The organism is Herbaspirillum sp. Sphag64 (genome assembly GCF_014192645.1).
In the GTDB taxonomy this organism is placed as follows: Bacteria; Pseudomonadota; Gammaproteobacteria; order Burkholderiales; family Burkholderiaceae_D; genus Herbaspirillum.
In genome coordinates this window covers 57672-114597 of record NZ_JACHYE010000011.1, presented here as the reverse complement: position 1 = coordinate 114597, position 56926 = coordinate 57672, and the positions used below count along the sequence as shown (strand labels likewise).

At 55.3% G+C, this 56926-nt stretch carries 53 protein-coding genes and 1 tRNA gene (2 of these 54 only partly in view); 32 read left to right on the top strand and 22 right to left on the bottom strand.

Annotated elements, in window-relative coordinates:
• The 6 genes from dmpG to FHW66_RS16435 all read left to right on the top strand — a co-directional run.
• A protein-coding gene (gene dmpG, locus FHW66_RS16460) for a 4-hydroxy-2-oxovalerate aldolase (protein WP_183380902.1) crosses the window boundary here: on the top strand, nucleotides 1–760 show its 3' portion. 299 nt of this gene lie to the left of the window's left edge; the window shows 760 of its 1059 coding nt (coding positions 300–1059); the start codon falls outside the window, past its left edge; it ends in the stop codon at nucleotides 758–760.
• Nucleotides 757–1551: a 2-keto-4-pentenoate hydratase gene (locus FHW66_RS16455; RefSeq protein ID WP_183380901.1), complete on the top strand. Its 795-nt coding sequence runs from the start codon at nucleotides 757–759 to the stop codon at nucleotides 1549–1551. Before dmpG ends, FHW66_RS16455 begins: the two co-directional genes overlap by 4 nt.
• Nucleotides 1548–1979: a RidA family protein gene (locus tag FHW66_RS16450; protein WP_183380900.1), complete on the top strand. Its 432-nt coding sequence runs from the start codon at nucleotides 1548–1550 to the stop codon at nucleotides 1977–1979. Before FHW66_RS16455 ends, FHW66_RS16450 begins: the two co-directional genes overlap by 4 nt.
• A gap of 100 nt (nucleotides 1980–2079) precedes the next feature.
• Nucleotides 2080–2652, top strand: coding sequence for a 3-hydroxyanthranilate 3,4-dioxygenase (locus FHW66_RS16445; RefSeq protein ID WP_183380899.1), 573 nt, complete (start codon nucleotides 2080–2082; stop codon nucleotides 2650–2652).
• Nucleotides 2653–2662: 10 nt separating this feature from the next.
• Entirely contained in the window at nucleotides 2663–3670 is a 1008-nt protein-coding gene (locus tag FHW66_RS16440) for an amidohydrolase family protein (RefSeq protein ID WP_221197037.1), read from the top strand.
• Nucleotides 3671–3775: 105 nt separating this feature from the next.
• Complete coding sequence (locus FHW66_RS16435) at nucleotides 3776–5203, top strand: amino acid permease (RefSeq protein ID WP_183380898.1); 1428 nt, start codon at nucleotides 3776–3778, stop codon at nucleotides 5201–5203.
• A gap of 150 nt (nucleotides 5204–5353) precedes the next feature.
• On the opposite strand, the gene FHW66_RS16430 is transcribed toward FHW66_RS16435, so the two are convergent.
• From FHW66_RS16430 to kynU, 4 genes are all read right to left on the bottom strand, one after another.
• A complete protein-coding gene (locus FHW66_RS16430; RefSeq protein ID WP_221197038.1) occupies nucleotides 5354–5728 on the bottom strand; it encodes a c-type cytochrome in 375 nt (124 codons plus the stop codon).
• A gap of 281 nt (nucleotides 5729–6009) precedes the next feature.
• On the bottom strand, nucleotides 6010–7740 hold the full coding sequence (locus FHW66_RS16425; protein WP_183380897.1) for an LVIVD repeat-containing protein: 1731 nt from the start codon (nucleotides 7738–7740) through the stop codon (nucleotides 6010–6012).
• 80 nt (nucleotides 7741–7820) lie between these two features.
• Nucleotides 7821–8849, bottom strand: coding sequence for a porin (locus FHW66_RS16420; protein WP_183380896.1), 1029 nt, complete (start codon nucleotides 8847–8849; stop codon nucleotides 7821–7823).
• A 156-nt stretch (nucleotides 8850–9005) separates the two neighbouring features.
• Nucleotides 9006–10241 (bottom strand): kynureninase, encoded by a 1236-nt coding sequence (gene kynU, locus FHW66_RS16415; RefSeq protein WP_183380895.1) that lies wholly within the window; start codon nucleotides 10239–10241, stop codon nucleotides 9006–9008.
• A 547-nt stretch (nucleotides 10242–10788) separates the two neighbouring features.
• On the opposite strand from kynU, the gene FHW66_RS16410 reads away from it, so the two are divergent.
• From FHW66_RS16410 to FHW66_RS16400, 3 genes are all read left to right on the top strand, one after another.
• Nucleotides 10789–11058, top strand: a complete 270-nt coding sequence (locus tag FHW66_RS16410) for a type B 50S ribosomal protein L31 (protein ID WP_183380894.1) — start codon at nucleotides 10789–10791, stop codon at nucleotides 11056–11058.
• Between the two features lie 300 nt (nucleotides 11059–11358).
• On the top strand, nucleotides 11359–13077 hold the full coding sequence (locus FHW66_RS16405; RefSeq protein WP_183380925.1) for a glycosyltransferase family 39 protein: 1719 nt from the start codon (nucleotides 11359–11361) through the stop codon (nucleotides 13075–13077).
• Between the two features lie 109 nt (nucleotides 13078–13186).
• Nucleotides 13187–14572 (top strand): MATE family efflux transporter, encoded by a 1386-nt coding sequence (locus tag FHW66_RS16400; protein WP_183380893.1) that lies wholly within the window; start codon nucleotides 13187–13189, stop codon nucleotides 14570–14572.
• Here FHW66_RS16400 and FHW66_RS16395 read toward each other — a convergent pair.
• On the bottom strand, nucleotides 14569–16629 hold the full coding sequence (locus FHW66_RS16395) for a bifunctional diguanylate cyclase/phosphodiesterase (protein ID WP_183380892.1): 2061 nt from the start codon (nucleotides 16627–16629) through the stop codon (nucleotides 14569–14571). The two genes, FHW66_RS16400 and FHW66_RS16395, sit on opposite strands and share 4 nt — an antisense overlap.
• 745 nt (nucleotides 16630–17374) lie before the next feature.
• On the opposite strand from FHW66_RS16395, the gene FHW66_RS16390 reads away from it, so the two are divergent.
• Nucleotides 17375–17809: an XRE family transcriptional regulator gene (locus FHW66_RS16390; protein ID WP_183380891.1), complete on the top strand. Its 435-nt coding sequence runs from the start codon at nucleotides 17375–17377 to the stop codon at nucleotides 17807–17809.
• A 6-nt stretch (nucleotides 17810–17815) separates the two neighbouring features.
• On the opposite strand, the gene ybiB is transcribed toward FHW66_RS16390, so the two are convergent.
• Nucleotides 17816–18784, bottom strand: coding sequence for a DNA-binding protein YbiB (ybiB, locus tag FHW66_RS16385; RefSeq protein ID WP_183380890.1), 969 nt, complete (start codon nucleotides 18782–18784; stop codon nucleotides 17816–17818).
• A 141-nt stretch (nucleotides 18785–18925) separates the two neighbouring features.
• On the opposite strand from ybiB, the gene tsaD reads away from it, so the two are divergent.
• Nucleotides 18926–19969, top strand: coding sequence for a tRNA (adenosine(37)-N6)-threonylcarbamoyltransferase complex transferase subunit TsaD (tsaD, locus tag FHW66_RS16380; RefSeq protein WP_183380889.1), 1044 nt, complete (start codon nucleotides 18926–18928; stop codon nucleotides 19967–19969).
• An 842-nt stretch (nucleotides 19970–20811) separates the two neighbouring features.
• Nucleotides 20812–21153 (top strand): hypothetical protein, encoded by a 342-nt coding sequence (locus FHW66_RS16375; RefSeq protein ID WP_183380888.1) that lies wholly within the window; start codon nucleotides 20812–20814, stop codon nucleotides 21151–21153.
• Nucleotides 21154–21225: 72 nt separating this feature from the next.
• Here the strand turns inward: FHW66_RS16375 and plsY are convergent, their stop codons facing one another.
• The 5 genes from plsY to FHW66_RS16350 all read right to left on the bottom strand — a co-directional run bounded on the left by plsY (nucleotide 21226) and on the right by FHW66_RS16350 (nucleotide 25443).
• Nucleotides 21226–21834 carry a glycerol-3-phosphate 1-O-acyltransferase PlsY gene (plsY, locus tag FHW66_RS16370; protein WP_183380887.1) on the bottom strand — a complete coding sequence of 203 codons (609 nt, stop codon included), beginning with the start codon at nucleotides 21832–21834 and terminating at the stop codon, nucleotides 21226–21228.
• Between the two features lie 39 nt (nucleotides 21835–21873).
• Nucleotides 21874–22368 (bottom strand): aminoacyl-tRNA deacylase, encoded by a 495-nt coding sequence (locus FHW66_RS16365; protein ID WP_183380886.1) that lies wholly within the window; start codon nucleotides 22366–22368, stop codon nucleotides 21874–21876.
• A gap of 76 nt (nucleotides 22369–22444) precedes the next feature.
• Nucleotides 22445–23428, bottom strand: a complete 984-nt coding sequence (gene xerD, locus FHW66_RS16360; RefSeq protein ID WP_370543487.1) for a site-specific tyrosine recombinase XerD — start codon at nucleotides 23426–23428, stop codon at nucleotides 22445–22447.
• Complete coding sequence (locus FHW66_RS16355) at nucleotides 23406–23903, bottom strand: methylated-DNA--[protein]-cysteine S-methyltransferase (protein WP_183380885.1); 498 nt, start codon at nucleotides 23901–23903, stop codon at nucleotides 23406–23408. Before FHW66_RS16355 ends, xerD begins: the two co-directional genes overlap by 23 nt.
• A 496-nt stretch (nucleotides 23904–24399) precedes the next feature.
• Nucleotides 24400–25443 (bottom strand): TRAP transporter substrate-binding protein, encoded by a 1044-nt coding sequence (locus FHW66_RS16350; protein WP_183380884.1) that lies wholly within the window; start codon nucleotides 25441–25443, stop codon nucleotides 24400–24402.
• 181 nt (nucleotides 25444–25624) lie between these two features.
• Here FHW66_RS16350 and FHW66_RS16345 point away from each other — a divergent pair, with 181 nt between their 5' ends.
• The 3 genes from FHW66_RS16345 to FHW66_RS16335 are packed head-to-tail and all read left to right on the top strand — an operon-like array spanning nucleotide 25625 to nucleotide 29192.
• Nucleotides 25625–27697: a PAS domain S-box protein gene (locus FHW66_RS16345; protein ID WP_183380883.1), complete on the top strand. Its 2073-nt coding sequence runs from the start codon at nucleotides 25625–25627 to the stop codon at nucleotides 27695–27697.
• A gap of 7 nt (nucleotides 27698–27704) precedes the next feature.
• Nucleotides 27705–28295, top strand: a complete 591-nt coding sequence (locus FHW66_RS16340) for a response regulator transcription factor (RefSeq protein ID WP_183380882.1) — start codon at nucleotides 27705–27707, stop codon at nucleotides 28293–28295.
• A gap of 6 nt (nucleotides 28296–28301) precedes the next feature.
• Nucleotides 28302–29192 carry an AEC family transporter gene (locus FHW66_RS16335; protein WP_183380881.1) on the top strand — a complete coding sequence of 297 codons (891 nt, stop codon included), beginning with the start codon at nucleotides 28302–28304 and terminating at the stop codon, nucleotides 29190–29192.
• Between the two features lie 15 nt (nucleotides 29193–29207).
• Here FHW66_RS16335 and queG read toward each other — a convergent pair whose 3' ends face one another.
• Nucleotides 29208–30305 carry a tRNA epoxyqueuosine(34) reductase QueG gene (queG, locus tag FHW66_RS16330; protein ID WP_183380880.1) on the bottom strand — a complete coding sequence of 366 codons (1098 nt, stop codon included), beginning with the start codon at nucleotides 30303–30305 and terminating at the stop codon, nucleotides 29208–29210.
• Nucleotides 30306–30395: 90 nt separating this feature from the next.
• On the opposite strand from queG, the gene tsaE reads away from it, so the two are divergent.
• The 3 genes from tsaE (at nucleotide 30396) to FHW66_RS16315 (ending at nucleotide 34011) form a co-directional block, all read left to right on the top strand.
• A complete protein-coding gene (gene tsaE, locus FHW66_RS16325) occupies nucleotides 30396–30881 on the top strand; it encodes a tRNA (adenosine(37)-N6)-threonylcarbamoyltransferase complex ATPase subunit type 1 TsaE (protein WP_183380879.1) in 486 nt (161 codons plus the stop codon).
• On the top strand, nucleotides 30845–32182 hold the full coding sequence (locus FHW66_RS16320; protein ID WP_183380878.1) for an N-acetylmuramoyl-L-alanine amidase: 1338 nt from the start codon (nucleotides 30845–30847) through the stop codon (nucleotides 32180–32182). The genes tsaE and FHW66_RS16320 overlap by 37 nt, the downstream gene beginning before the upstream one ends.
• Nucleotides 32183–32361: 179 nt before the next feature.
• On the top strand, nucleotides 32362–34011 hold the full coding sequence (locus tag FHW66_RS16315) for a methyl-accepting chemotaxis protein (protein ID WP_370543488.1): 1650 nt from the start codon (nucleotides 32362–32364) through the stop codon (nucleotides 34009–34011).
• A 19-nt stretch (nucleotides 34012–34030) separates the two neighbouring features.
• On the opposite strand, the gene FHW66_RS16310 is transcribed toward FHW66_RS16315, so the two are convergent.
• A complete protein-coding gene (locus FHW66_RS16310; protein ID WP_183380877.1) occupies nucleotides 34031–34681 on the bottom strand; it encodes a VTT domain-containing protein in 651 nt (216 codons plus the stop codon).
• A 360-nt stretch (nucleotides 34682–35041) separates the two neighbouring features.
• Here FHW66_RS16310 and FHW66_RS16305 point away from each other — a divergent pair, with 360 nt between their 5' ends.
• The 5 genes from FHW66_RS16305 (at nucleotide 35042) to miaA (ending at nucleotide 43127) form a co-directional block, all read left to right on the top strand.
• Nucleotides 35042–38011, top strand: coding sequence for a bifunctional diguanylate cyclase/phosphodiesterase (locus FHW66_RS16305; protein WP_255459010.1), 2970 nt, complete (start codon nucleotides 35042–35044; stop codon nucleotides 38009–38011).
• A 198-nt stretch (nucleotides 38012–38209) separates the two neighbouring features.
• Nucleotides 38210–39064: a Cache 3/Cache 2 fusion domain-containing protein gene (locus FHW66_RS21255; RefSeq protein WP_221197039.1), complete on the top strand. Its 855-nt coding sequence runs from the start codon at nucleotides 38210–38212 to the stop codon at nucleotides 39062–39064.
• Nucleotides 39065–40195 (top strand): methyl-accepting chemotaxis protein, encoded by a 1131-nt coding sequence (locus tag FHW66_RS21250; RefSeq protein ID WP_221197040.1) that lies wholly within the window; start codon nucleotides 39065–39067, stop codon nucleotides 40193–40195.
• A gap of 65 nt (nucleotides 40196–40260) precedes the next feature.
• Nucleotides 40261–42156, top strand: a complete 1896-nt coding sequence (gene mutL / locus FHW66_RS16295; RefSeq protein ID WP_183380876.1) for a DNA mismatch repair endonuclease MutL — start codon at nucleotides 40261–40263, stop codon at nucleotides 42154–42156.
• Between the two features lie 2 nt (nucleotides 42157–42158).
• Complete coding sequence (miaA, locus tag FHW66_RS16290; protein WP_183380875.1) at nucleotides 42159–43127, top strand: tRNA (adenosine(37)-N6)-dimethylallyltransferase MiaA; 969 nt, start codon at nucleotides 42159–42161, stop codon at nucleotides 43125–43127.
• A gap of 24 nt (nucleotides 43128–43151) precedes the next feature.
• Here the strand turns inward: miaA and FHW66_RS16285 are convergent, their stop codons facing one another.
• Complete coding sequence (locus tag FHW66_RS16285) at nucleotides 43152–44357, bottom strand: MFS transporter (protein WP_183380874.1); 1206 nt, start codon at nucleotides 44355–44357, stop codon at nucleotides 43152–43154.
• Between the two features lie 101 nt (nucleotides 44358–44458).
• Here FHW66_RS16285 and FHW66_RS16280 point away from each other — a divergent pair, with 101 nt between their 5' ends.
• From FHW66_RS16280 to FHW66_RS16270, 3 genes are all read left to right on the top strand, one after another.
• The gene (locus FHW66_RS16280; protein ID WP_183380873.1) at nucleotides 44459–45355 is read left to right on the top strand and encodes a LysR family transcriptional regulator; all 897 of its coding nucleotides are present in this window, start codon (nucleotides 44459–44461) and stop codon (nucleotides 45353–45355) included.
• 81 nt (nucleotides 45356–45436) lie between these two features.
• A tRNA-Met gene (locus FHW66_RS16275) sits at nucleotides 45437–45513 on the top strand.
• A gap of 164 nt (nucleotides 45514–45677) precedes the next feature.
• Nucleotides 45678–46232, top strand: coding sequence for an integrase arm-type DNA-binding domain-containing protein (locus FHW66_RS16270; RefSeq protein WP_183380872.1), 555 nt, complete (start codon nucleotides 45678–45680; stop codon nucleotides 46230–46232).
• Nucleotides 46233–46620: 388 nt separating this feature from the next.
• Here the strand turns inward: FHW66_RS16270 and FHW66_RS16265 are convergent, their stop codons facing one another.
• The 5 genes from FHW66_RS16265 to FHW66_RS16245 all read right to left on the bottom strand — a co-directional run bounded on the left by FHW66_RS16265 (nucleotide 46621) and on the right by FHW66_RS16245 (nucleotide 48269).
• On the bottom strand, nucleotides 46621–46935 hold the full coding sequence (locus FHW66_RS16265) for a hypothetical protein (RefSeq protein WP_183380871.1): 315 nt from the start codon (nucleotides 46933–46935) through the stop codon (nucleotides 46621–46623).
• 2 nt (nucleotides 46936–46937) lie between these two features.
• Entirely contained in the window at nucleotides 46938–47183 is a 246-nt protein-coding gene (locus FHW66_RS16260) for a hypothetical protein (protein WP_183380870.1), read from the bottom strand.
• Nucleotides 47180–47386, bottom strand: a complete 207-nt coding sequence (locus FHW66_RS16255) for an AlpA family transcriptional regulator (protein ID WP_183380869.1) — start codon at nucleotides 47384–47386, stop codon at nucleotides 47180–47182. The genes FHW66_RS16260 and FHW66_RS16255 overlap by 4 nt, the downstream gene beginning before the upstream one ends.
• Before the next feature lie 495 nt (nucleotides 47387–47881).
• Nucleotides 47882–48067 carry an HNH endonuclease gene (locus tag FHW66_RS21245; protein ID WP_370543518.1) on the bottom strand — a complete coding sequence of 62 codons (186 nt, stop codon included), beginning with the start codon at nucleotides 48065–48067 and terminating at the stop codon, nucleotides 47882–47884.
• Nucleotides 48021–48269 carry a hypothetical protein gene (locus FHW66_RS16245; protein WP_183380929.1) on the bottom strand — a complete coding sequence of 83 codons (249 nt, stop codon included), beginning with the start codon at nucleotides 48267–48269 and terminating at the stop codon, nucleotides 48021–48023. Before FHW66_RS16245 ends, FHW66_RS21245 begins: the two co-directional genes overlap by 47 nt.
• 543 nt (nucleotides 48270–48812) lie before the next feature.
• On the opposite strand from FHW66_RS16245, the gene FHW66_RS16240 reads away from it, so the two are divergent.
• Complete coding sequence (locus tag FHW66_RS16240) at nucleotides 48813–49184, top strand: hypothetical protein (RefSeq protein ID WP_183380867.1); 372 nt, start codon at nucleotides 48813–48815, stop codon at nucleotides 49182–49184.
• Between the two features lie 111 nt (nucleotides 49185–49295).
• On the opposite strand, the gene FHW66_RS16235 is transcribed toward FHW66_RS16240, so the two are convergent.
• Complete coding sequence (locus FHW66_RS16235) at nucleotides 49296–50153, bottom strand: helix-turn-helix transcriptional regulator (protein ID WP_183380866.1); 858 nt, start codon at nucleotides 50151–50153, stop codon at nucleotides 49296–49298.
• A 108-nt stretch (nucleotides 50154–50261) separates the two neighbouring features.
• Here FHW66_RS16235 and FHW66_RS16230 point away from each other — a divergent pair, with 108 nt between their 5' ends.
• On the top strand, nucleotides 50262–51113 hold the full coding sequence (locus tag FHW66_RS16230) for an SDR family NAD(P)-dependent oxidoreductase (RefSeq protein WP_183380865.1): 852 nt from the start codon (nucleotides 50262–50264) through the stop codon (nucleotides 51111–51113).
• A 72-nt stretch (nucleotides 51114–51185) separates the two neighbouring features.
• Entirely contained in the window at nucleotides 51186–51902 is a 717-nt protein-coding gene (locus FHW66_RS16225) for an SDR family oxidoreductase (protein WP_183380864.1), read from the top strand.
• Nucleotides 51903–53104: 1202 nt separating this feature from the next.
• Here the strand turns inward: FHW66_RS16225 and FHW66_RS16220 are convergent.
• On the bottom strand, nucleotides 53105–53977 hold the full coding sequence (locus tag FHW66_RS16220) for a dienelactone hydrolase family protein (RefSeq protein ID WP_183380863.1): 873 nt from the start codon (nucleotides 53975–53977) through the stop codon (nucleotides 53105–53107).
• 61 nt (nucleotides 53978–54038) lie between these two features.
• A complete protein-coding gene (locus FHW66_RS16215; RefSeq protein ID WP_183380862.1) occupies nucleotides 54039–54272 on the bottom strand; it encodes a hypothetical protein in 234 nt (77 codons plus the stop codon).
• 413 nt (nucleotides 54273–54685) lie between these two features.
• On the opposite strand from FHW66_RS16215, the gene FHW66_RS16210 reads away from it, so the two are divergent.
• The 3 genes in view from FHW66_RS16210 to FHW66_RS16200 are tightly spaced (at most 37 nt apart) and all read left to right on the top strand, a layout consistent with a single transcriptional unit that may run on beyond the window.
• Nucleotides 54686–55465 (top strand): basic amino acid ABC transporter substrate-binding protein, encoded by a 780-nt coding sequence (locus FHW66_RS16210; RefSeq protein WP_183380861.1) that lies wholly within the window; start codon nucleotides 54686–54688, stop codon nucleotides 55463–55465.
• A gap of 37 nt (nucleotides 55466–55502) precedes the next feature.
• Nucleotides 55503–56255 (top strand): amino acid ABC transporter permease, encoded by a 753-nt coding sequence (locus tag FHW66_RS16205; protein ID WP_183380860.1) that lies wholly within the window; start codon nucleotides 55503–55505, stop codon nucleotides 56253–56255.
• Nucleotides 56252–56926, top strand: the 5' portion of a protein-coding gene (locus FHW66_RS16200; RefSeq protein WP_183380859.1) for an amino acid ABC transporter ATP-binding protein. The gene runs 51 nt beyond the window's last position; 675 of the gene's 726 nt are visible here — the first part of the coding sequence; the start codon lies at nucleotides 56252–56254; the stop codon falls past the right edge of the window. The genes FHW66_RS16205 and FHW66_RS16200 overlap by 4 nt, the downstream gene beginning before the upstream one ends.

The following is a 56926-nucleotide window of genomic DNA, read 5'->3' as shown; positions in this document are numbered from 1 at the left end:
CTATGCGGCCGGTGCCCGCACGGTGCGCGTGGCGACGCACTGCACCGAAGCCGATGTTTCCCGACAGCATATCGAGCATGCCCGCAAGCTGGGCATGGATACCGTGGGCTTCCTGATGATGTCGCATATGACTACGCCATCGGCACTGGCCAAGCAGGCCAAGCTGATGGAATCCTACGGTGCGCAGTGCGTCTATGTGGTGGACTCCGGCGGTGCCTTGTCGATGCAGGATGTGGCAGACCGCTTCAAGGCCTTCAAGGAGGTGCTCCACCCGGACACCACCACCGGTATGCACGCGCACCACAATCTCTCACTCGGCGTTGCCAACTCCATCGTCGCCATTGAAAACGGTTGCGACCGGGTCGATGCCTCGCTGGCCGGCATGGGTGCCGGTGCCGGTAATGCGCCACTGGAAGTGTTTATCGCCGCAATTGACCGTCTCGGTTACCGACATGGCACTGACCTGTTTACGTTGATGAACGCGGCCGATGATCTGGTGCGCCCGCTACAAGACCGCCCGGTGCGGGTTGACCGTGAAACGCTCGCGCTCGGCTACGCCGGGGTCTACTCCAGCTTCCTGCGTCATGCCGAAGCAGCTGCCAAACGCTATGGCATTGCCGCCGTCGATATTCTGGTGGAGCTAGGCAGACGTCGCATGGTCGGTGGTCAGGAAGACATGATCGTTGACGTTGCTCTGGACTTGCTGCAACAACGTCAAGACCAGACACAGAATCAGGCACAGAAAGTGAAGACCGCATGAGCCCCTCCATCGTCGACCTGCAAGCACTGGCCGTCACACTGGATGCCGCCGCCCATCAGCGCCATGAAATTGATCCACTGACCCCGCGTCATGCCTTCACACTGGATCAGGCCTACGCGATTCAACGCGCCTCATTAGCGCAACGCCATGCCCGCGGTGAACACCCCATCGGCATCAAGCTGGGTTTCACCAGCCGGGCCAAGATGGTGCAAATGGGCGTGGACAGCCTGATCTGGGGCCTGCTCACCGATGGCATGCTGCGTGAAGAAGGTAGCATTGTTGATCTGGCTGACTTCATCCATGCGCGTGTCGAGCCGGAAGTCTGCTTCCTCACCAAGCGCAATATTGACCGGCCATTAAGTCTACTGGAAGCAGGCAATTATCTCGAAGCCGTTGCCCCGGCGATGGAAATCATCGATTCCCGCTACCGTAACTTCAAGTTCACTCTGGAAGATGTGGTGGCCGACAACTGCTCCTCTGCAGGACTCGTCATCGGCGCGTTTTCCAGCGCTACCGACGACTTGCGCAAGCTCAGCAATCGCGGTGTCGCCATGCGTTTTAACGGCCATGCCGTGCAACTAGGCAGTACCGGCGCCATCCTCGGCAATCCCTTGCGCAGCATCGTGCAGGCATCACAGTTACTGAGCAAGGCAGAAATGACCTTGCCAGCCGGGTCCCTGATCATGGCCGGTGCCGCTACCGCCGCCGAAGCCTTGCGTCCGGGCTTGCATGTCAGCACGGACATCGGCGGTCTGGGCCGGGTCGAGTTCTTTACCGGAGCGATTGTATGAGACAGAACAACGTATCTACACAAGCCACCCTGGTAGCAGGGAAGGCGACACCGCGCGGCAAATTTCCGCACGTCAAGCGCGCCGGTGACTTCCTGTTTGTGTCGGGCACCAGCTCGCGCCGTCCGGACAACAGCTTTGTCGGCGTCGAAGTCGATCCCATGGGTGTCACGCAACTCGATATTCGCGCCCAAACCCGCGCCGTGATCGACAATATCCGCGACATTCTGCGCAGCGTCGGTGCCGACCTCAACAACGTTGTCGAGATCTCGACCTTTCTGGTCAACATGAATGATTTCGGTGGCTACAACGACGTCTACGGTGAATACTTTGACTATGAAGGACCGACCCGTACCACCGTCGCCGTCCACCAGTTACCGCACCCGCATTTGCTGATTGAAATCAAGGCAGTTGCCTACCATCCTCAATAACGGGCAACGCACAAACAACGAACAACCAATCAACCAATCAACCAATCAACCAAACAAACAAACTAATAATAAACACAACAAGGAAGAGAAGGAGACTCACATGTTCACCTATGGACTGCCACTGAATTTCAAGAAATGGCTCGATGACCATGCCGACAAACTCAAACCACCGGTCGGCAACCAGCAGGTCTGGAAAGACGCTGACTTCATCATCACCGTCGTGGGCGGCCCCAACCATCGCACCGACTTCCATGATGATCCGCTGGAAGAGTTCTTTTATCAATTCAAAGGCAATGCCTATCTGAATGTGCAAAACAATGGCCGCATTGAACGCGTGGAACTCAAGGAAGGCGATATCTTCCTGCTGCCACCGCATGTGCGCCACTCGCCGCAGCGGCCGGAAGCCGACAGCCTGTGCCTGGTGATCGAACGCCAGCGTCCGGCCGGTCTGCTCGACGGCTTTGAATGGTATTGCCTCGACTGCAATCATCTGGTGCATCGAGTTGAAGTCCAGCTCAACAGTATCGTTGACGACCTGCCACCACTGTTCGAACGCTTCTACAGCGACGCCAACGTTCGCGTCTGCCCGCAATGCGGCACCGTCCACCCCGGAAAACTGGCCGCCAAGGTGATAGCCGAGGCAGTCACCGACCACGTCAAACAAACCAAATAAGGGGCTCAGCTTGAGTACACCATCGACGCCAGTGATCGACATTCACTCGCACTTTTTCCCGCCAATCACCCAGGCCGAAGCCGCTGCACTTGATCCGCATGCCGCTCCCTGGTTGCAGATCAATGACAATGATCACGGCATGATCATGACCGGCGACAAGCCGTTCCGCCCAGTGTATTCGGCACTATGGGATCCGGCCCGCCGGATTGCCGAAATGGATGCCGCAGGCGTAAACCTGCAAATCATGTGTGCCACACCGGTCATGTTCGGCTACCGCTATCCGATTGTCCAAGCCTTGCCCTGGGCCCAACGCATGAACGACTATGCAGTGCAGCTGTGCAGCCATGCGCCAGACCGTCTGAAGACACTGGCACAAGTGCCGCTGCAAGACATCGATGCCGCCTGCAAGGAAGCTTCGCGTGCCAAGAGCATCGGCCATGTTGGCGTACAGATCGGCAATCATCTGGAACATCGCGATCTGGATGATGAAGGCATGCTGGAGTTTCTGACGCATTGCGCCAACGAAGATATTCCACTGCTGGTCCACCCGTGGGACATGATGGGCGGCGAACAACGCATGAAAAAATGGATGCTGCCCTGGCTGGTTGCCATGCCTGCGGAAACCCAGCTGGGCATTCTGTCGCTGATTCTGTCGGGTGCGTTCGAACGTCTGCCGCGCTCATTGAAGATCTGCTTTGCGCATGGTGGCGGCAGCTTCGCCTTCCTGCTGGGGCGGGTCGACAACGCCTGGCGCGAGCGCGACATCATCCGTCAGGATTGCCCGCATCCACCATCGTCCTATGTCGACCGCTTTTTCGTCGACTCAGCCGTCTTCGATAGCCGTTCGCTGGAGCTGCTGGTGGATATCATGGGGGAAGAGCGCGTCATGCTTGGTTCCGATTATCCCTATCCATTGGGTGAGCAACAGGTGGGACAACTGATCCGCGATACCCGCTTCAGTGCCGAGACCCATACCCGTCTGCTGGGTGGCAACGCACGCAAGTTCTTCGGCATCTGAGATGACCCAGGCCCGATCCCGGGTCATCTCACGCAAGCTCAGCAATAGAGCGCCGACCAGCTTGCTACAACCATTACGCTAAAAATATTCATGAAGGAGACTTTCATGCAGGATAGTAACGACCATTTTCAAGGCATTGTCGATCAGGAAAGAGGTTTGCAACGCACCTTGAGCGGTGCCCAGATGGCAATGATCGCCATCGGCGGCGCCATCGGTACCGGATTGTTTCTAGGAAGCGGATTTGCCATCAGCTTTGCTGGGCCCAGCGTCTTGATCAGCTATGCCATTGGCGCCGTCATCGCACTGCTGCTCATGGGCTGTCTGGCAGAGATGACCGTCGCCCATCCCACCTCTGGCTCCTTTGGCGCCTATGCCGGCTACTACGTGCATCCCTGGGCTGGCTTCATGGTGCGCTATGCCTACTGGGCCTCGATCGTGCTGGCCGTGGGCACGGAAGTTACGGCCATTGCGCTGTACATGCAGTACTGGTTCCCCGGTTCACCGGCGTGGGTCTGGATTGTCCTGTTCTCAAGTGCGCTGATTCTGATCAATGCCTTCAGTGTCAAACTGTTTGGTCATATCGAATACTGGTTCTCGATGATCAAGATCGTGGCGATTGTCGGCTTCATCTTCCTCGGTGCGGTAATCGTCTATGGCGCACCGGCCGACAGTGGCATCGGACTCCATAACTATGTTGCGCATGGCGGCTTCTTTCCACATGGTTACTGGGGCACCTGGGTCGCCGTGATTGTGTCGATCTTCAGTTATCTGAGTATCGAAATGATCGCCGTCGCAGCCGGTGAAGCCAAGGAACCGGTCAAGGCCATCACGCATGCCTTCCGCGCGGCGATGCTGCGTCTGGTAGTGTTTTATCTGCTCACACTGGCACTGATGCTGGCAATTCTGCCGTGGTCATCCGCAGGCACTGACAAGAGCCCGTTCGTGATGGTGATGGAAGCCATTCATATCACCGGCGCCCCTGGCATCATCAACTTCGTGGTCCTGATTGCGGCACTGTCGGCCATGAACAGCCAGCTCTACATCACCACCCGCATGATGTTCAGCCTCTCGCGCGCCGGTTATGCTTCACCACAGTTCGGAAAGCTGAGCAGCCGTGGCGTTCCGGTACGAGCACTGGCCTTGTCCTGCATCGGCATCACGATTGCGACTGCAATGAGCATTCTCTATCCACAGGCAGCGTTCACGCTGATGATGTCAGTATCGATGTTTGGTGCGATGTTTACGTGGCTGATGATTTTCGTGACACACTGGTTCTTCCGCCGCCGCTGGGTCGCCCAGGGCGCTCAGCCACTGCCATTCCGGATGTGGGGTTTCCCATGGCTGACGCTGCTGGGTGTGGTACTGATGCTATCGATCATGATTACCACCTGGTTTACCGATGCCTTCCACGCGACTCTATTGTTCGGTGTGCCGTTTGTAGTGGTATTGAGCGTGATCTACTTCATCTGGTATCGCAAGCCAGTCCCGTTGCCAGTCGACCCGCAGAAAATGCGCGAGGCAGCAAGTAACTGATCCTGCCGCAATAAAGCAAAAGCCGTGAAGCAATTCACGGCTTTTTTACGTCTCTTTTTATCCCTAAGGCAAACCATTAGCTTTGCAGACCTCCAATAAAAAGGCGTCACAGGCAATGGACCTGTGACGCCTTGAAACATGACCAAATGCTTATTTACTGACCGCTGCGCCGCCAGCTACCGGCTTGTTCAGACTCATGATCCAGTGGGCAAATGAATCCGCCTCGGCTTCAGTCAATCCGGTATTGGGCGGCATCGCCATCTCCCCCCAACGTCCCTGACTGCCTTCAAGCATGCTGTGCTTGAGATGGGCAATCGCCTCCGGATCGGCGGCATAGCGTGCTGCCACATCCTTGAATGCCGGGCCGATGAGCTTGCTGTCCATGCGATGACAGACACGGCAACTCTCTTCACTGGAAGACGCCGCCTGACTGGCCAGCGGCAACGACAGCATGAGCGGTAACAGAATCGCTGGCAGCCGGGCAGCCAGTGTGGAAGAAGAACGAACACGCAAGCTGTTCAACATGATGACTCCTTGCAAAAAAAGACCCGCCTCGCAGGTCATCGGAAATTCAGGACAAAAAAAGTGCCATTCAGCTTCGACCCTGAATGGCACAAGCTCAAGAGAAGGACAAAGTCAGCATGCACTTCCTTCACTCCAGATCTTCTTGCGAAGACCTGTCCACCATCCGGCGTAACAGGATGAAAACTGCATCATCCTGCGCGCCTTCTTTACTACTATTACGACTCTTTATGACGCCATGACGGATAACATCCGCATGGCGTTCTTGTCAGGTGTCTGATGCCTTATTGTGCAGCGCCGGTTTTCTCAGGCATGCCAAACACAGGCTTGCCCAGCGGCGGCACCGACAGCGTGTAGATACCGTGGTTCGAGAAGACCCAGATCAGGTTACGATCCCACTCCACAAAGATACTACGCACAGGATTTGGCAAAGCACGAATCGATTGTGTCTGTTCATCACGCGTTTTGATCGCTGGGTCAATCATCTTCGGTACGAAGTAGGCCGCAATGGTTGGATGCAGTGGATCTTTCAGATCAAACATCTGCATGCCCGCGTTGTAATACGAATAAGGCATGTAACGCTGACTTGGCGTACCCGGCTGAATCTGTGCATAGCCGCTGCGCTTGGGACCGAAGCTGCCACGACGCTGGCAGAAATCGGTGAAAGGCGCTTCTTTCGGTGGTACCGGTGTTGGCAGGATATTGACGATCTTCGGATTCTTCGGATCTCGTACATCAATCGAATAGATATGCTTGAGCGGCTCATAGCAATCTTCGGTCATCGGATAGCCACTGAAATAGACCATACCCGTGGTTTCCACCTTGGTCACGTCAATATTGTCGCCTTCGGTACCAGTCACACTGACAGGCATATCCAGATGCGCCACCTGCTTCATGTTGTTCGGATCAGAGATATCGATCACATAGAAGCCAAAGCCGCCCATCGCGGCATAACCATACTTGCCACCCTGCTCGACTGGCTTCGGAATGAATAACGGCATACGCGAACCCATCCACGAGGTCTTGTTGCCATAACGCGGATTCTTCTTGTATTCCTCTTCCTCACCTTTACGTGATCCAGGCGCCCACCAGGTCGACAATCGCTTGGGGTTGCTTGGATCGGAAACGTCAAAGGCCAACTGCGCACCCGTGTAGAGATAGGTCTTGTATTCCTGGTTCGAGAAGCTATTGTCGGGCGCACCCGCGACGAACAAATACTTGTCACCCCAATAGTCGGGAACGTCCTGACAACCAGAACCTTCTTGCGGCTGTTGCTGAGCTGAATGATAAGGGTCAAGCGAAGTCTCGGACAGCAGCTTCCAGTCGGTCCACTTGGGGCTGGTTACTTCGAACATACGGAAGCCACGTAACATCTTGCGATCACGTACCTTTTGCACACCGGCTGGATTAGTGTATTTGTCATCGAGCAGACCATATCGGCTGATTTCATAACACTGCACCGCGATCATCTTATTGAGCTTCTTGTTGAACTTGACGTTGAACGGGCCAAACTGATGTTCCCCTCCTTTGATGTCAAAGGTCTTTTGCTGCACTACTTTGACATCATGCGGATCGGTAATGTCAAAGAGGTTGTACATCCAGGTTTCATAGTCGTAGAGATAGCGACGGCCATTGAAATCAAAGGATGCCTGCCAACTGTGACCAGCACCAGCCACGTACGGAACAAAATTTTCAATCTTGACGTTCTTGGAATATTGATTCAGATCCAGATACGGCAAGCTGCCATCAACCGGATGAGCACCAAAAGCATCTGGTGCGGCATCCGGGCTCTTGAATATGCCAGTGGTCTTGTCATAGCCCCAGCTGCCCGGTGCAGGATAGGCCGGTTCGCCAGGCAACAAATCACGCTGTGGTGCTGGAGCAGGTGCATCGGGTGCATTCAGATTCACACCGCTGCGTGGCTGTTGCGCCTGTACTGACGCGACCAGACCGGCGCTCAGTGTCAGCCCGATCGCCAATGCAATCGTGCTGCGCTGAAAAAGATTTTTTTTCATCTCTCTATCCTTCCTCAAAATCATCTCCTCAAAATGACGCGGAATCGGGCTGAGCCGATTCCGCAAAACTGGTCAGCGCATCAGAATGCGTGACGAATACCTAACTGAACCCCACTGGTCGGATTCGGGCTGCTGAAGTTGAACGTCATCGGATAGGAGACCTTGGTATTGTTCTTCATATCGATGTATCCGACGTTGGCGTACAGCGTCGTACGCTTGGACAGACTGTAGCCATAACCGATCAGATAGCCGTTGGCGTCCGACATGGCAACATTATGGTCATCCTTCTTGTGCACCACGCTGACGAACATGTTGTTGCGTTCGTTGATTTGCCAGCGCGCACCCAGTTGCACATCCCAGCCGCTGGACTGGAAGCCCACATACGGTGGATAGGCGTAGTAACCGTTATAGGTGTGATACAGGAAAGTCGGCTCAATCGTGCCAGTGTTGTAGGTGACCGAGAAGTAATTGTCGCGCGCCGAATAGATCGTGCTTGAGTTGGTTACACTCGCGGTATATTGCTGATCGCTGTCAAAGCCGATATACCAGGGGCCGTCCTTATAGTCGACACCAGTGCCAACATAACGACCATTGCGGGTGCCGTCTTCAGCACCGGCGGTGACCATCAAGCGCCCCTCAAAACCGCCAACACGTGGCGTGTTGTAATTGACCGAATTGCTCAGTCGGTAAGGCGCATAGAAGAACTGCATGTTGCTGACCAGACTGAAGTCAGCCGACCAGCTCGGGTCGGCATAGCCGGCGATCCAGAAGGAAGGCGTATTCTGCCGACCGATTGTCAAGCTCCCCCAATCGCCAGCCATACCGACGAAGGTCTGGCGTGGTGTCGGACCAACCCCGGTATTGGCAGAGAATGCCATTTCATGCGTGAAGAAGGCCTTGTTGCCGCCGCCCAGATCTTCGCTGCCGCTGAACACCAGACGCGAGGTATTCAAACCACCGCTGCCGACGTTATAGGATTGCCCCTTGCTGGTTTGCAGACGTTCCAGATCAACGTCAATCCAGCCCGAGATCGTGACATTGTCGGCATGCGCCAATGCCCCTACGCCAGCCAACAAAATTGCAGATGCAACTTTCCCTTTGAATTTCATGTACTCCTCCCAGATTATTTTCTCGACCCATCTTTGAATCACATCTCAAGAGCTTGTCCATCGTCTTCTGCGAGACAATTGGTAACAGCAGGGCTGCGCCGGCGAACCGGCGCATGGAACTTCAACATTAAAAACTGAGGTAATTCGACTTGCGAATCAGGTCACGGCCTTCTTGGTCAGGAATTTTTCCTGATTCCATTCGCCGCTTTCCATGATCTCGGCAATCGCCTGTACCGTGTCATAGACATCCACATAGCGGACATACAGCGGTGTGAAGCCAAAGCGCAGAATATTGGGCATACGGAAGTCACCGGTAATGCCACGCGCAATCAGCGCCTGCACGATTGCGTAACCCTGCTCGTGCGTCAGCGAGACCTGGCTGCCACGAATCTGTGCATCACGTGGTGACGCCAGACCAAAGTGATAAGGCTTCAGTTTTTCGTCGACCAGACGAATGAACAATTCCGTCAGCGCCACGCTCTTGCGACGCAGTGCGCTCATCTCCACGCCATCAAATACCTGCAATGCCGACTCCAGTGCCAGCATCGACAACAATGGTGGCGTACCAACCTGCATGCTCTCAATACCGGCAGCAGGCTCGTAACCAAGCACGAACTCAAACGGACGCTTGTGACCATGCCAGCCAGACAATGGCTGACGCATACCGGCATGGTGACGTTGTGCGACAAACACAAAGGCCGGCGCGCCAGGACCACCGTTGAGATATTTGTAGCCACAGCCAACTGCCATGTCGACGTTACAGCCGGTCAGATCAACCTCGACTGCACCAGCGCTATGCGCCAGATCCCACAGCGCGAGTGCGCCAACGGCGTGGGCCTTGGCAGTGATGTCCTGCATCGGATAGACCTGGCCGGAGCGATAATTCACATGGGTCAGCATCAGCACGGCAACGCTGTTGTCGAGTGCTGCCAGCACGGCCTCTGGCGTGGAATCGACGTAACGGATTTCCATGCCGAACAATTCAGCCACGCCTTGTGCGATATACAGATCGGTCGGGAAATTGCCACGCTCGGTCAGAATCACCTTGCGGCTTGGATTCAGGCGCACCGCTGCCACCAGCGCCTTATACAGATTGACCGACGTCGAGTCGGCTACCATCACCTCATCCTTGTCGGCACCAATCAGACGGGCCACTTGTACTGCCACGCGCTTTGGCAGATCGATCCAGCCAGCATCATTCCAAGAGCGTATCAGGCCTTGCGCCCATTCCTTGCTCACCACTTCCTGAATGCGGGCCGGCAAATGGCGTGGCATAGCGCCCAGCGAGTTGCCATCCAGATATATTTCTCCCTCTGGCAAGGTAAATTGATCGCGGCAACCAGCCAGTGGATCGCGCTCATCGAGCGTAATACAGTCCTGTCTTGTAAACATAGTGGTATCCAAATTCAAAAATATGACGTCAGAATGGCGATGCATCCTGCGGTTTCTGCTGTCTCTGCTCTTGTTAATATGACGGGTGCTTGCTGATTTCTCTACAACCCTAGTGTGGCCGCCGTCAGGACGGCTTTTACATGGTGCTCAGTATGAGGCGAGGGGTGGGATAAGCGAAAATGAATATTTCTATCTTGGTCATTCCATTAATTTATAGGTCAGCCCCGTATTGAAACCCGGACAATATCGCCTCAGGCGAGGCGCAGCGGGCCTGAACGACCCAGAAGCAAGATCTTAAGGTATTTTGGGTGACCGGATTATCAGCCAAAGTCCATACCCTGCTCCAGCAACTTTGGCGCCAGTATCATGGTCCGAATGCAACAGCCCCCTGCCACAAGGCCACAAAGTGCCGCAAGCTTTTGCAAATACATGATTTTATTGTATAATTTTGCACTTTTCACCCCCCGGCAAGTGATCGACAATCGGGTCAAGAAGCAGGACGACCGACGAAGTGACGATTGGCTACCATTCATTTTTGAGGCAAACCATGAAGCAAGGCATCCATCCAGATTACCGTGAAGTTCTGTTCCACGACGTGTCGAACGACTTCAAATTCATCACCCGCTCGACGATCGGCACACGCGAAACAGCCGAATTCGAAGGCAAGCAATACCCACTCGTGAAGATCGAAGTTTCTTCCGAATCGCATCCTTTCTACACCGGTAAGCACAAGATCGTCGACACCGCCGGTCGCGTCGAGAAGTTCCGTCAAAAGTTTGGTACCGTCGGTTCCAAGACACAAGTCGCTGCAGGCTAATTTGCAGGCGATGTCAAAAAAGGCAGCCAAGGCTGCCTTTTTTGTTTTTTCTTCATCCTCTGCACCGAACTGTCTCATCTGTGTCAGTGATTGATCCGGTGCACCGCACAGAGTGATTTCAGGATGCGCTAGAAACAACTTTTTGCCGCGTTTTGCTGCACAATAACGTCTTAGCGCAATAATGCAGAAGAATGCACTGCTTCGGTGCAAAATGCGCATTATTCAACTCGGGAAGATATCGCACAGTGCCTGTGTGCTGGCATCCCGGCCATTCTGTTCCACAAGTTCAATAACACCTTGATGAAGCCTGTCCGTCTCCCCGCTGCTGCGACCAATGCCCTGCCACGTTGGGGCTTGCTGGCGCTTGGTCTGTTGTACATCCTGCCCGGCCTGATCGGTCGCGATCCCTGGAAAAACGATGATGCGGCCAGCTTCGGCATCATGTGGACCATGGCCCACGGCACGCTGCAGGACTGGCTGGCGCCCAATATTGCTGGCCTGGCAATGCCATCCGAAAGCCCACTTGCCTTCTGGTTCGGCGCGATCTGCATCAAGTTGTTTGGCTGGTTGCTGGGAGACCCGATTGCCGCTCGCCTCTCCACGATTGCCTGTTTCTTGATTGGCTCATTGTCGATCTGGTACGCCACCTACCTGCTGGGACGACGACCCGAAGCGCAACCGCTTAAGCTGGCCTTTGGTGGGCAGCCTGAGTCGCGAGACTATGGACGTACCCTGGCTGATGGTGCATTCCTGATCTATCTCGGCTTCCTCGGCCTGCTGCTGCACAGCCATGAAACCTCACCCAAGACCTTGCAAATTGCGCTGGTAGGCTATGCCATTTATAACGCCGTGCGGGTATTCGACAGCAACCGGCCGCAACAGGCGTTCCGGCTCGGCCTGACCTTGGCGCTACTGGTCCTGACGCGCGGCTGGGTCCTGCCGGCGGGTGTGTTCATCGGTTTGCTGGCATTGGCAGTACTACGCTATCGGCGCATGCTACCGACCTTGCTCGGCGTAACCTTACCAACGGTGCTACTGATCTGCGCACTATGGGTGATTGTGACCCGCGCCCTGCTACCCGACGCCGCGGCCCAATTTGACACCTGGTTGAGCTGGAACCACTATCAGATCAACTGGCCGACACTAAAGTCGCTTAAATTTTTCGTCAAATACGGTATCTGGTTTGCCTGGCCAGCCTGGCCATTTGCTGGCTGGGCCATCTATGCCTGGCGGCGTCAGCCATTTTCGCTGCACATTGCGTTGCCGCTGAGCTTCTTCGTTTCCATCGCGGTAGTATTGCTGATCAATGTTCACGGCGAAGAAGGCAAGCTGCTGCCCCTGCTGCCGCCACTGGCAATTCTTGCTGCCTTTGGCCTGCCCACCATGAAGCGCGGTGCCATTAATGCCGTGGACTGGTTCTCGGTGATGACATTGAGTACCTGTGCCGCTTTCATCTGGATCGGCTGGATTGCCAAAGAAACAGGCTGGCCGGCGCAAATTGCCAAGAATGCCTACAAACTGGCCCCCGGCTATCAGCCCGGCTTCAACATCATTGCGCTGGTCATTGCCGCATTGACCAGCCTGGGCTGGATTCTGCTGGTGCATTGGCGTCTGTCGCGCCGGCCACCGGTACTGTGGCGCGCCGTCGTGCTGTCCTCAGGCGGTGTGATCCTGTGCTGGGTCTTGCTGATGACCTTGTGGCTGCCCTGGATCAATTACGGCAAGAGCTATGCCGGTGTCGCCAGACAGATCGAAGAACGTACCGCTGCCGTCAAGCAATGCGTGACCTCCAATGTTGGTCCCGCACAACGCGCTTCGTTCGCCTATTTCGGCAATGTGAAGTTTGAAGATCGGCCCGACATGCGTTGCGACTTCCTGCTGCTACAAGATAACGTCTACAACCAGAATGCCGAATTGATGCTGCGTCAGTACGAAGGTAACTGGCAGTTGCTATGGGAAGGACGACGCCCCTCTGACCGTGACGAACGGTTCCGCCTGTACCGGCGCACCGGGCGATAGCAAACACTCCGACCCTCATCCTATCGGCCCCTGTGGCCGATAGTTTTTTGCGCAATCAGAAGCACACAGGCAACCGAAAACCAAAGCAAGATAAGTAAAGCAACACCACATGAATCGACCTTCCCATACGCTGCGTATCGCCTCGCTCACCTGGCCGATCCTGATCGGCCAGCTGGCCATCATCGCCAACGGCGTGATCGACACTGCCATGGTGTCGCGCTTCTCGGCCACCGATCTGGCAGCACTGGCGCTTGGCGTCTCCATCTATGTGAGCGTGTTTGTTGGCCTGTCCGGGGTCTTGCAAGCCTTGCTACCGATCATCGGTCAGCTCTATGGTGCACGTCGCTTGCCCGATATCGGTGCCGAGGTACGCCAGGGCTTATGGCTGGCATTTTTTCTGAGCTGCTTAGGCAGCCTGATCCTGCTGTTCTCGCCAGTGATTCTGGACATCGCCCACGCACCTGCGGAGCTGGCGCAAAAGGCCACCCTGTACCTGCGCATTGAAGCGCTGGCGCTACCGGCGACGCTGGGTTTTCGTGTCTATGCCGCCCTCAATAACGCCATTGCCCGCCCCAAAATGGTCATGACGATTCAGGTCGGCGCTCTGCTACTGAAGATCCCCTTCAATGCCTGGTTCATCTTCGGCGGACTTGGCCTGCCTGCACTGGGCGGCCCCGGCTGCGCGATGGCGACCAGCGTCATCGCCTGGATGATGTTACTGAGCGGCTGGCTACTGGTGCGCAAGGCACCCATTTATCGCGAGTTGCGGGTATTTGGACAAGGCTTTACCCGCCCGCGCTGGAAGTCCCAGCTGACCCTGCTCAAACTGGGCATACCGATGGGCCTGAGCTACTTCATCGAAGTCACCGCCTTCACGCTAATGGCGATCTTCATCGCCCGCCTCGGTGCGGTTGCCGTTGCCGGACATCAGATCACCGCCAACGTCGGCACAGTACTGTACATGCTGCCCTTGTCACTGGCCAATGCCACCGGTACCCTGGTCGCGCAAGCCATCGGCGCAGGCGACTGGCTGGGTGCTAAACGCATCTCGCGCGCAGGAATCCGGCTGGCTGTGATCCTCTCGGTGCTGATCGGCATCGTCGTCTGGTTTGCACGTAGCAGCATCATCCGCGCCTATACGCCGGACCCGGTGATTCTGGCCTCGGCCATGCCGCTGTTCCTGTTCATCTCGTTCTACCAGGTGTTCGATGCCTTGCAGGTGACAACTGCCTTCGTCCTCCGGGCTTACAAGATCGCGGTGATTCCAACCGTCATTTATGCAGTCGCTCTGTGGGGTGTTGGAATCGGAGGAGGATATTTACTGGGGCTTGACCCGCTGGGTTGGTCACCAGCATGGCTGCATGGTGCTGCGGGATTCTGGCTGGGCAACAGTGCCAGCCTTGGACTGGTAGCGTTTAGTCTGCTGTGGTACCTGAGGCACGTTCAACGGCGTCAACTCGGAGACGCCGCCAAGTCAGCAAAACCGGCAAACTAGGCAAACAAACCGTACTGCCCGGTAAACAAATGCTGGGTATCGGACGCATTGGCTGGACGCCCCAGCAGGAAGCCCTGCACCTGATCACAACGCAGGTTCTGCAACAGCTTGAGTTGACCTTCCGTTTCCACCCCTTCGGCAATCACCTCCATGTTCAGGGCATGTGCCAGCGCGATGATCGCAGCCACAATCGCCCGCCCCGCATCGCCCTCCTGCTCCAGCCGCGACGTGAACAGCCGGTCAATCTTGACCTGCCGACAGCGGAACTGCTGCAGATAAGCCAGACTGGAATAGCCAGCGCCAAAGTCATCGATAGCGACATCACAACCCAGCCGCTGCAAATCGGCAATGACGCGGGCACTGATCTCGACGTTTTTCATCACGGCAGTTTCTGTAATCTCGAAGGTCAGCCGATGCGATGCAATCCCGGCCTGCTCAATGGCCGCCACCACGCAATCAACCAGTTCAGGCACCATCTGCAGCGATGAAATATTGATCGCCACCTTGACCGGCGGCATACCCTCAGCATCCCATCGCTGAATCTGCGCGCACACCTCACGCAAGACCCAGTTGCCAATCGCCACGATCTGGCCGGAACGCTCCGCAATCGGAATAAACTCGACCGGACTCATGCTGCCCAGCTCCGGATGATTCCAGCGCAACAAGGCTTCAATCCCGGTCAAAACCCGATACTGCCCATCAAACTTGGGCTGAAAATGCAGGAACAGCTGCTTGCGCTCGATCGCCTGCTGCAACGCCTGCCGGATCTGCAGATGACGCATGGCATTGGCATGCATGGCTGACTCAAAGAAGCGGTACGTATTACGCCCCTGCTGCTTGGCCTCATACATCGCCGCATCGGCATTCTTGAGCAAGGCATCGACGCACTGACCGCTATTGGGAAACACCGCGATACCGATACTGGACGTCACCCGCAAGCTCGTCTCGTCAAGCCGGAACTCCTGGCGTATCACACCGAGAATATTCTCGGCAAACGTCTCCACCACGTCTGATGTCGGCAAATTCCCCATGACCACCACAAACTCGTCGCCCCCCAGTCGCGCCACCATATCCTCGCTGCGGATGCAGGCGCGAATGCGCTGGCCTACCGCAATCAGTAACTGATCACCGACTGCATGGCCGAGAGAATCATTGATCGTCTTGAATCCATCCAGATCCATGAACATCACGGCAAACGGCTGACCACTACGTTTAGAGACGTGAATCGCATGTTGCACCCGCTCCGTGAGCAAGACCCGGTTGGGCAATCCGGTCAGCACGTCGTGGGTCGCAAAATGCAGCAGTTTGTGATTGGTCAAACCAAGGATGGTGCGCAGAAATCTGGCCTGCTGCGCACCACTGAACACCACCGCAATCACCAGCATGATCACCGTTGCCAGCGCCACCAGCGCAAGCAGGCGGCTTCCATCTATCGCGGTCGACGTCACCACTTCCGGTGAGTCAAACCTGAGTGACGCCATGCTCAGCCAATGCAGGGCAAAAATACTCCCCCCCATCGCCGCTGCCAGCCCGAGTCGCTTTTTCAGTTTGTCGCTCTTGCCCACATCCAGCGTTGCAATGATCCAGATACACAGATTCACCGTCAGCACTGCCAGAAAAATCGACAACGCCGTCAGACTCAGAGATGGCTGAAGTGACACCACCGCGGTCACTGACCTCGGTCCGAGATAATAGATCAGCGTCAGGCCGCAGCCCAGCAAGACACCATCGACCAGCATCAGCGGCCATTGCAGCCGACGTTGTGTGGCCCGGTTCAGCAACACCAGCGCCACTAGCACCGACAGCAGGAACGAAGTACTTGTCGTCAACACATCGTAACCAATCGTGCCAGTCACGTTACGTGCCATCAAACCGGTGAAATGCGTGGCCCAAATACCCGCACCAAATACCAGCGCGCCCGCAGTCAGCCACAGACGACGTTGTGCACGGTCGTCTTGGGAAGCGATCCGTTCTGCGATTTCCAATACCGTATAGGACGACAGCGTCGCCACGAACAAGGAAAAGCAAATCAGGGAAAGGGAAATTGAGCCAGCCATATTCCAAGTCAATTCATCTGCATCTACCGTTTCAAACTGTGTACTGCATCAACACACCAACTCAACGGCGCCAATTGATACTAATGACTACTGATTGATACTGCGTGAATCCAATTGAATCTTTTTGAATCTTTGCTGAACTGCCAAATGCTACTGCGATAATTCGCAGCAACACGTACTGCTCGGGAAACCGTGAAGCACACGACAACATCGGCGTCATGGAGAAGTCAACATACGGAAGGGGAGAACGTCGCGTAAAGGTAGGTATGCGTGGAAGCAAGTTTATTGCGCGATTATTACGTTTAATACGTAATCCGAATTGCACATCACTGGAGCACTGCAATCGGGCCAATCCCTTTGTCCGGGCTTATTCTAGCCTGATTGAAAGAAATATTACCAGCTTCTTTTGAGCAATTTTTCGATGCGCAAAAAACCTGTCTTTTCGACAATTGACAGGATATTCACACTATTAATCAGAAGCAACGTGTTGCATATCGAAAAAGAGAACAAATGCACCAAAATAGTGATTTTTAAACGGAATTCAGAGATATTTGCTTTCCAATAACAGGTGTTGGCAGATATCCACAGCTTACAAATGTCTCCTTTCAGAGCAATGAAAAATAGTCCAAGATACTAGCCATCTTGGTACAACAACACCCACTTGATTACAAGTCACGCTCAGACGGTAATTAAACACAAAAACAAAAGTACCCTCCTTTGATCCACTAGGTATTAACTTCCAGCAATGGAAAACGCGAACGAAAAATTTGCCAAGCGACTGCGAACATCAATGGAGCAGGCCGGTTATGAGGCAAAGCCTGCCGTCCTCGAACGCGAGTTCAATCTGAGGTATTGGGGCAAGCCGATGACCTTGCACGGTGTACGCAGGTGGCTACTAGGCGAATCCATGCCCAATCAGGACAAGCTGGAGACACTGGCAGAATGGCTCATTGTCACGCCGCAACATCTGCGGTTTGGTGAAGAGATCGGCAAACGCATTGACAAGCGTCGTGCACGATGGGAGGAAGCCATCGGCTATCGTGAGCGGGAAGCCTTCGAGGCCTTCATCAATCTTCCTGCGCCGCAACGCAAGATCGTCAAGGAAGTCATTTTTGCTTTTGCGCAAGTGAGCGCGGCATTGCCCAAGAAAGCCGACACCAAAGCCAAGGTCAAAGCCTAGCCTGCGTTATGGACGACTAGCAATATCTTTGGCGACGGTGACGCAATGCGCCACCTGCTCCTGAATGGATTGCGGCACCGGACGTTGTCCAGCCATGACCTCGCTGATCCACGCGGCCGTGGTGGTGGCATCACGGCCTTCCGGCAAATCAGGCAAGTCCTCGGCAACCTGCTGCTTCTCCACCAGAATGGTTTGCTCACCGGCATGAAACCACGCAATCTGCTGTGCGCGACGTGCATTGGCAACGGTCTCGCCTTCGGTACCGCGCATCAGAAACGCATCGCCGCGCTCAGCGGGTGCCGCGCTAGTGAAATAATTGGTCAACATTTCCAGATATTCTGGATGGGTGTACGAACTCAGACGCAATGCTGGCCTGGCAAATGGCTGCATGATCTTGACCAGCGTATGCGTTGAATTACGCACGCCCAAAATCCGGCGCATTGCCAGCAAACGCGCTAGCTTCGGTGCCAGATGCTGGATCGGAATAAACACCGGCTGCCCGGCGTCCAGCGCCGCCTCGGCTTGTGGAGCATCAGCGGCATGCGGCAAACCAAGTGCAGCAAAAATCTCGGCACTAGTGACCCGTTGTGGATCGTGCGTAACACCATGCATCAATACCGGTACGCCTTCACGTGCCAGCAACAAGGCCAGCAACGGTGTCAGGTTAGCCATATGGCGCGAGCCGTTGTAGCTCGGCAAGACCACCGGCGCAGGCCGACCTGCAGGTGCCTGCAATGGTGTGAAGCTGGCTTCGGCTGCCGCCAGAAAGCCAGCAATCTCCTCCACCGACTCGCCCTTGACGCGCATAGCCAGCAGGATTGCGCCCAGCTCCAGATCACTCACGCGCCGGTCCAGCATGGCGCTGTAGAGCAGTTGTGCATCATCTCGCGAGAGACTGCGCGCGCCATCCTTGCCTCGGCCGATTTCCTTGATGAAGCGGGCCGCAGCCAGCATGTCCTGATTCGATTGCGTCATTGCCGTACTCTAAAGTGAAGTCTGCGCAAGGTTACACCAAGCATGGCGGCTTGTGCTGGACGGGCTTGGACCTGCTTTCCTTTACAATAGCTGCTTGCGCTTATTTCGCGCGTTCCCCTCACCTCTTACTCTCCTGCTGCAATGATTGTTCTCGGCGTCGAATCTTCCTGTGATGAAACCGGTCTGGCCTTATACGACACGGACAAAGGCTTGCTGGCCCACGCCCTGCATTCGCAAATTGCGATGCATGAAGAATATGGTGGCGTCGTGCCTGAGCTGGCCTCGCGTGACCATGTGCGGCGTGCGCTGCCGTTGTTGCGGCAGGTGTTCGAAAAGTGTGGGCTTGCCCATCAGGACATTGATGCCATCGCCTACACGCAAGGCCCAGGGCTGGCAGGTGCGCTGCTGGTCGGTGCGTCGGTGGCGTGTGGTTTAGGTCTGGCGCTGGATAAGCCGGTGTTGGGTGTGCACCATCTGGAGGGACATCTGTTGTCGCCGTTGCTGGCATCCAATCCCCCTGAGTTTCCGTTTGTGGCGTTGCTGGTGTCGGGGGGGCACACGCAGTTGATGCTGGTCGATGGTGTGGGGCGCTATACCTTGCTGGGGGAAACACTGGACGATGCGGCTGGTGAGGCGTTTGATAAGTCTGCCAAGCTACTGGGATTGAGCTATCCGGGTGGGCCGGCAATCTCGCGTTTGGCGGAATCGGGGCAGCCGGATGTCTATCAGTTACCGCGTCCGATGTTGCATGCGAAGAATTTTGATTTCAGTTTTTCTGGTTTGAAGACGGCGGTGTTGACCGTGGTGAAGAATCATCCGGGGGAGCTCACGGAGGCCGATAAGGCGAATATTGCCCGTGCCTTTGTAGAGGCGCTGGTGGAGGTGCTGGTGGCGAAGTGTGTGAATGCATTGAAGCATACTGGCATGAAGCGGCTGGTGATCGCTGGTGGTGTGGGCGCTAACCGGCAGTTGCGGACGGCGCTGGATGCGGCTGCGGTGAAGCGCCGCTTTCAGGTGTTTTATCCGGAGCTGGAGTTTTGTACCGATAACGGGGCGATGATCGCCTTTGCGGGTGCCATGCGCTTGCTTTCTCATCCTGAGGCTGCAACCCGTCATTACGCTTTTAGTGTGCGACCACGCTGGCCGTTGGATGAGTTGCATCCGGATTTTGTGCCTGCTGCTTAGATTTCTGGTTTTTCTTCGCTCATTCTATTGTCTCTTCGGACGACCTAGCCGGGGGTGGCCCGGCAGCCACTCACTTTTCTTGCTTCGCCAAGAAAAGTAAGCAAAAGAAGGCGACCGCAATTTACGTCGCCCCTTCGGGGTTCCCGCCGCTGCACCACGTCAATCGGGAGAAGCGCACAACTCGCTTCGCTCAAACAAGCGCTTCTCTTTTTCCGATTGCCGCAGCGCATCAGCGGCGACTCCACATGCGGAATTCTTTCACCGGCTCGCTTCGCATCGCACTGACGAATACAATCAAATTCAGCCTTAGCATTCACTCTAAAAACTGAAAAAGAAAAAGAAAAAAGCTAACCCCTAATACCGTCGCAACTCACCCTACCAAGGCAATGCGTAGCGAGCCGGTGAAAGAATTCCGCATGTGGAGTCGCCGGTACTGTGTTGCAGCAATCGGAAAAAGATCGATGCTTGTCTGAGCGCAGCGAGTTTGCATCGGTCCCGATTGATGCGGCACGGTGCCGGGCACCCCGAAGGGGCGATGGAAGTTGCGGTCGCCTTCTTTTGCTTACTTTTCTTGGCGAAGCAAGAAAAGTGAGCGGCTGCCGGGCCGCCCCCGGCTTGGTCGTCCGAAGAGCCAACAAAATCAGCAGCTCAAGCGAGTGAATTGCAAAAAGTAGCATTTAGGCAATTTTTAATTGACCCCGGAATTAGCGCCCGGTAGGCTGACTTCGTCCTCGAAAAAGAGAGGACCGGGTTTGACGACCTGCTACAAATTGCCGTCTTGCGCCCGCCGTCCACCTCTTACGAGAGGCCGGCGGATTCTACCCACTGCAAACGGAGACATCATGACTAATCGCAATTCTCAATCTGACAACGACACATCCACCCACACCTACTCCGCCCACGAAGACTTCCACTGGATCGAAGGCGCCAGCCAAGGCTCCCAATACGGCACCTTCCTCGAAACCACCCTCGACATCAGCAACGGCATCCACACCTGCCTGCAACTCTTCTACACCAGCGCCATAGAACGCGAAGCCAACGCCGACACAGAACCCGCAAACTGGCGCAAACCCGCCATCAGCATCGTCGAAGCCGACCACCTGATACGCCTCTCGATTGCCGCCACCAACCTGCTCCGCCAAGACGCCCGCCAACGCATCGACTGGCTCGCCGAAACTGACTAAACAACACACAACACCAACAAAAACGCCGCGACAAACTGCTTCGTCGCGGCGCTGATACGATGCAAAAAGAACTTACTTCTTCTTGTCACCGATACGACTTTCCTTACCCGCCAATAAGTTGCTAATGTTCTTCCGATGGCGATACAGCAACAATACACTCATCGCCAACACCGCAAACAAGATCGGCCCTGTATCACCAAACAGCAAGCCGTAATAGAACGGTGCAAACACCGCCGCAACCAGCGCCGCCAGTGACGAATAACGGAACGCATACGCAATGATCAACCAGGTCGCCAAGGTCGCCAAACCCAACCAGCCATTGATCGCCAGCAAAACCCCCAACGCCGTCGCCACACCCTTACCGCCCACAAAGCGGAAAAACACCGGCCACAAATGCCCCAGAAATACCCCAATCACCACCAGCGCAATACCTACCTCTTCAACACCATACTGTGGGCCAAATTTCAGTGCTAGCCACACCGCCAGCCAACCCTTGAAACCATCCCCTAGCAAGGTCAACACTGCCGCCTTCTTGTTACCGCTACGTAGCACATTGGTCGCACCCGGATTCTTGGAACCGTAAGTGCGCGGGTCAGACAAGCCCATCAGTTTGGTGACGACCACCGCAAACGAAATCGAGCCAATCAGATAGGCGGCGATAGCAAACAGCACTGTATTCATTGTTTCCTCATTGTTTTATCAGCAGACCAACTGCGGTCTTTATTCTTCCAGCGCGCAGTGTACCGGCTTGCTAGGCAAAACGGCAGCGATCACGGTCGGATCAATCCCGATCAAAAACCCACGGCGGCCACCATTAATATAAATTTTTGGCAAAGCAAGGATGGTTTCTTCGACATAGACCGACATCGCTTTGCGCGTACCGAAGGGCGATGTGCCACCGATTAGAAAGCCAGAATGACGATTGGCAACCTCAGGCTTGCACGGCTCAATCGACTTGCAGCCGACTTGCCGCGCCAGATTCTTAGTGGACACCTTGCGGTCGCCATGCATCAGCACCAGCAACGGCTTGGCAGCTTCGTCCTGCATTACCAGTGTCTTGATGACGTGATGCTCCTCCACACCCAGTTCACGCGCCGACACGCTAGTGCCGCCGTGCTCTTCATAGGCGTAAGGATGTTCGGTAAAGGCAATGCCGTGCTTACGCAGGAATTGCGTGGCCGGAGTTTCGGATACGTGGTCTTTTTTCGCGCTCATTGGGCGCACATTATGCCGCAAGAGGCTGAATTTGGCACCTTGCGGCGACCTCGGTATTCACCGGCACTCACCGACATTAACCACGCGGATGGTGCTCGGCATGCAGCTTTTTGAGCCGCTCTCGGGCGACGTGGGTGTATATCTGCGTGGTGGAGATATCGGCATGCCCAAGCAGCATTTGGACCACCCGCAAGTCGGCACCATGATTGAGCAGATGCGTAGCAAAGGCGTGCCGCAAGGTGTGCGGTGAGAGTGGCACGCGGATGTCGGCCTGATGCGCGTATTTTTTGATCAGGGTCCAGAACATCTGGCGCGTCATGGCACCGCCGCGTGCGGTCACAAACAAGGCATCGTCAATCTGGCCTGCCAGAATCAGCGGCCGGGCTTCCTGCAGATAGCGCTCGATCCAGCTGCGTGCTTCTTCCCCAAACGGTACCAGCCGGGTCTTGTTGCCCTTGCCGGTAATGCGCAGCACGCCTTCGTTCATGCCGACCTCAATCGACTTTAACAACACGAGCTCCGAGACCCGCAGGCCACTGGCATACATCAACTCCAGCATGGTGCGGTCACGCAGGCCCAACGGCGTGCCGACGTCGGGTGCGGCCAGCAAAGCATCGACCTGCCCTTCTGACAACACCTTGGGGAAGCGCGGCGGCTGTTTGGCCGACTTCAGGCGCAGACACGGATCGGTACTGATGCGGTTCTGACGCAATGCCAGCTGAAAGAAGCGCTTGAGCACCGCCAGCCGACGGTTGGCTGAGCTAGCCTTGGTATCGGCATGACGGGCAGCAAAGTAGCCGTTGAGGTCGTCCGCTTGCGTGGCCAGCAGGTCCTTGTGGCGCTGGCTTTGCAACCAGTGCGCAAAGAGCGTCATGTCGCGTCGGTAGGCTTCGAGTGAATTCTTGGCGAGACCATCTTCGAGCCAGAGCGTGTCGCAGAACTCGTCAATGGCCGCCAGACTGGCACCGGTGGCGAATGGTTTCTCCGGCTTTTCAGCCTTTGCTGGTGTTGACGGCGTTGCGCGCTTTGGACCTGCTTCAGTAACCATGCACACCCTCATGCGCGAGCAACCAGCGTTTGACATTGAGATGGAAGCCGTCGGCATCGTCATGGTGGGCAAAGCCGCCCAGACCGCCAGCGGCTGTCACGCGGTGGCACGGGATGACGAGCGGGAACCAGTTAGCACCGCAGGCCTGACCGACGGCACGCGGCGCGGATTTGATCAGTTTGGCAATCTGGCCATAGGTGCGCACTTCACCGCGCGGGATGCTGGCAATCGCGGCCCAGACACGGCGCTGAAAGTCGCTGCCAACCTGTGGCAAAGGTAACGTGAAGCGATGATCTGCATGCTGCAGGTAGGCTTGCAGCTGCTGCGCGACCTGCTCGGCGATGGTGTCGGCAGGGTCTTTTTCAGGGAAATGCGGTGGCAGATAGACGATCTCCTGCAGGGCACAGCCATCGGTACGAATACCGACCGCACCGAAAGGGGCGGCGATGATGGCAGAGAAGAGCGCGGTGGCGGAACTGGCGTTCATGTCGTCGATAACGGTTGGCAGGCAATGCGCTATTTAAGCACAAGCCGATGCACCACCCAATGCAGCGTTGAAATCGGGCAATAAGCCGAGCAATATGCCGGACAATAAAAAAGGCGCATCTCACGATGCGCCTCGAATATTGTGTGTGTGCCCGGCTGTTCAGACAGCTTCTTAAGCCCACGTCTCCTCATTGCCCTCGGTATCGATACCGCTTGTTATGCATCACCCTCGTAAAATTCTTTATCGTCAGACCTGACCAATGGCTCATCACAGCTGCGCAATTTCTGGTCACCAAATCTTTACGCTTTTGCTGACGAAGGTGGCACTTTAACAGCACTTATGAAGCATTAAAAGTACTTTTTGCGCAAAGCAGAATGATGCTGAATAGCAACAGCCTAAAAAAAACAAAATCAATACATTTTTACAATATATAGAAGCAAAAGAGATAAAGTTATCAACAATAATCAACTTTACAACAGCAACATACGACTCGGAATTATTTGATTTCTGCCGCTTCAGCCTCGTGATTTAGGGCATCGATCAAGTCCTTGCCAAGGCGTGCCTCCATCTGTTGCTGCACCGGCAACAAGGCAGCGCGCCATTGGGCCTTTTCGCTGTCGCTGAGGTGGTAGACGACGGTTTTCCCGGTTTTCTGGACGGCGGCCAGGGCGACATCGTTTTCCTGCTGGGCAATGGCATTGGCGTAGTCGGTGGCTTGCTGCATGGCACCTTCGAGCGCTGCACGAATGTCCTCGGGCAAACCTTCCCAGAACTTCTTGTTGACGATGACGGCATAGCCTAGATAGCCGTGATCAGAGACGGTGACGTACTTTTGTACTTCGTTCATCTTTTGCGTGTACAGATTCGAGGGCGGATTCTCGGTACCATCAACCACCCCGCTCTGCAACGCCGGATAAACCTCAGAAAACGCCAATACCTGCGGCACAGCGCCGAGGGCACGCATCTGTGCATCAAGTACCTTGGACGACTGGATCCGCATGCGTAAGCCACGAAAATCCGCCGGTACATGTAAGGGGCGATTGGCCGACATCACCTTGAAGCCATTGTCCCAATAGGCCAGACCGGTGATGCCCTTGGGCTCCAGTTTCTTGAACAGGTCGCGCCCGATCGGACCTTGGGTGACGCGATACAACGCGGCCTTGCTGGGGAAGATGTAAGGCAGATCGAACACCTCAAACTCCTTCACGCCAAACGGCCCGAACTTGGCCAGCGATGGTGCCAGCATCTGCACCGCGCCCAGTTGCAGCGCTTCCAGCTCTTCCTTGTCCTTGTAGAGACTGCTATTGGGATAAACCTCAACCTTGACGCGGCCATGGGTGGCGGCTTCGGCAAGCTCCTTGAAGCGCAGCGCAGCCTTGCCCTTGGGCGTGTTGTTGGCAACCACGTGGCTGAATTTGATGATGATCGGCAAGCGCGTCTCGGCACCGGGCGAGGGCCGTCCGGTGGTGTAGGCGACGACGCCGGCAAGCAGCGTCAGGCTGACGGTAGCAAATGCTATTAGCCAGGTGCGGCGGTTCATGGGGATCCTGTGGTTTCTTGCCGGGTATGCGGTATTCGGAATAGCGCCGCCATTTTGCCATGCGCAGCCATAACGATTCCGCGAATCGTAGAGATTTTGCTCGGCATACAGCCATTTTGCTACTGCCGGTAGCAGCGCAAGCTAAACTAGCAGCTTGCACGTTGCGGCTTAATCCAAACCCATGACCTCACCTCCAGCCTCCCATCTTTCTGCTTTCCAGGCATTGGTGCCAAGCCGACGGCATACCTTGCGCTGGATTTTGCCGATTGTGCTGGTCCTGTTATTTCTGACGACGCTGATCTGGCTGCCACGACAGGCGCAGCAGATGGAGTCCAACGAGCGTCAGGAGCAGCTCATCGCCGACTCCTTATGGGTGGAACAGGCGATCCGCTTCCAGCTCAGCCGGGATGACGAAAGCATGCGGCTGGTGGCCAATGACATCGTCAGTGATCATCTCAAGCCGGACCATTTCCATAGCCGCATCACGGCCCTGCTGCGTAACAATCACGAGTTTTATCGCGTCACCTGGTTTGATCCCGAGGGCCGGGCATTGGCCTCAACCGATGACGTCACGAGTACGCGCCATGATTTGTCGGTTGCCTCACAACAGGCCGAACATTACTCACAGGCAATTGGACGACCACTCTACAGCGCCCCGGCGGCATCGCCGGGAGTCGGCGAGCCGGTGGTGATGGACTATCACGTCCCGCTGTTTCGTGGACGCCAGTACATCGGCAGTCTGGTGACGAGTTATTCAACGGTCAGCGTGCTCAATGAAATGGTGCCGTGGTGGTTTGCACAGGACAATGAAATCACCCTCACCGATACCGACGACAAGATGGTGGCACAGCGTACCGCAGGCGGACCAGGGCTTAATGTCTATACCCACCAGCGCGAGCTGGAGCTGCCGGGATTGACCTTGCGGCTGCATACCAACAGCACCAAGAGCGCGCCCAAACTGCTACCCAATCTGCTGGTGGGCTCGGTGATTGTGCTGGCTTTGGGCCTGATCTGGAGCCTGTGGGCACTGTGGCGCGATATCAATCGCCGCACCAAGGCCGAGGGCGCGCTGGTCAACGAAGTGACCTTCCGTAGCGCGATGGAGAACTCACTGGTCACTGGCATGCGCGCACGCGATCTGGAGGGGCGTATCACGTATGTTAATCCAGCCTTTTGCAAAATGGTCGGCATCCCTGCCAACGAGCTGGTCGGCAAGATCCCGCCGATGCCGTATTGGGTACCGGAGGCCATGGATGAATATCAGGAACGCTTTGCCAACGTGCTGGCCGGGCGCGTTACACCGCAATTTGAAACCATCTTCCAGCGCAATAACGGCGAACGCTTTCCGGTACTGATCTTTGAATCGCCACTGGTGGATCAGCATGGCCGGCAGACTGGGTGGATGGGGTCGATGCTGGACATCACAGACCGCAAGCGTGCCGAAGACCTGAACCGGATGCAGGAAGAGAAGCTGCAAGCCAGTGCACGGCTGGCCAGTATGGGAGAGATTGCCTCGACGCTGGCGCATGAGCTCAATCAGCCGCTGGCAGCCATTTCCAGCTATACCACTGGAGCGCTCAACATGATGCACAAGGGCTCGCTGGACCCAGCTTCCTTGCAACCGGCGCTGGAAAAGATCAATAGTCAGGCGCAGCGTGCCGGCCATGTGATCCGCAGTGTGCATCAGTTCGTCAAGAAGCGTGCGCCAAGCCGGCAACCAGTATCGATCAAAAGTCTGGTCGACAATGTGACGCCACTCATTGAATTACAGGCGCAGCAGTTCCTGGTGGTGCTGCAGAGCACCATTCCGGTCAATCTGCCGGATGTACTTGGCGATGCGGTCTTGCTGGAGCAGGTCTTGCTGAACCTGACCCGCAATGCGATTCAGGCGATGGCGGCAGTACCTCCGGAGCGACGTATCCTGCGCCTCCTTGCGACACTGGAGCGTGATAGCGCGACGGCGCAGGAGCGGATTACGGTATCGGTCATCGATCATGGTCATGGCATTGCACCGGAGGTGGCCGCAGGCCTGTTCTCACCATTCTTTTCGACCAAGGCCGATGGCATGGGTATGGGTCTCAATATCTGCCGCACCACGATTGAGTTCCATGGTGGCACCCTGTCCTACACGGACAATCCGGCGGGAGGTACAATCTTCCGCTTCTGTTTGCCGATCCTAAGCGTGAAGTTTGTGCCTGTGAGCGCCGCTCAGTCGGCAATACAGTCCACTACACCGCCCGCTACCCCACTCTGATCACACTATGCTGCACATCGTTGACGACGAAGAAATCATCCGTGATTCCCTGACCTGGCTGGCCACTTCGCGTGCCATTGCAGCAACTGCCTATGCCAGCGGCGCGGCATTTCTGGCAGCGATGGCGCAGGCACCCCAGATTGACGCCCAGGGTGAATGCATCCTGCTGGATGTGCGCATGCCGGACTTAAGCGGCGTAGCGCTGTTTGAGCATTTGAAGCAACACGGCATCCATCGCCGTCGCCCGGTGATTTTTTTGACCGGACATGGCGATGTGCCGATGGCGGTGGATATGCTCAAGAACGGCGCCTTCGATTTCTTCGAAAAGCCGTTCAATGACAATCAACTGATGGATCGCGTGCTGGAAGCCCTGCAGGCCTCCTGCGACGCGGCTGCCGAAGAGGCCTTGCTGGGTCGGCTCAATTCGCTGTCGAGCCGCGAGCGCGAAGTGCTGGACCTGATTCTGGCGGGTAAGATGAACAAGATCATCGCCGATGAACTCGGGATCAGCATGCGTACCGTCGAAGTCCACCGAGCGCATATTTTTGACAAGATGAATGTCAAAACCGCCGTCGAACTGGCGCGCCTTCTCAAATAAGAATTCATGGCCATTCTCACACTACTGTTACCGGATTTTTCACTGATTGCACTGGGTGCACTGCTTTACCGGATCACCGGCTGGGGCGACGACTTCTGGCGTGGACTGGAAAAACTGGTGTATTACCTGCTGTTTCCGGCACTGCTGTTCCAGTCGACCGCCAAACTGCAACTGAACCTGCACAGCACCGGCCAATTGCTGGCCGTTGGCATGCTGGCAACAGTGGCCGGTATTATGCTGACCTGGCTGGGAAAAGCCTTTATCCACGCCCCGCCGATGGTCTATGAATCGGGCATGCAAACGGCGTATCGCTTCAATTCCTACATGGCACTGGCGCTGGCTTCGCGTCTGGGTGGCAGCGAAGGTGCCGGGATGATGGCGTTGCTGATGGGCTTTGGCGTGCCGTTGTGCAATATGGCGGCGGTTCACGCATTGGCCCATCGCAGTGGCAATCTGGCCAAGGAATTGAGCAAAAATCCCTTGCTGATTGCCACTGCAGCGGGGCTGAGCTTCAGTATTGCCGGTCTGCACTTGCCAGAGGTGGTGAATGCTGTCTTGTCCCGGCTTGGCGGGGCATCGCTGGCGCTGGGTCTGTTATCGGTGGGGACCGGGCTACGCCTGTCGAGCGCGGGCAGCAACAAGCTGATGTCGGGCTATCTGATCGCGATCAAGCTGCTGGCGGTGCCCGCAACAGCCTTCCTGCTGGGGAGCTGGCTTGGTCTGGGGGAGCTGCAATTGAAGATTGTGGTCTTGTTCTGTGCGCTGCCAACGGCGTCAAGTTGCTACATTCTGGCCACCCGCATGGGCGGCAATGGTCCGGTGACGGCGATGCTGATTTCGATGGGTACGTTGATCTCGGCGCTCACTTTGCCGTTCTGGCTGGCACTGGTGCACTAGTTCTGACGCTAGCTTTTATTGACTATGCCGGGCCAACGCCCACTCTACATGCTCACGTACCAGCGGCGACGGGTGCGACAAGCGCTCCTGCAGAGCGGCCAGAATCTGTGGATCACCCTTGCGGTCAGTCGCGGCGGCATTACCCAGTCCGACCGCCATGTTGCGTAACCAGCGTTCATGACCGATACGGCGAATCGCGCTGCCTTCGGTATAGCGGTTGAAGTCTTCCTCACTCCAGTTCAATAAGGTCACCAGACTGGCGCTGTCGAGCCCGTGGCGCACATCAAAATCAGGCAACGTGGCACGTTGCGCGAACTTGTTCCACGGGCAGAACAGCTGACAGTCGTCACAGCCATAGACGCGATTGCCGATCAGTGGCCGCAGTGCCAGCGGGATGCTGCCCTTGAGCTCGATGGTCAGATAAGAAATGCAACGGCGCGCATCCAGCTCATAAGGGCCGACAATGGCCTGGGTCGGGCAGACATCGATACAGGCGCTGCACTGGCCGCAATGGGCGCTGGCCGGAGCGTCTACTGGCAGCGCCAGATCGGTGAACAGTTCACCAAGGAAAAACATCGAACCGGCCTCCCGATTGATCAGCAAGGTGTGCTTGCCGCGCCAGCCCAGACCGGATTTTTCTGCCAGTGCCACCTCCATGACGGGGGCCGAATCGGTAAAAACACGGTAGCCGAACGGACCAATCTCCCGCTCCATGCGGCTGGCCAGCTGCTGCAGGCGCGCACGCAAGACCTTGTGATAGTCGCGCCCACGAGCATAGACCGAGATCACGGCCGCCGCGCCGTCGGCACCACGCTGGTGCTCCTGATCACGCCAATCAGGCACATCGTTTGCTTCTGCCATGTCGATACGTGGCAGATAAGGCATGCGTACAGTGATTACCCGCACCGTTCCCGGCACCAGTTCTGCAGGCCGGGCGCGCTTCATGCCGTGGCTTGCCATATAATCCATCTCGCCGTGGTAACCCTTGTCCAGCCATGCCTGAAAACCCGCCTCCCGATGTGACAGATCAACATCGGTGATGCGCAGGTCGGCGAAGCCAAGTTCACGGCCCCATGTTTTGAGTTTGTCGGCTAATGCCGCGAGATCAATCATTGAATCACTGCTGTTGAATACCATCGCAACGTTGATCTGCCTTACATTGACCGCAGATCAGGTTGTTCCATTTTGCTTTATCGATTACCTATGCCGCTGCACCACCTCCACCTGCCCGATGAAGCCGCTACCACCGCCCTTGGCGCGGCGCTGGCTGGCGCGCTGGCGCCGGGGCTGACCATCTATCTGCATGGCGACCTCGGGGCCGGCAAGACCGCTCTCACACGCGCGCTGCTGCATGCGGCCGGCTATCCGGGCCGGGTAAAAAGCCCGACTTATACCCTGGCCGAGCCCTATACGGTGCAACTGGCAGAGCGCATGGTAACCGTTATCCACTTCGACCTCTACCGGATGTCGAGTCCGGAAGAGTTCCTGGAAGCGGGTTTTCGTGAACATTTCAACGAAAACAGCGTCTGTATCGTCGAATGGCCGGAAAAGGGCGACCCGGTGTTGCCCCTGCCCGACATCCATATTTATCTCACAGTAACAGGACACGGCCGTGATGTAGAATTGCGGGCGTTATCCGACAAGGGTCACCAATGTCTAGCTCGTCTGAAATTTCTTCCAAACCTCTGAAATCCCGGACCCGTCGCACCATTCTCAAGGCGGGCGGCACGCTCTTGCTGTCCGTCATCACGCCGATGCCCGCCATGGCCTCGCAATTGCTAGCAGTGCGCGTCTGGCCGTCAGAAGACTATACCCGCGTCACCCTGGAAAATGATAGCAATCTGAAGATCACCAATTTCCTGGTCAAGAACCCGGATCGTCTGGTGGTTGATGTCGAAGGGATCGATCTGAATTCGACCTTGAAAGACCTGGTTGCCAAGATCCAGCCTAATGATCCCTATATCAAGCAGGTACGGGTCGCGCAAAATCGCCCCGGCGTAGTGCGTCTGGTGTTTGACCTCAAGGATGAGATCAAGCCGCAGGTGTTTACCCTGGAGCCGGTAGGCGAATACAAGTACCGCTTCGTCATCGATCTCTATCCAGCCACACCACCAGACCCGATTGCGAGCCTGATCCAGAAGGGTAACTGGCCCAAGGATCAACAGGCCGACAGTCGCCCGCCAATGGCGGATGCCAAACCGGATACCCCGCCACCGGCGGCGCAGGCTGACGATGCACAAATAGCCAAGATGGCACCGAATGATCCCAAGCTGCAGTTGACACGCATGATCACCATTGCGCTCGACCCCGGTCATGGAGGTGAAGACCCGGGCGCCATCGGTGCGCGCGGCAACCGGGAAAAGGACATCGTGCTGTCGATTGCCAAGCGCCTCAAGAAAAAGATCGAAGAGCAGCCCAACATGCGGGTGATGCTGACTCGCGATGATGACTTCTTCGTGCCGCTGGGCATGCGCGTCAAGAAAGCCCGCAAGGTGCAGGCCGACCTGTTCGTGTCGATTCACGCGGATGCCTTTGTGCAGGCCACAGCCCGTGGTTCGTCGGTGTTTGCGCTGTCGGAAAAGGGCGCCAGCTCGGCCGCCGCCCGCTGGATGGCCAATCGTGAAAACTCGGCCGACCAGATCGGCGGCGTCAATATCCAGACTCATGACCGCCAGCTTGCCAGCGTATTGCTGGACCTCTCGACGACCGCACAGATCAATGACAGCCTGCGACTGGGCAAGTCAGTACTGGATGAAATCGGTGGCATCAACAAGCTGCATCGCGGTGCCGTGGAGCAAGCCGGCTTTGCGGTGTTAAAGGCGCCGGACATCCCAAGCATCTTGATTGAAACTGCCTTTATCTCGAACCCCGAGGAAGAAGCCAAGCTGACCGACAACGCCTATCAGGACGAAATGGCCAGTGCCATCATGAGCGGTATCAAGAAGTATTTTGCCAAGAACCCGCCACTGGCTAAAAACAAGATGACCTGATCGCAGGGTTTTGTCTCCTCTGTGTTCCCCGACTGGCTCCCTTGAAGGGAGCCAGTCTGTTTTCGGGGTTAGGCCAGCAATTGATTCAACCTGCATAATCATCTCAACTGTTTCAGCTGTGCCACGCTGCGACGCACAAATACTGTTTTCATTTGCATGTTCGGCAGCCATGATGAATCATGAATGCGCAGGCTGTCGTGGTGACAATCACGATACCCTGCGATGTTGCCTTCGCTTTCGGTCGTCTCGGTACCCCGTTTACTGACACAGAGGACATCATGCACATCGCTCATCTGAAGATAAGTCAGCGGCTGTTGTTAGGATTTGGCCTGCTCATGCTGATCATAGTGCTCATGGCAACCATGGGGATCAACCGCCTGGCGGAGCTCAACGGCCGCATGAAAGAAGTCATCAGCGACAAATATCCCAATACGGTGATGGCAGGCGAGATCGTCAATCAGATCAATCTGGTGGCGCGGTCGGTACGCAATATCCTGCTCCTCAAAGACCCGCAGCAGATCACCTTCGAACGTAACCGTATCACGAGCGCCGACCAGTCTATCGAGCACCAGCTCGGCCAGCTCGACAAACAGCTGAGCGACCCTGACAGCCGCACGCTTCTGGAGAATCTGCAGACGGCGCATAAAAACTATCTGGTCAAGCGTGATGAAGTCTTGGGAATCGCCCTGCAAGGCGACAAAGACCGTGCCACCGCCTTACTGATTGGCGATGTAAGGCCGGTGCAAAATGCCTATATGGAAGCAGCCGACAAGCTGATCAAGAAACAACACGCACTGATGGAAACCGCCGGCAACCAGGTCGAACTGAGCTATCAGCGCGCCAGCACCCTGCTGAGCGCCTTGGCTGCAAGCGGCCTGCTCATGGCCGCGCTGATTGCCTACGTGATTACCCGTAGCATCACCACACCGCTTAATCGGGCAGTGCAGGTCGCCCAGACCGTCGCCGCAGGCGATCTGACCTCTCATATCGACAGCAGCGGGCGGGATGAAACCGCACAACTGCTACAGGCCCTCAAAACCATGAACGACAAACTACAACAGATCGTTCAAAGGATTCAGAAAGGCACCGATACCATTGCCACAGCGACTTCCGAAATTGCCACCGGCAATATGGATCTGTCGTCACGTACTGAAGAGCAAGCGGGTGCCTTGGAAGAAACCGCCTCTGCCATGGAACAACTGACCTCAACCGTGAAGCAGAATGCCGATAATGCCCATCAGGCCAATCAACTGGCACAGTCAGCGTCGAGCATTGCGCAACAGGGCGGCAATGTCGTCGGACAGGTGGTCAATACGATGGAGTCGATCAGCACTTCCTCACGGAAGATCGTGGAGATTATCAGCGTCATTGATGGCATCGCGTTCCAGACCAATATCCTGGCGCTCAATGCCGCCGTGGAAGCTGCACGTGCTGGTGAGCAAGGTCGGGGATTTGCGGTCGTGGCATCCGAAGTACGCAGTCTGGCGCAGCGCAGCGCCAGTGCCGCACGTGAAATCAAGCAATTGATCAACGACTCGGTAGCGACTGTGGACAACGGCAACCGGCTGGTCGAGCAGGCTGGAGTGACCATGGATCGGGTAGTTTCAAGCGTCAGAGACGTCACCGCCATCGTTGCTGAAATAACGACAGCAAGCAAGGAGCAAAGCGTCGGCATTGAGCAGATCAACGTCGCCATTACGCACATGGACAGTACCACGCAGCAAAACGCTGCACTGGTCGAACAGGCGGCGGCAGCAGCGCAGTCACTGGAAGATCAAACCAGCGCGCTGTTGCAGACGATTGCGTTTTTCAAGGTTGTGGAACGGTAATGATGACGCCGTACAATGTTTATCTGGAGCGCACAAAGAGACGCCGGTAGGTATGCCAGATTGCACCGACAATCAGCGGCACAATCGCCGTGGCCAAACCCAGCAAGACCAGCTTGTTGAGATGATCGCGAACCCAGGGCATGGTGCCAAAAAGGTAACCGCAGACCAGCAATCCGACCACCCACAACAGCGCACCGGCGACATTGTAAATCTGGAATTTGGTGCTGGTCATGTCTGACATACCAGCGATGAAAGGGGCAAAGCTGCGCACAATCGGGGTGAACCGCGCCAGGATGATGGTCTTGCCACCATGTTTTTCATAGAAAGCATGGGTCTTGGCCAGTGCAGCAGGATTAAACCAGTGCTGATGCTGACTGAGGACCTTGTGCCCGAACGCACTGCCCAGCCAGTAATTGACGGTGTTGCCGGTAATCGCAGCGATCACCAGTAGCACCACCAGCAACCAGAGTTGCATCGCTCCCATGGCACAAAAGGTACCGGCAATGAACAACAAGGAGTCACCCGGCAAAAACGGCATTACCACCAGACCGGTCTCGCAGAAAATGATCAGGAACAGCAGCACATAAATCATCGTGCCGTATTGCTCGATAAGAATGCCCAACGACTTGTCAACGTGCAACAACACCGTTAAAAACTGCAAGTAATCCATAAACCCATTTCATTGAGTCCCGCCACGATGGGCGAGTCGTAGTCGTATCGAAAAGCAACGAGACATTTCACCGGGGATGCGCGGGCATCATACACTAGTTGTATGACAAGCCTGATTTAAGAGCCAAGCTTTCCACGGATAAAGATACTCGGTATGGCGGCAAAATGACATTGAAAATATTCTGTTATTCTTATCAAGAATGACGAATTTTATTCCGTTATAGTTAGATAAATTCTTAGTCCGATAACGCTGTTGTCAGCAACAAAGTCAGGTTTCTGCAGTCAGGAGCATAGTGAGAATAGCCCGCAAAACCACCTATACCGGTGGCAGAGGTGGTCCACGAAATGCAAGGAACAAACCATGATGAAGGATTGCGAGCAATTAGATCAGCAGCTACAGCAATGCCGCACATGGCTCGATGACAAAGAGGCCATGCTGACAGCGATTTCGCAATCCATGGCGATGCTGGAATTATCCCCTGACGGCACAATCACTTACGCCAACGACAACTTCCTGACGCTGATGGCCTACCAGGCCTCAGAGATCATCGGCAGCAATCACCGTGTGCTGTGCAATCAGGATTACATCAACACACCGGAGTACAGTGAATTCTGGAGCCGCTTACAACGTGGAGAAATGGTCTCCGGCAGGCTCGAACGGATTCGTAGCGATGGCAGCCGCTTGTGGCTGGAAGCACGCTGCAATCCCATTCTCGATAGCGATGGAAATTTAACCAAGGTGGTCTCGATCGCCGCGGACATCACAGCCTACATCGACGATTCCAAGGAAAAAACCTCGGTTCTGCACGCGCTGAACCGCTCCATGGGTGTCATCGAGTTCAGCCCGGAGGGCATCATCGTCGGGGCCAATGGCAGCTACTTCAAAACCATGGGCTATCTGCCGCAAGAGTTGATCGGGCAGCATCATCGCCTGCTGTGCGAAGCGCAATACAGTAACAGCCCCGATTACGACAATTTCTGGAAAGACCTGGTGCGCGGCCGCCACTTCTCGGGACGTTTCAAACGGATTGCACGGGATGGCCATCCCGTCTGGTGGGAAGCGACCTATACACTCGTCTGTGATCAGGAAGGCCGGCCGCTGAAGATCATCTGTATCGGCTCCGATGTTTCCTACCGGATGCAACGCGAACAACGTGATCGGGAATACCAGCACCTGCTGTCGCTGGGCATGAACGAAACCGACAATGCCGTCTTCATTACCAATGAAGACAATCTGATCGTCTTCCACAACACCGGTTTCAGTCGCATGCTTGGGTTTGCTGCTGATGAGGTGATCGGGCGGCGTCCGCATGAACTGCTACAGGGACAGACGGCAATTCTCAAGATGATCGAGGAGTGCTATGCCATCATCGCTGCCGGGCAAAGCTTCCACGGCGAAGAGATGATGCTGGATAAATCCGGGCATCCGTTGTGGGTGTCCGTGGTGGTCAATCCGATCTTTGATCCCAACGACAAACTGGTCAATGCGGTGTGCATTCTGACCGATATCACCAACACCAAAATGCATGAGGTGCTGCAATACAAGGCCCTCAACGCCATGGCACGCGAAGCCAGTCTGGCCGAAGTGATGACCATGATCTGCCTGGAACTGGAGCGGATTGCGCCGGACGTGGTGGCCTCGATCGTCCGTATCGATGAAGGTCGCGCCATGCGTACCATCGCCAGTCCGAATCTGCCTGATGTCTATAACAAGGCCATCGATGGGCTGATCATCGGCCCGCAGGTCGGTTCCTGCGGTACGGCGGCGTTTCGCGGTGAGGCGGTCGAAGTGTTCGATATTTCAACCGACCCGTTATGGGATGGCTATCGCGACCTGATCCTGCCCTATGGTTTCTTCGCCTGCTGGTCGACGCCGATCATGTCGCCAGATCGACGCGTACTGGGCACCTTTGCCCTGTATTACCGCGAAAAACGCCGACCCAGCGCCTTTCACCGACAACTGGTCGACGTTTGTCTGCACCTGTGCACACTCGCGCTGGAGCGTGAAGAAAGTCGCTCCCGGATTCATCAACTGGCGTTCTACGATGCCCTGACCGGTCTGCCCAATCGCAGTTTGTTGCTGATCAAGGCCAATCAGGCCATCGCCAATGCTGCCCGCAACAAGCAGTCACTGGCGGTGTTATTCATCGATCTGGATCGCTTCAAGCAAATCAATGATTCGCTTGGTCATCAGGCTGGTGACGAACTGCTGCGCATTGTCGCCAGCCGTCTGCAGGCAGAAGCACGCAGGGCTGACATCGTCGGTCGCCTCTCTGGTGACGAATTCGTGATCGTCCTGGGGCAATGTGATGTGCATCACGTCACCGACGTGGTCAACCGGATTCAAACCAGTCTCTCACAGCCCTGCCATATTGCCGGTGTGGTTATTACACCCAGCGCCAGCATTGGTATTGGCCTTTGCCCGGAAAATGGAGAAACCATCGAGGTCTTGCTGCATCGTGCCGACATGGCCATGTATCAGGCCAAGGAAAGAAATCGTGGCCGTTATAGCTTCTTCAGTGAAGAAATGAATATCCAGGCACAAGAACGCCTGACGCTGGAAGGCGCACTGCGCGATGCATTGCGTACCGGCGGCTTCGAACTGCATTATCAGCCGCAGATCAAGATCAGCAATGGACAGATTCACGGTGTCGAGGCACTGGCGCGCTGGCGTCACGCACAGATGGGCGATATTTCACCGGCTCGCTTTATCCCGATCGCTGAAGAATGCGGTCTCATCGGTGAGCTCGGCAAATGGGCGTTGCAAGAGGCTTGCCGGCAACTCAGTATCTGGCGTGAGCGTGAGATTGCCGTACCATCGATTTCGGTGAACCTGTCGTCCACCAATTTCCATGATCTCGAACTACCGCATTTCATTGCGACATTGCTCGATCACTATCAGCTCAAGCCCGCCGATCTACGTCTGGAAATTACCGAGACCGTGATGATGGATACCAATCCCAGCACCACGCGCACCATCCATGCCATCCATGCATTAGGCATTGCACTTTCCATGGATGACTTCGGCACCGGGTATTCCAGCCTGGGGTATTTGCGTAACCTACCCGTTTCGGAGCTTAAACTGGACAAGAGCTTTGTGCGCGACATGGGGCACGATGAGACAGTCCGCGCGCTGACCAATGCCGTCATCCGTATCGGCGATAGCCTGCACCTGACCGTGGTTGCAGAAGGCGTGGAAGATAAAGAACAGTACTTACTACTTAAACAACAAGGCTGCGATGTCGCGCAAGGTTATCTATTTGCACGACCAGCACCCTCTGACGTGTTTAATCAGTGGCTTATCAATTTCAAAGTAGAAAATTTCATTTAAAGCCAGAAAAAGAAAAAACAATCTTGGCACAAAAAATGTAAAGAGCATTTCCATTCGGCAACTACAAACGATAAAATTGAATAATTTGCCTGTATATATCGCAATTTTTAACATATTTAAAAATAACCGTATTTCAGGTCATGTTACCGATTATCGACTGCGTCATAACGCAGCATCCAGCGAAGGGGAATCCAGATCATGAAACAGGCCATTTTTCGCCTTGGACAAAGGACTGTTGGCGCCAAACTCACCGCCATTACACTGTCGCTCGTGGCACTCCTGTTCGTCGCCGCTATCGTGCTGATCGGACACCTGACCTCCAGCGTACTGGAGCAACACTCGCTGGCACAAATGCAGAACGAGACCAACGACGTGGTCAACATGATCGAGATGTTTGATCGTTCAGAAACCAGTCAGGTAGAGCGTTTTGCCAACATGCTCGGCAATGAGTTTCCAGACCGTTTCTCACTCGACCACGATCACAGTATCCTGATCGGCGATAAAACGACACCGGTACTGCGCAACGGCAATACCGACCTCAACCTCAATTTCAGCATCCCCGACCGGATCATGGCCTCAACCGGCGTCGCCATGACTATCTTCGCCAAGACGGGTGATGATTTTGTCCGCATCTCGACCTCGCTCAAGAAAGAAAACGGTGACCGCGCCGTCGGCACCCTGCTCGACCGCAAGCACCCTGGCTATGCAGCGCTGCTGGCCGACAAACCCTATACCGGCATCGCCAAGCTGTTTGGCAAGCAGTACATCACCAAATATGTACCGCTCAAAGATGCCGGTGGCCAACTGGTCGGCATCCTGTTTGTTGGTGTCGATATCTCGGAAGACATCAAATCCCTCTTTGCAAAGATCAAGGCACTCAAGGTCGGTGAGAGCGGCTATTTCTCCGTCTACAACGCCAACCCCGGTCCAGATTTTGGCACCTTGCTGGCAGGTCCCGAGGACCAAGGCAAAATCCTGCTGGAGCGCAAGGATACCGACGGTAAGGAGTTCATCAAGGAGATGCTGACCCAACAGCAAGGTGTTATGCGCTAGATGTGGGATAACCCGGCCACCGCCGGACATGACGGTGAACAGAAGATTGTCGCCTTCACACCATTTGCCCGCTGGGGTTGGGTGATTGCTGGCGAAACCTACAGTGGCGAAGTCACCCGTGAAATCACGGCGTTACGTAACCGCTTCGTTATCTGTGGCGCCGTGTTTCTGCTGCTCATTGGCAGCGTGCTGTACGTCGTGATCCGAAAACTGGTGACCCATCCACTGGGACGCGCCAAGGTCGCCGCAGAACGGCTTGCCAGTGGTGACCTGACTGCGCAGGTCCACTCCAGCCAGCAAGACGAGATCGGCCAGTTGATGGAAGCAATCAACGGCATCAGCAATGGTCTGGCAACTGTGGTCCATGAAGTTCGCCACGGTACCGAACAGATCACTACGGCATCCTCTGAAATTGCCATTGGTAATCTGGACCTGTCCAGCCGTACCGAGCAACAAGCCGGATCGCTGGCGGAAACCGCTTCCGCCATGGAACAACTGACGACCACCGTGCAACAAAATGCTGACAACGCCAATCAAGCCAACCAGCTGGCGCTATCGGCATCCGATGTCGCGATGCAAGGCGGGCAGGCGGTCAATGAAGTGATTGCCACCATGGGCTCCATCAAGGAATCGTCGCGCAAGATTGTCGACATCATCAGCGTCATCGACAGCATTGCCTTCCAGACCAACATTCTGGCCCTCAACGCCGCCGTCGAAGCCGCGCGTGCCGGCGAGCAAGGTCGTGGATTTGCCGTAGTCGCCTCGGAAGTTCGAGGCCTGGCACAACGCTCAGCTACCGCCGCGGGAGAGATCAAGCAACTCATTGGTGATTCGGTCGACAAGGTGGAGGCCGGTAGCAGGCTCGTTGAGCAAGCCGGTGAAACCATGCGCGATGTGGTGGCCAGTGTTAAAAACGTCACCGATATCGTCGGTGAAATCAGCGCTGCCAGCCGCGAACAAAGCAGTGGCATTTCCAACGTTAATCGCTCCATTACCCACATGGACCAGACCACCCAACAAAATGCCGCGCTGGTAGAGCAAGCCGCTGCCGCAGCACAGTCATTGAAGGATCAGGCGCAAAAACTTGCAGAGGCAGTCAGTACGTTCAAACTACCTCCCTCCAGGAACTGAAGCATTCGCTTACGCTCGCTTTGCACTCAGGCAGAGACGCTTCTGCCTGACGGTATAATCTCGGGATGCAAGCCACTGACCTAAATACCCCCTCTTACCGCCCGATTCAAGCCCTGCCGGACCAGCTGATTTCACAAATCGCGGCCGGCGAAGTGATTGAACGCCCCTCCGCCGTCGTCAAGGAATTACTTGAAAACGCGCTCGATGCCGGTGCCACCCAGATCACCATCCGTCTCGAACAAGGCGGCGTCAAGCGCATCGCCATTACCGACAACGGTCGCGGCATCGCTCCCGACCAGATGCCATTGGCGCTGGCACGCCACGCCACTTCCAAGATTGCCTCCCTGACCGACCTCGAAAACGTTGGCACACTGGGTTTCCGCGGTGAAGCATTGGCCTCGATAGCCTCGGTCGCACAACTGACGCTGACGACCCGCACCAAAGATGCCGCGCACGCCTGGGAAATCACCGGCTCGCAACACGGCACCGTCGTCCCTGCCTCCGGCGCACCGGGAACGACCATCGACGTACAAGACCTGTATTTCAATACCCCCGCACGCCGCAAATTCCTGAAGTCCGAGCAGACCGAATACGGCCACTGCGCCGAAGTCGTGCGCAGGATTGCACTGGCACGACCAGACGTCAGCTTTTCGCTCAGCCACAACGGCAAGACCGTCGACCACTGGAACGTCGGCGAATTTGCCAAGCGCAGCGCCCACATTCTGGGCGACGAGTTTGCCGCCGCCCGCCTGTCGCTGGACGAAAGCGCCGGCCCCTTGCGGCTGCACGGTTTTGTCGGCTTGCCGACCGCTTCCAAGGCCCGTGGCGATGCCCAGTATTTTTATGTCAACGGCCGCTTCGTGCGCGACAAGCTGCTGGTACACGCGGTACGTGCCGCCTATCAGGACGTATTGCACGGCGACCGCTATCCTTCGTACGCGCTGTCGCTGGAGCTCGACCCGGCGCTGGTCGACGTCAACGTACATCCCTCAAAGATCGAGGTCCGCTTTCGCGACAGCCGCAGCGTGCATCAGTTTGTATTCCATGCGGTCAGCCGCGCCCTGGCAGCGACTTCCGCCACCTCCTTCGGTGCCACGCCCGCACCACAGGCAGCAGGCCCCTTGCCATGGATGAACGACCAGCCCCAAAGTGGCGCCGGTGTCCCGTTGCGCCCGGCGTTTCCAGCAGCGCGTGGTAATGCAGGCAGCTATGGCGTATCGCAAGACACGGCCAGCTACGGCGCGCTCTTCCGTCCCGGCATGCAAAGCAGTCTGGACATGCGTGATAGCAGCCCTGCCACACCTTACACCAGTGCCGCTATCACAACGCCCGCCAGCGAAGGTGCGCTGGCGAGTGACAACGCGCTTCCCGCTGATGACTATCCGCTTGGCTTCGCGCTGGCACAGCTGCACGGCATCTACGTTCTCGCACAAAACAGCAAAGGACTGGTCGTGGTCGACATGCATGCCGCTCACGAACGCATCCTCTACGAACAGCTCAAGCATGCGCTCGATGAGAACAGCATGTTCGTACAACCGTTGCTGATCCCCGTTACTTTCTACGCTGACGCGGTCGAAGTCGGCTCCGCTGAAGAGCATCAGGAAACACTCAGCGCACTTGGCTTTGATATCGCCGTCATGTCGCCCACCACGCTCGCGGTGCGTGCGGTACCGGCGCTGCTCAAAAATGCCGATGCGCAGACGCTGGCCCGTGACGTCTTGCGTGATGTGCGTGAATACGGTGGCTCGCGGGTGCTATTGGAACGTCGCAACGAACTGCTCGGTACTCTGGCCTGCCACACGGCCGTGCGCGCCAACCGCAGCCTGACCATTCCAGAAATGAATGCCCTGCTGCGCCAGATGGAAGCCACCGAACGCGCCGACCAATGCAATCACGGCCGTCCGACCTGGAGCCTGCTGGCTCTGTCGGACTTGGACAAACTCTTCCTGCGCGGGCAATAAGCATGAGCAGCACACTACCTCTGGCAGTCGCCATCATGGGCCCCACCGCGTCCGGCAAAACGGCGGCCGCGCTGGAGATCGCCAGACATCTGCCCTGCGAAATCATTTCCGTCGATTCCGCACTGGTGTATCGCGAAATGGATATCGGCACCGCTAAACCCAGCGCAGCTGAACTGGCCAGCGTACCGCACCACCTGATCGACATCCTCGACCCCAGCGAATCCTATTCGGCCATGCAATTCCGTCAAGATGCGATACGGCTGGCGCAAGAGATTCGCGCCCGTGGCAAGCTGCCCTTACTGGTTGGAGGCACCATGCTGTACTTCAAGGTATTGCGCGACGGCCTCGACGAACTGCCGCAGGCTGACCCGGCGCTACGCGCCGAACTCGATGCTGAAGCCGCCCGTGACGGCGTTCCCGCACAACACGCGCGACTCGCCACGCTTGACCCGATCACCGCTGCCCGCCTCAAGCCGAACGACAGTCAGCGCATCCAGCGCGCACTGGAAATCATCACCCTCACCGGCCAACCGATGTCCGCACTGCTGACACAAAAAAGCGCCACCGAACTGCCATTTGAACTGCTGCCACTAGCACTAGAACCGGGACAACGCGCCGTACTGCATGAACGGATTGCCCAGCGTTTTGACCAGATGCTGGCGGGTGATAGATTGCTGGAAGAAGTCCGCCGCCTGCGCGCCCGTGGCGACCTGCATCTGGGTCTGCCATCGATGCGCTGCGTCGGCTATCGTCAGGCGTGGGAATATCTGGACGGTCAATACGATGCCAAGGAACTGCGCGAGCGCGGCATCATTGCCACCCGCCAATTAGCCAAGCGACAACTGACGTGGTTACGTTCGATGCCAGACCGTATCGTCATTGATTGTGACCGCAGCGATGCAACGCAACAGGTGCTGGAGCAAGTACTGGAAGCGGTGAACAATCAGGCAAACGAAGGAACGAGTGCCTGACTTCACCCAGGGAATTGCAGAGGATCAATGCGCAACGACGGCATTTACCGGCTTGGCAAGCGGGTTGATGCCCTCACGGCGATCCAGACGCCCCGCCAGCGTGGTGAGCGCAAGTGCCCCGAGCACGACGATCGCACCGATCCACGGTGTGGCCAACAAGCCAAGATGCGCCACAATCAAGCCACCGCCCCATGCACCACCGGCGATACCCACATTAAACGCCGCGATATTCAAGCCTGAAGCCACATCCACCGCCTCCGGCGCATCCCGCTCTGCACGTTGCACCACATACACCTGCAGACCCGGCACATTGCCAAACGCAAAAGCCCCCCACACCAACACCGTTGCCAGCGCCTGCCATTTGCCGGGCGCAGTGAAAGTAAAAACAAACAGCACCAGCGCCAACAGAAAAAACACGATCTGCAATGCCCGGACCGGTCCCTTCTTGTCCGCCAGTTTGCCGCCCCAGATGTTGCCGAATGCGACCGATACCCCATACATCAACATCACAAGGCTAACGCTCGAAGCCGAGAAACCGGACACTTCCTGCAAGATCGGCGCCAGATAAGTGAAGGCGATAAACGAGCCGCCATAACCCAAGGCAGTCATCGCATAGACCAGCAACAGCCGTGGCTTCTTCAGCACCGACAACTGCGTCAACAAGGAAGAAGGTTTGCTGTTCGCAATCGTATTGGGCACCAGAATCCAGCTACCGATCAACGCGATGACCCCGAGTACCGAGACCGCAAGAAACGTCGACTGCCAACCAAAGGTCTGCCCGATGAAGGTGCCCAGCGGCACGCCGGTCACCAACGCCACCGTCAAGCCGGTAAACATCATCGCAATCGCACTCGCCGCCTTCTCCTTAGGCACCAACCCCGTCGCAATGGTCGAGCCAATAGAGAAAAACACCCCATGCGCCAGACCCGTCAGCACCCGCGCCGCCATCAAGGCCTCATAGCTCGGTGCTTGCCACGCCACCAGATTACCCACGGTAAACAAGGCCATCAAACCCAGCAGCAAATGCTTGCGCGCAACACGCCCCGTCAATGCCGTCAACACCGGTGCGCCAACTGCAACCCCCAACGCATACAAACTGACCAGCAAACCGGCCGAGGGAACAGAAACGCCAAGATTGGCAGCAATGGTCGGGATCAGGCCGACGATGACAAATTCCGTCGTCCCAATGGCAAAGGCGCTGAGGGTCAGCGCCCAGAGTGCGATAGGCATGATATTCCTTTCAGGTTAAACAAGATGCCTCGCAGTCTGCACCGTGCTCTACCAAAGAAAAATCAGCTTGATTACAATACACTTTTGACTGCGAGTCACAAATGCTCACTTTTGAGGTACTCAAGGCCTTCGTTGCCGTGATCGAGACTGGCTCATTTTCTGCCGCTGCCGAACGTCTGGAGCAGACGCCATCCGGCATCAGCCGCGCCATATCAAGACTGGAATCCCAACTAGGCATGACCCTGATCACGCGCACCACGCGCCGCCTCGACTTGACCGAAGAAGGTCAATGGCTACTTGTGCGCGCCAGACAAATGTTGACCGAGCTAGAGGCCATGGAAGTCCACCTCAGCTCCCGCCTTTCCGCCCCTTCCGGGCTGGTCCGCGTGAGCGCGGCAACACCGGTACTGGACCACCTCATTGCGCCATGGATGGCCGAGTTCATGGACCGATATCCGCAGGTAAGGCTTGAGCTTTTCAGTGGTGAGACGGTGATTGATTTAATCGAAGCACGCATTGACCTCGCGATTCGTATTGGACCGTTAGCCGATTCAACGCTCAACGCCAGACACCTCGGCACCAGCCGTCTACGCCTGCTCGCCTCGCCCGCGTATCTGGCGCGCCACGGCACACCAGCGCGCCTCGAACAGCTGGACGCCCATCGCCTGCTCGGCTTCACGACACCGGCCTCCCTCAATATCTGGCCGCTGTCGCAACAGGCGGCAGATGGTGTATCGATCCACCCCACCATTGCCGCCTCCAGCGGCGAGACATTGCGGCATTTAGCAATAGCGGGTGCGGGCATTGCGTGCCTGGCAGATTTCCTGACACGCAACGACATTGCCGAGGGCCGCCTGATCCCGCTGCTGGAAACGCAGACATTGCCCTGGAGCCAGCCTGTATGGGCGGTCTTCTACAAACAGGAAGCCTTGGCACCGCGCATTGCCGCGTTGGTAAATTTTCTGGCGCAGAAGCTGACGGGGGTATTGGATAGGTGATCAGGTGAGGAATTTACGTACCTTGGCTCAAATTCTCTTGACAAGCAACAAGGTCGAAAGCATAATCATGGGCTTGCTTTTGGTGATATAGCTCAGTTGGTTAGAGCACAGCACTCATAATGCTGGGGTCGGTGGTTCAAGTCCACCTATCACCACCAAATACACGTTCAAAGAGATTCTTTAACGTCTTAAAACCCGCCTCAAGCCATGTGCTGATGCGGGTTTTTTGTTTGATAGGCGCTTTTAGCATCCATTGAAATCCAATATCTTTGACAGTATGCTTGACGGTATCAACCAATAGCGTCAAACAGATACCGTCAACATGCCAAAACTAGCAACACCACTGACAGACATCCAGCCCCGCACAGCCAAGGCAAAAGACAAACCCTACAAGCTGACAGACGGCGGCGGCCTCTACTTGCTAGTAAATACAGATGGCGCTAAATACTGGCGCATGGACTACCGACTAGCCGACACTCGCCGGACATTAGCCTTCGGCAAATACCCTGAAGTTTCCCTTGCCGAGGCACGCGATAAGCGCATGGCAGCTCGCAAGTTACTAACGCAGAAGATTGATCCCAGCCAAGACAAAAAGAACCGAGAGCGTGCGCGAAACGAAGCCAACTCCAATACCTTTGAGGCGATAGCACGCGAATGGCACACCAACAAACTCGAAAGCTGGCAGCCTCGCACCGCCGCCAACGTTATGCACCGCCTCGAGCAGGACGTATTTAGGCTGATTGGACACCTTCCTATCACCGAGATAAAAGCGCCGATCATCTTGGATGTTCTGCGACGAATTGAAAAGCGCGGTGCGCTAGATATGGCAAAACGTCAAGGTCAGGTACCCGCCCAATACGCATATTCTGCTTCCTGATGGAGCTGAGTCTCATTACCTGTCAACAGAAGTTTGCACCGTCGATATCTAATGACTTTCACATGTTCTGGATACCATCTGCGCATCCAAATCAAGTCAGCCATGAGCAGGTCATAGCGCTGATTTAGACTAGCCTCGCCCCAGTCGAGGTATTCGTGATGGAAACATGGAGGCACACCTCGCCAAGTTAGCTCGCTTGACAGAATGTATGCGGCCAGTCTCTTATTATTTGCGAACGATTCACGGAATCGGCCAATAAGTTCTTCGCGTCCAAGTGCTTCTATACGTTGCCGCGCAAAATCTAAATGCTCAGGTGCTACCTTACGCAACAACGATGCAAGAGGAACGAAGCCCTGCGCGATATCCGCTACTGGGCTTCCCGAAATCATCAGCGCATTTTCCTTGGCGAAGCAATAAGCTGCGCTACTTCGCAGTCAAATTGTTCACCAAGTGTTCTGTAGCCGCTAGGCGCGATGCGTTTAATACCTTCGCTCAAGGACTCTGGACCAAAGCTCAGCAACAGATTCGCGGCCTGCTCACGCAGCTTACTGTTTGCGTTGACAAGTGCCAGCAGTTCGTGAAGCTCAGACACATGGGCGCTCAACAAGCGGTTAATAAGATCGTTGTCCGTCAAGCCGGTCAGCATAGTGTGCGCTTGTAGTAATTCGGACGTATCGTCATCAAGGTTGATGTGATGGATCATGATCAGTCCTTTGAGGTAAACAGATGCGCAGCACCGGGAGTATGGTTTTTGATGCACAAGAACGGCTGAGCCGTCTTCCCATCTGCAGAAAATACCTTATCTCGGTAGCCAACAATCAACGTGAACGATCCAAATGCTGCGTTTTCTTCGACGATCTCCGCACCTGCGAGTTCGATCTCAAGCTCCTCGTCATCGATTGGATAATAGCCATCGCCAATAATTGGGTGCCAGATAGAAGGGCCCCTCATACGACGCCCCCTTTGATATCAGCTCGGGAGGCTGCGACGCGAGTGGCGATCCATTCGTCAATTTCGGATTCCAAGAATGCAATCCTCCGTTGTCCGATCAAGATCGGTTTGGGGAAGCGTCCGTCTTTGATAAGCTTGTGGCGCAGGCTGCGCGAAATTGATGCTTTTTTGTCGGCTGCATCGCCGGTAAGAAGTGTTGCCATGTCTTATAACCTTTCTGTGTATGTGTCGCCGTATTTGGCAGCACAGAAAGAATCATAAAATCGTAGACCCCCTCCTCGGAGACAGGAAGTGCTGAGATCGCGTCTCCATAACGAAGTTGAAGAAATTGCAGCCCATCCCTCCTTTGTGTGCCGCCATAGATCGCCTTTGTCGTAAATGTCCAACATCGCTGGCAATCACATTTATTTATTTTGCATAGCTGCTACCAACTGTAGACGACCAAACGCGACTCATCGATATAGCAAATTTTTTTAACGGTATTGGTGACGGTATGCGATACGAAGAAATAGGAAAAACCCTATATCTTCAAGGGTTACAGCGCACTATCAAAGTCCACCTATCCCGTTGATTCCGAAAGGGTCAACGGCTTTTTTGTTGGTTTTTTGACTTAGCTCGACCAGAGCATTCATATTGACGCAGTGAACGAACTACTTTTTAATCAATGCACAAAATCCCTCACTCCAAAGACATTGTTTTTAATTTCTGACTGCAGCCCTTACCTCATCAAGGGTTCTCCAACGCCGAGAGGAATGGACTACTCGATGGCAATTAGCACATAGCAACGCCAAATCTTCGAGCTTAGTCGTATCGCCTTCCTTCAACGTATGGACAGGCTTAGTATGGTACCGGCAACAGTGCCCATACACCAGCGCCTTTTCCATCAACTGAATAAAAAAGCGGCTGACCACTAAAACCCGACGACTCTCGGGCATGTGCCTGAATTTCTCTTTGAATAATTTTTTTCCAAGAATTAGGTAACGCGCTTCCCCTAATACGTTTTATCTCTGCGTAGATTTGATCATAGGTTGCCGCTCCGCCTAAATTTGAGAGTGCTGCAACGATATCGCTAATCCAGGTAGCCATAAATTATTGGTTTTCTTTGGTAGACATTGAGTCAGATGAAAACAAATAATACACGCTGCATCTAGAATTATTTCTACGTGTGTTACCAAATTTAGCCTATAAAACATATGTTGTTTTACGAGATCGGTACCAGAGGCTTTCACAGTCATGAAGTTGAAATTTTCGACCAGATAGGTATCACTGCAAAACACCAACACTGACTCCGATCGCAAATCACTGTACCCGCCATCAAGCAACACAGCGAAAAACAGCCAAATCAGAATCAGACAAAAACCATTGACCCCTCTTTTAGCACCCGCTATTCTTGGCGCGTCCCTGATAAAGAGGGGAACGGGTTTGGCGACCTGGTAAGAATATCGGCGAAAGGCCGCGAATCGATGCGGCCTTTTGCTCTGCTATCGCACGCCTCCATGGCGGGCCTTGGCAGGGATACCTTCGGGTATGCCGGTCTTCGATATTCTTCCGGTTCGCCAACCCTGTCTTGTGCCCGCCACCCTCACCCTGAGGAGCTGACGGGTTCTGTCTTGCACCTACGGAGGCTTCATGACACACATCGATAGCAACACCAGCAACGCACACGACGCAGCACAACACACCCAACCCGATCCCACCCATCAAGATTTTCACTGGATAGAAGGCATGCAGCAAGGCAGCCTCTACGGCAACTTGCTGGAGACCACGCTGGATGTTTCGGCGGGGATTCACGCTTGCCTGCAACTGTTTTATGCACGTCAGCTTGAACAGGAGGCGAATGAGGATGCTGATCCAGAGGCTACTGCAGCACCAGCCATCGGCGTGGTTCATGCCGATCAATTGATGCGGCTGGCGATTGCTTCAGCAGGTTTGCTGCGCGACGAAGCACGGCGGCAGGTGGAGGCGCTCAATGAGGACGAACAAATGGCGACTGCGACTTAACCGTTGTCGCGAATTGCGTTTTAAATTCTTCTGCCTGTGATAATCAGCGCCTTCATTTTTTCCACAAACGGCGGCGCTTTACCTTTTAGTAAAAAAATTTGGATTCTTCAGTCAGTTCCGAGACGGCGCCCGAAGCAAGCCTTCCAGTTTCAGGGCCGTTTTCTCCTCATCGATTGGCGTGTAGACAATGAGTTTCATGTCTGGCTGATCAGACACGGCCAAGGTGGTGTACTCGAACGTCATGCGACCGCTCTTCGGATGCTTGATGCGCTTATGCCCAGTGAATGGGCGTAGCACGTCATGCCTGGGCCACCACTCCCGGAACTCGATACTGGCTTCCATCAGCGTGGTAATCAGCCGTTCGAAGTCGGGATCGCCGACATAGCGGGCACTATCGGCACGGAACATCGCCAGTGATGCAGGTGCGAGTTTGTCCCAATCAACCAGCAAACGACGGTGCGCAGCGTTTGCAAAGACCTGATGCATGATGTTTCGCTCGTCGCCCTGAAGCTTGCCGTAGTCGCCAAACAGCACCTCGGCAGCACGGTTCCAGGCAAGCACATCCCAGCGACGGCCCAATACATAGGCAGGTTGACTCGTCAGACTATCGAGCATCCGCCGCAACGGCTCCTCCACCCGTTCGGGACCTGTCAGGGCGGCCTCCGGTGGCTGCCGGTTGTTCAGGACGAAAAGATGCCGCCGTTCGGCGGGATCGAGCTTGAGTGCGTCGGCAAGTGCCGATAGCACTTCAAGCGAGGGATGCACATCACGTCCCTGCTCAAGCCAGGTGTACCAGGTAGTCCCTACGCCAGCAAGCAATGCAACCTCCTCGCGTCGCAGTCCTGGTGTTCGTCGGCGGAATCCATCAGCCAGCCCGACGCTGGCAGGCGTCAGCTTTTCGCGGCGGGAACGCAGGAAGGCCCCAAACTCGCGGCGACGAATTTCGAAGGTGGTCGTAAGATCGCTCATACCCTCATCATAGCAGTATCAATACCATGATAGACCAGAAACTGTTTGTGCAACCGAGATAGGGGAACAATGCCATCAACGCTATTAAGTTCAGAAGAGGTGGGCAACATGGGGCTGAAAGAAAAGACGATATTGATTACAGGATCGACCGATGGCGTCGGGCGCCGGGTTGCCCAACGGTTGGCAAAGTCAGGGGCGACCCTGTTGATCCACGGCCGCAACCGTGCACGGGCCGAGGGTCTGCTGACAGAGATTCGCAATTCAGGTGGTAGCGGAACTTTCTATCCAGCCGATTTTTCTTCGCTATCACAGGTGCGTGCACTGGCAGAAGCCATTCGACGAGATCATGACCATCTTGACGTGCTGATCAACAATGCTGGGATCGGCGTTGGCGTTCCGGGTTCGTCACGGGAGGTAAGTCGCGATGGCTACGAGTTACGCTTCGCGGTGAACTATCTTTCCGGCTTCCTGCTGACGCGCCTTCTCCTGCCGATCCTGCAACAAAGTCACTCGGCCCGAATCGTCAACGTCGCATCGATTGGCCAACAGTCGATCGACTTCGCCGACATCATGCTGACGAATGGCTACAGCGGTGCGCGAGCCTATTGCCAGAGCAAACTCGCGCAGATCATGTTCAGCTTCGATCTTGCCCGTGAACTGGACGGATCGGGCATTCCCGCGAACAGCCTGCACCCGGCGACCTACATGGATACCACTATGGTGCGCAAAGATGGCATCTCACCGATCAGCACCGTTGATGAAGGGGCCAATGCCATCCTCCATCTTGCTGTTTCCAGCGAGATGGATGGAATGAACGGTCTGTATTTCGACGGACTTCAGCCACGACGGGCCAACCCACAGGCCTATGACGCTGCTGCGCGTGAGCGCCTGCGATCGATCAGTCTCGAACTTGTCGGCTTGCCGAAAGCCCATCAGGGAGCATCAAACGGCGCCTCATAACTTCAGTCATGCAATCGGTCTTTCCCACCGTAGTAACCGCTTCATCTTTCAACCATTAGAAAAGGAAAACTCATGTCAATCCAACACACCGTCATCATCGGAGGATCGACCGGCATTGGCTTTGCAACTGCTCGACAGCTTCTTGCCCTGGGCCACAAAGTCACGATCACAGGTCGTACCGAACAGCGATTGGAAGCGGCGAAGAATGAATTGGACGGTGATATTGCAGTCCTCGTTCTTGATGCCGCTGACACGGAAAGCCTACCCGATGCCTTCGCAAGCATCGGCGCATTCGATCACCTCGTACTGTCGCTTGGTAGCGGCAAAGGAGCGGGACCATTCGCATCGGTCAGCCTCGAGGAAGTACGGCAGGGTTTCGAGGAAAAGGTTTTCCCCCACTTTGCCACGGCACAGGCCGCACTCCCCTCGTTGCGCAAGGATGGCAGTATCACGTTCATCTCTGCGGTGACCGCTCAGGCCGCGATGCCTGGGACAGCCGGGATCGGTGCAGCTAACGCAGCGATTGCCGCACTTGTCCCCATCCTCGCAGCAGAGTTGCGTCCTCTGCGGGTCAATGGGGTTTCTCCTGGTGTGATCGATACGCCCTGGTGGGATTTTCTGACGGACGAGCAGAAAGCTCCCGTTTTTGCCAACTATGCCGCCAAAACGCCAGTCGGGCGCGTGGGACAACCACAAGACGTTGGGCAGGCCATCGCTTTCCTTATCTCCAATAGCTTTATCAGCGGAGACATCATCACTTGCGATGGCGGGTTGCGCTTAGGCAGCTAGTCAGGCATGACTAGTTCGAAATGCGGCACCAGCGTAAAGGTGCCAGTCGCTCTGCTCAGCGGATGAAGCACGCCGCTGCTGGAATGAGCCCGCGATTTCAGTGTCGCCTACACGACAGGGACTTGGCGCGAGGTATGTATCTTTACGAGCATAGGCGCTGCTATGACGAAATCGTGGAATACCGCAATGCGCTTTGCTGTCACAGTAAATTGATTCCGAAAGGGTCAACGGCTTTTTTGTTGGAATTTTTTGTTCGGTGTGGCACAAAACCCGGGAATTTCCACCTTAGATCGTACTGATTTTGGGCTAGGGTCACGCATGGCGCGACGAGCGGCGCCGTGCGCTTGACATCAAACCAGGCCGAACATCAGTCCGGCAGCACCTCGTTGCAGCAAGCATGAGACTTGCTATCGGTTATCGAAACAATCACGTTAATATCCACTTTTTCAATAAAAATTTTGGAGAATGACCATGATTGAGCCGCAATCGTCAACAGGAATATCTACCATAATCCATGGGGGGGGGGGCAATTCTCGCCCAAGTAGTACTGCTTTGAGCACACAAACGAAACAGGTGAGCATTTCCGGGTGCGTATTAGAACCCGGGGCTTCTCGAGTAGACCAACGGACGGAAAGGAATTGCTTCAGCATGTTAATCAGCAACGTGAGGACATATTTCCCCCCCTCAACAGAACGCATCAAATTCCGAAGACTGCACTCGGGTAAAATCATCGAATTCCAACGACTCCACTCGGTTAAAAGAAGCGATAGACGAAGGAAACATCGAAGGCGTGCGTCAGATGCAGAAAAATGACGAGCTTTTGCATGAATTGAAAATAGACGGCAAGTCGGCCCACGAATACGCAAAAGACGACGATGAACCCGCGATCGCTAAACTTTTGCTCAAAAAGCCTGATTGTAGTGATCTCGAGTCATCCCAGCCCCTGCGTTTATAGTCATATCGATGAAAAAAATCGCTAAGATAGATCGTAATTAAGAAAATTTTTTGCCTCCATTTTTACCTCGATGAATCTGAAAGCATTGACCAGACGGCGCTTACATAGATCTATTCCCACCTATCCAGTTTTCACTGGATAGTAGGCATCCAGCAAGGCAACCTCTACGGCAACTTGCTGGAGACGACGCTGAAGCCGACGTTTCTAAAAAACATCCTGGCTTTAAGCAAGGCGATGGGTTTCAAGATCATTTTTCAGCATCTTGAATTTGTGGAAAATCCAGCTTCTTCAGAAATGGCGCCACTTCCTTCATCCAGATAGGTGCACTTTCAATCCCGTGGAAGAAGCCGTGACCGTCCTTGCGGTAAGGCGGTGCCACGATGAAACGCACGTCGACGCCTGCATCTTGATACGCTGCAAATAATTGTTTGGCTAAAGCAGCGTAGAAGGAGTGATCATTCTCTGAATAAAACCAGAGCATTGGCACATGCGTTGTCTTGGCATAGCGAGAGAAAGCATCGACCAGATTCGCGGTTTTACAGACATTGTCCACACCGCGTGCGCCACGCCCGCCTGCGAAATTGATCACACCAACCACACCAGGCACATTTTCGCTGGCTAAGGCCAGTGATCCAAACCCACCACCAGACTGGCCAACCAGGACAATACGCGTGGTATCAATGTAGGGCTTGGTACGGGCATAGTCGATAGCAGCGGCGATATCCTGTGCGGTCTTGAGCCCGGCTCCGTAGTAGTCCGGATTGTCACAACTGCCGTAGCTATCTGCCGCAATACCATCCGATTTACCAAAGCCCCGGCGCAATGGATTGAGCACCACAAAACCTAGCTGCGCAAATAGACGTGCATGCTCTTTGTAGACATCAGTGACGTAGCGATTCTCGGCACTGGTGCGCGGCGTGCCATGATTGATCACGATCAAGGGAAACGGCCCAGGCCCGTCCGGTCGAAATTCGGTGGCGACCATATTGTCGGTGGAGTTGCCAAAAAGTCCCTTTTCAACGACGGGGATATTGACGCTTACCTCGGCAATCTCGGCATGCGACTGCCCGTACAGCAACAAGGACACTGCAGCAAAGAGCACCTGCTTGAATAGTTTCATCAGTTTTCCATTTCCTGCTTAAAGCACTTTTTCATAGGCACCATCCAAATGGATTGACCACTCATTGATTACCGCTGCCGCTACTGAAGCTATGCTTCGACGACCATGAGTTGCTGATATTGGTCTGACTTTGGTTGGATTGGCTAAAGCCGCTTGCATTGCTACCGCTTTGCTGCTGTGATGTGTTCGAGCCGCTGGTGTTGTTATAGGTATAACCACCACTACTGCTGGTGGAGCAGGCAGTGACCGTGAGCATGATCGTGACGACGAGGAAAAGAAGTGCTGTGTTTTTCATGGCGCAACATCCCTGACAATATGAGCAACGCAGATTGTAGATGGTCACATCCGACATTTCCACCTTCCGAGCTGTTTCAGCGTCCGAATCTTCTGGTTTGACCTACTTGGTGGTGTAAAAACCGGATCAGGCACGCGACTTGCCTAAGTGAACCAGCCAAGCTGGCGCTTGAATTTTCCACGCGGCTGCTCGGCAAATCACGCCTGATCAACTGTTGCTTCGACTGACAATCAAGCACCACGGTTTATCCGATGAGAAGGATGAATTGTAAAATAGCGCCCTGGTTGAAAGATCGCGACATCGGCAACGCCTCAGGACGGTGCAGGTGGACAACATTTTTTGTTGATGAAGGTGTTACTTCGTCAATTGTTTATAGCATTTCATTACATATTTCACTCCAAGGGAGAAGCACCATGTCGTTCAAGAAATTAGTTTTACTCGCCAGCAGCGCACTGGCTTTTGCATTGCCAGCGGTCGCGGCACATGCCGCCGATCAGACTTATGTTGTCGGCGCCGGTGGGACCTACCGCCCGTTTGAATTCGAAACCGCAAAGAAGGAACTGGTCGGCTTTGATATCGATATCATCAAGGCAATCAGCGTCGCTTCCGGCTTCAAGATCAAACTGGTCAGCACGCCTTGGGAAGGCATTTTCGCGACCGTCAATCAAGGCGACCGCGATATTCTGATTTCCGGTATCACCATCACCGACAAGCGCAGCCAGATGGTCGACTTTTCTTTACCGTATTTCCCTGCGGAGCAAGTCATCATCGTTGGCGACGGCCCGAAGGTCAGCGGCTTGGCTGACTTGAAGAAGCTGCAGGTTGGTGTGGTCAATTCCAGTACCGGCGACATCGTGGTGTCGGATGAAATTGGCAAGAACAATGTGGCGATTCACCGCTTCGACAATACCCCGCTGATGCTGGAAGAACTTTACCGTGGCGGCGTCGATGCTGCTGTGGGCGATGTCGGTGTGATCAAGTTCTATATCAAGAGCCACCCTGAAAAGAAATTCAAGGTTGTCGGTGATGCCAAGTTCACACGCCAGTATTTCGGCATAGCGGTACAAAAAGGCAACAAGGTATTGCTCGACAAGATCAACGCCGGCCTGAAGAAAATTGTTGCCGATGGTACTTATGCCAAGATCTACAAGGAATGGTTTGACGACAACGTGCCGACACTGCCACTGCAATAATCCGCGCAAGATCTGATTTCATCTACCGGATTTCACTATGTTTTCTTCATTCCAATGGCAAATCATTGGCGAGTACCTGCCCTTGTTCATCGAGGGTACCTGGATGACGCTGAAGACCGCAATCATTTGCGTGATCACCGGCACCTTACTGGGTCTCGTGCTGGGTGTGGGCCGTCTGGCCGAGGCCAAGCACGGATTTTATAAGTACTTCCTGCGGTATGCAGTGCAGTTGCCGACACGTTTTTACGTCAGCTTCTTTCGTGGCACGCCGCTGTTCGTGCAAATTCTGCTGATCCATTTCGCCTTGATGCCGTTGTTGATCAATCCTGCCAATGGCTGGATCGTCAGCGGCGATCTGGCAAGGGAGATTCGCTCGCAATACGGCGCCTTCCTGTCGGCAGTACTGGCGATCACGCTCAATTCAGGCGCTTATGTATCGGAAATTTTCCGGGCTGGTATCCAGTCAATTGACCGCGGTCAGAGCGAGGCCTCGCGTTCGCTGGGGATGAGTTATCTGCAGACCTTGCGCAAGGTGGTATTGCCGCAGGCGTTCCGACGCATGCTACCGCCGCTGGGAAACAACGCTATCGCCATCGTCAAGGATTCCTCCCTGGCGTCGGCAATTGGTCTGGCTGAACTGGCTTATGCAGCACGTACGGTATCCGGGGCTTATGCGCGCTACTGGGAACCGTATCTGACGATCTCGCTGATTTACTGGGGCATCACTCTGCTTCTGTCGGCGTTCGTCGAGCATCTTGAAAAGCGATATGGCAAAGGTGATGCACGGTGATACACGTTAAACAATTACAAAAAAGCTATGGTAACGCGCATATCCTGCGCGGCATCGATTGCGATATCGCAGAGAGCGAAGTGGTCTGCGTGATCGGTCCGTCGGGGTCAGGAAAGAGCACCTTCCTGCGTTGTCTGAACGGTCTGGAAGAAGCCTCAGATGGCGATATTCTGGTCGATGGCGTCAAGGTCAATGATCCCTCGATTGACCTCAATGCGATGCGGGCTGGTGTTGGCATGGTGTTTCAGCGCTTCAATCTGTTTCCGCATATGTCAGTGCTGGAAAATTTAATCATGGCCCCGATGCAGGTCAAGAAGATGTCGCGCAAGGAGGCAACGCTGGTGGCAGAAAAGTTGCTGCTAAAAGTTGGCCTGCTGGACAAGATCGATGCGTTTCCCAACCAATTGTCGGGCGGCCAGCAACAACGTGTCGCGATCGCACGGGCGCTGGCGATGGAACCCAAGGTCATGTTGTTTGACGAGCCAACTTCGGCACTCGATCCGGAACTGGTGGGCGAAGTGTTGGCGGTCATGAAAGCGCTGGCCAGTGAGGGAATGACGATGGTGGTCGTCACCCATGAAATGGGGTTCGCACGCGATGTATCGGACCGCGTGTTCTTCATTGATCAGGGCGTCATCATGGAGCAAGGACCACCGCAGCAGGTGTTGGGC

What these genes read in the sequence shown, in the direction of transcription:
- FHW66_RS16455 (WP_183380901.1), top strand. Translation starts at nt 757, where the DNA reads ATGAGCCCCTCCATCGTCGACCTGCAAGCACTGGCCGTCACACTGGAT.
- FHW66_RS16450 (WP_183380900.1), top strand. Translation starts at nt 1,548, where the DNA reads ATGAGACAGAACAACGTATCTACACAAGCCACCCTGGTAGCAGGGAAG.
- FHW66_RS16445 (WP_183380899.1), top strand. Translation starts at nt 2,080, where the DNA reads ATGTTCACCTATGGACTGCCACTGAATTTCAAGAAATGGCTCGATGAC.
- FHW66_RS16435 (WP_183380898.1), top strand. Translation starts at nt 3,776, where the DNA reads ATGCAGGATAGTAACGACCATTTTCAAGGCATTGTCGATCAGGAAAGA.
- FHW66_RS16430 (WP_221197038.1), bottom strand. Translation starts at nt 5,728, where the DNA reads ATGTTGAACAGCTTGCGTGTTCGTTCTTCTTCCACACTGGCTGCCCGG.
- FHW66_RS16425 (WP_183380897.1), bottom strand. Translation starts at nt 7,740, where the DNA reads ATGAAAAAAAATCTTTTTCAGCGCAGCACGATTGCATTGGCGATCGGG.
- FHW66_RS16420 (WP_183380896.1), bottom strand. Translation starts at nt 8,849, where the DNA reads ATGAAATTCAAAGGGAAAGTTGCATCTGCAATTTTGTTGGCTGGCGTA.
- kynU (WP_183380895.1), bottom strand. Translation starts at nt 10,241, where the DNA reads ATGTTTACAAGACAGGACTGTATTACGCTCGATGAGCGCGATCCACTG.
- FHW66_RS16410 (WP_183380894.1), top strand. Translation starts at nt 10,789, where the DNA reads ATGAAGCAAGGCATCCATCCAGATTACCGTGAAGTTCTGTTCCACGAC.
- FHW66_RS16405 (WP_183380925.1), top strand. Translation starts at nt 11,359, where the DNA reads ATGAAGCCTGTCCGTCTCCCCGCTGCTGCGACCAATGCCCTGCCACGT.
- FHW66_RS16400 (WP_183380893.1), top strand. Translation starts at nt 13,187, where the DNA reads ATGAATCGACCTTCCCATACGCTGCGTATCGCCTCGCTCACCTGGCCG.
- FHW66_RS16395 (WP_183380892.1), bottom strand. Translation starts at nt 16,629, where the DNA reads ATGGCTGGCTCAATTTCCCTTTCCCTGATTTGCTTTTCCTTGTTCGTG.
- FHW66_RS16390 (WP_183380891.1), top strand. Translation starts at nt 17,375, where the DNA reads ATGGAAAACGCGAACGAAAAATTTGCCAAGCGACTGCGAACATCAATG.
- ybiB (WP_183380890.1), bottom strand. Translation starts at nt 18,784, where the DNA reads ATGACGCAATCGAATCAGGACATGCTGGCTGCGGCCCGCTTCATCAAG.
- tsaD (WP_183380889.1), top strand. Translation starts at nt 18,926, where the DNA reads ATGATTGTTCTCGGCGTCGAATCTTCCTGTGATGAAACCGGTCTGGCC.
- FHW66_RS16375 (WP_183380888.1), top strand. Translation starts at nt 20,812, where the DNA reads ATGACTAATCGCAATTCTCAATCTGACAACGACACATCCACCCACACC.
- plsY (WP_183380887.1), bottom strand. Translation starts at nt 21,834, where the DNA reads ATGAATACAGTGCTGTTTGCTATCGCCGCCTATCTGATTGGCTCGATT.
- FHW66_RS16365 (WP_183380886.1), bottom strand. Translation starts at nt 22,368, where the DNA reads ATGAGCGCGAAAAAAGACCACGTATCCGAAACTCCGGCCACGCAATTC.
- xerD (WP_370543487.1), bottom strand. Translation starts at nt 23,428, where the DNA reads ATGAGGGTGTGCATGGTTACTGAAGCAGGTCCAAAGCGCGCAACGCCG.
- FHW66_RS16355 (WP_183380885.1), bottom strand. Translation starts at nt 23,903, where the DNA reads ATGAACGCCAGTTCCGCCACCGCGCTCTTCTCTGCCATCATCGCCGCC.
- FHW66_RS16350 (WP_183380884.1), bottom strand. Translation starts at nt 25,443, where the DNA reads ATGAACCGCCGCACCTGGCTAATAGCATTTGCTACCGTCAGCCTGACG.
- FHW66_RS16345 (WP_183380883.1), top strand. Translation starts at nt 25,625, where the DNA reads ATGACCTCACCTCCAGCCTCCCATCTTTCTGCTTTCCAGGCATTGGTG.
- FHW66_RS16340 (WP_183380882.1), top strand. Translation starts at nt 27,705, where the DNA reads ATGCTGCACATCGTTGACGACGAAGAAATCATCCGTGATTCCCTGACC.
- FHW66_RS16335 (WP_183380881.1), top strand. Translation starts at nt 28,302, where the DNA reads ATGGCCATTCTCACACTACTGTTACCGGATTTTTCACTGATTGCACTG.
- queG (WP_183380880.1), bottom strand. Translation starts at nt 30,305, where the DNA reads ATGATTGATCTCGCGGCATTAGCCGACAAACTCAAAACATGGGGCCGT.
- tsaE (WP_183380879.1), top strand. Translation starts at nt 30,396, where the DNA reads ATGCCGCTGCACCACCTCCACCTGCCCGATGAAGCCGCTACCACCGCC.
- FHW66_RS16320 (WP_183380878.1), top strand. Translation starts at nt 30,845, where the DNA reads ATGTCTAGCTCGTCTGAAATTTCTTCCAAACCTCTGAAATCCCGGACC.
- FHW66_RS16315 (WP_370543488.1), top strand. Translation starts at nt 32,362, where the DNA reads ATGAATGCGCAGGCTGTCGTGGTGACAATCACGATACCCTGCGATGTT.
- FHW66_RS16310 (WP_183380877.1), bottom strand. Translation starts at nt 34,681, where the DNA reads ATGGATTACTTGCAGTTTTTAACGGTGTTGTTGCACGTTGACAAGTCG.
- FHW66_RS16305 (WP_255459010.1), top strand. Translation starts at nt 35,042, where the DNA reads ATGATGAAGGATTGCGAGCAATTAGATCAGCAGCTACAGCAATGCCGC.
- FHW66_RS21255 (WP_221197039.1), top strand. Translation starts at nt 38,210, where the DNA reads ATGAAACAGGCCATTTTTCGCCTTGGACAAAGGACTGTTGGCGCCAAA.
- FHW66_RS21250 (WP_221197040.1), top strand. Translation starts at nt 39,065, where the DNA reads ATGTGGGATAACCCGGCCACCGCCGGACATGACGGTGAACAGAAGATT.
- mutL (WP_183380876.1), top strand. Translation starts at nt 40,261, where the DNA reads ATGCAAGCCACTGACCTAAATACCCCCTCTTACCGCCCGATTCAAGCC.
- miaA (WP_183380875.1), top strand. Translation starts at nt 42,159, where the DNA reads ATGAGCAGCACACTACCTCTGGCAGTCGCCATCATGGGCCCCACCGCG.
- FHW66_RS16285 (WP_183380874.1), bottom strand. Translation starts at nt 44,357, where the DNA reads ATGCCTATCGCACTCTGGGCGCTGACCCTCAGCGCCTTTGCCATTGGG.
- FHW66_RS16280 (WP_183380873.1), top strand. Translation starts at nt 44,459, where the DNA reads ATGCTCACTTTTGAGGTACTCAAGGCCTTCGTTGCCGTGATCGAGACT.
- FHW66_RS16270 (WP_183380872.1), top strand. Translation starts at nt 45,678, where the DNA reads ATGCCAAAACTAGCAACACCACTGACAGACATCCAGCCCCGCACAGCC.
- FHW66_RS16265 (WP_183380871.1), bottom strand. Translation starts at nt 46,935, where the DNA reads ATGATCCATCACATCAACCTTGATGACGATACGTCCGAATTACTACAA.
- FHW66_RS16260 (WP_183380870.1), bottom strand. Translation starts at nt 47,183, where the DNA reads ATGAGGGGCCCTTCTATCTGGCACCCAATTATTGGCGATGGCTATTAT.
- FHW66_RS16255 (WP_183380869.1), bottom strand. Translation starts at nt 47,386, where the DNA reads ATGGCAACACTTCTTACCGGCGATGCAGCCGACAAAAAAGCATCAATT.
- FHW66_RS21245 (WP_370543518.1), bottom strand. Translation starts at nt 48,067, where the DNA reads ATGGAAAAGGCGCTGGTGTATGGGCACTGTTGCCGGTACCATACTAAG.
- FHW66_RS16245 (WP_183380929.1), bottom strand. Translation starts at nt 48,269, where the DNA reads ATGGCTACCTGGATTAGCGATATCGTTGCAGCACTCTCAAATTTAGGC.
- FHW66_RS16240 (WP_183380867.1), top strand. Translation starts at nt 48,813, where the DNA reads ATGACACACATCGATAGCAACACCAGCAACGCACACGACGCAGCACAA.
- FHW66_RS16235 (WP_183380866.1), bottom strand. Translation starts at nt 50,153, where the DNA reads ATGAGCGATCTTACGACCACCTTCGAAATTCGTCGCCGCGAGTTTGGG.
- FHW66_RS16230 (WP_183380865.1), top strand. Translation starts at nt 50,262, where the DNA reads ATGGGGCTGAAAGAAAAGACGATATTGATTACAGGATCGACCGATGGC.
- FHW66_RS16225 (WP_183380864.1), top strand. Translation starts at nt 51,186, where the DNA reads ATGTCAATCCAACACACCGTCATCATCGGAGGATCGACCGGCATTGGC.
- FHW66_RS16220 (WP_183380863.1), bottom strand. Translation starts at nt 53,977, where the DNA reads ATGAAACTATTCAAGCAGGTGCTCTTTGCTGCAGTGTCCTTGTTGCTG.
- FHW66_RS16215 (WP_183380862.1), bottom strand. Translation starts at nt 54,272, where the DNA reads ATGAAAAACACAGCACTTCTTTTCCTCGTCGTCACGATCATGCTCACG.
- FHW66_RS16210 (WP_183380861.1), top strand. Translation starts at nt 54,686, where the DNA reads ATGTCGTTCAAGAAATTAGTTTTACTCGCCAGCAGCGCACTGGCTTTT.
- FHW66_RS16205 (WP_183380860.1), top strand. Translation starts at nt 55,503, where the DNA reads ATGTTTTCTTCATTCCAATGGCAAATCATTGGCGAGTACCTGCCCTTG.